The organism is Photobacterium sp. J15, assembly GCF_963870815.1.
In the GTDB taxonomy this organism is placed as follows: Bacteria; Pseudomonadota; Gammaproteobacteria; order Enterobacterales; family Vibrionaceae; genus Photobacterium; species Photobacterium marinum.
Map to the genome: position 1 here is coordinate 576,715 of NZ_CAWMUI010000002.1, position 57,671 is coordinate 634,385.

54 protein-coding genes and 1 tRNA gene (1 of these 55 running past the window's edge) are annotated in these 57,671 nt (G+C 46.9%); 44 read left to right on the forward strand and 11 right to left on the reverse strand.

Translation table 11 applies throughout. The features are described 5' to 3' along the window. Positions 1 to 27, reverse strand: the start of a protein-coding gene (locus tag AACQ93_RS19460; RefSeq protein ID WP_064607943.1) for a YdcF family protein. It extends 999 nt beyond the left edge of the window; only the first 27 of its 1,026 coding nucleotides appear in the window; its start codon is at positions 25 to 27; the stop codon falls past the left edge of the window. A 41-nt stretch (positions 28 to 68) separates the two neighbouring features. On the opposite strand from AACQ93_RS19460, the gene AACQ93_RS19465 reads away from it, so the two are divergent. Next, complete coding sequence (locus tag AACQ93_RS19465; protein ID WP_157097610.1) at positions 69 to 236, forward strand: hypothetical protein; 168 nt, start codon at positions 69 to 71, stop codon at positions 234 to 236. A gap of 81 nt (positions 237 to 317) precedes the next feature. Here the strand turns inward: AACQ93_RS19465 and AACQ93_RS19470 are convergent, their stop codons facing one another. Beyond that, a complete protein-coding gene (locus AACQ93_RS19470; protein ID WP_198160272.1) occupies positions 318 to 1,964 on the reverse strand; it encodes an AMP-binding protein in 1,647 nt (548 codons plus the stop codon). A gap of 624 nt (positions 1,965 to 2,588) precedes the next feature. Between AACQ93_RS19470 and AACQ93_RS19475 the strand changes: the two genes are divergently transcribed. The 24 genes from AACQ93_RS19475 to AACQ93_RS19590 all read left to right on the forward strand — a co-directional run bounded on the left by AACQ93_RS19475 (position 2,589) and on the right by AACQ93_RS19590 (position 27,881). After that, on the forward strand, positions 2,589 to 3,050 hold the full coding sequence (locus AACQ93_RS19475) for a TetR family transcriptional regulator (RefSeq protein ID WP_007469716.1): 462 nt from the start codon (positions 2,589 to 2,591) through the stop codon (positions 3,048 to 3,050). A gap of 229 nt (positions 3,051 to 3,279) precedes the next feature. Then, positions 3,280 to 3,371: transfer RNA gene (locus AACQ93_RS19480), tRNA-Sec, on the forward strand. Between the two features lie 109 nt (positions 3,372 to 3,480). Beyond that, positions 3,481 to 4,902 carry an L-seryl-tRNA(Sec) selenium transferase gene (gene selA, locus AACQ93_RS19485; protein WP_064607948.1) on the forward strand — a complete coding sequence of 474 codons (1,422 nt, stop codon included), beginning with the start codon at positions 3,481 to 3,483 and terminating at the stop codon, positions 4,900 to 4,902. Next, positions 4,886 to 6,715 carry a selenocysteine-specific translation elongation factor gene (gene selB, locus AACQ93_RS19490; RefSeq protein WP_064607950.1) on the forward strand — a complete coding sequence of 610 codons (1,830 nt, stop codon included), beginning with the start codon at positions 4,886 to 4,888 and terminating at the stop codon, positions 6,713 to 6,715. The genes selA and selB overlap by 17 nt, the downstream gene beginning before the upstream one ends. A gap of 248 nt (positions 6,716 to 6,963) precedes the next feature. Further along, positions 6,964 to 7,569, forward strand: coding sequence for a 4Fe-4S dicluster domain-containing protein (locus AACQ93_RS19495; RefSeq protein ID WP_064607952.1), 606 nt, complete (start codon positions 6,964 to 6,966; stop codon positions 7,567 to 7,569). A gap of 4 nt (positions 7,570 to 7,573) precedes the next feature. Next, the gene (gene hyfB / locus AACQ93_RS19500) at positions 7,574 to 9,520 is read left to right on the forward strand and encodes a hydrogenase 4 subunit B (RefSeq protein ID WP_064607954.1); all 1,947 of its coding nucleotides are present in this window, start codon (positions 7,574 to 7,576) and stop codon (positions 9,518 to 9,520) included. Beyond that, positions 9,520 to 10,473, forward strand: coding sequence for a respiratory chain complex I subunit 1 family protein (locus AACQ93_RS19505; RefSeq protein WP_064607956.1), 954 nt, complete (start codon positions 9,520 to 9,522; stop codon positions 10,471 to 10,473). Before hyfB ends, AACQ93_RS19505 begins: the two co-directional genes overlap by 1 nt. Positions 10,474 to 10,482: 9 nt before the next feature. Beyond that, entirely contained in the window at positions 10,483 to 12,228 is a 1,746-nt protein-coding gene (locus AACQ93_RS19510; protein WP_064607958.1) for a hydrogenase large subunit, read from the forward strand. Between the two features lie 10 nt (positions 12,229 to 12,238). Continuing rightward, the gene (locus AACQ93_RS19515) at positions 12,239 to 12,787 is read left to right on the forward strand and encodes a formate hydrogenlyase complex iron-sulfur subunit (RefSeq protein WP_064607960.1); all 549 of its coding nucleotides are present in this window, start codon (positions 12,239 to 12,241) and stop codon (positions 12,785 to 12,787) included. Then, on the forward strand, positions 12,784 to 13,593 hold the full coding sequence (locus AACQ93_RS19520) for an NADH-quinone oxidoreductase subunit B family protein (RefSeq protein WP_064607962.1): 810 nt from the start codon (positions 12,784 to 12,786) through the stop codon (positions 13,591 to 13,593). The genes AACQ93_RS19515 and AACQ93_RS19520 overlap by 4 nt, the downstream gene beginning before the upstream one ends. Further along, positions 13,583 to 14,119, forward strand: a complete 537-nt coding sequence (locus AACQ93_RS19525) for a formate hydrogenlyase maturation HycH family protein (RefSeq protein WP_157097611.1) — start codon at positions 13,583 to 13,585, stop codon at positions 14,117 to 14,119. The genes AACQ93_RS19520 and AACQ93_RS19525 overlap by 11 nt, the downstream gene beginning before the upstream one ends. Continuing rightward, the gene (hycI, locus tag AACQ93_RS19530) at positions 14,116 to 14,574 is read left to right on the forward strand and encodes a hydrogenase maturation peptidase HycI (protein WP_064607963.1); all 459 of its coding nucleotides are present in this window, start codon (positions 14,116 to 14,118) and stop codon (positions 14,572 to 14,574) included. The genes AACQ93_RS19525 and hycI overlap by 4 nt, the downstream gene beginning before the upstream one ends. 225 nt (positions 14,575 to 14,799) lie before the next feature. Then, positions 14,800 to 15,348 (forward strand): 4Fe-4S dicluster domain-containing protein, encoded by a 549-nt coding sequence (locus AACQ93_RS19535; protein ID WP_036801309.1) that lies wholly within the window; start codon positions 14,800 to 14,802, stop codon positions 15,346 to 15,348. A 25-nt stretch (positions 15,349 to 15,373) separates the two neighbouring features. After that, entirely contained in the window at positions 15,374 to 17,518 is a 2,145-nt protein-coding gene (gene fdhF, locus AACQ93_RS19540) for a formate dehydrogenase subunit alpha (RefSeq protein ID WP_084419338.1), read from the forward strand. Positions 17,519 to 17,737: 219 nt separating this feature from the next. Further along, the gene (locus AACQ93_RS19545; RefSeq protein ID WP_064609625.1) at positions 17,738 to 19,795 is read left to right on the forward strand and encodes a sigma 54-interacting transcriptional regulator; all 2,058 of its coding nucleotides are present in this window, start codon (positions 17,738 to 17,740) and stop codon (positions 19,793 to 19,795) included. An 88-nt stretch (positions 19,796 to 19,883) separates the two neighbouring features. Then, complete coding sequence (gene fdhD, locus AACQ93_RS19550) at positions 19,884 to 20,708, forward strand: formate dehydrogenase accessory sulfurtransferase FdhD (protein WP_036801305.1); 825 nt, start codon at positions 19,884 to 19,886, stop codon at positions 20,706 to 20,708. A gap of 34 nt (positions 20,709 to 20,742) precedes the next feature. Continuing rightward, on the forward strand, positions 20,743 to 21,321 hold the full coding sequence (locus tag AACQ93_RS19555; protein WP_007469688.1) for a HupE/UreJ family protein: 579 nt from the start codon (positions 20,743 to 20,745) through the stop codon (positions 21,319 to 21,321). 16 nt (positions 21,322 to 21,337) lie between these two features. After that, positions 21,338 to 23,749: a carbamoyltransferase HypF gene (hypF, locus tag AACQ93_RS19560; RefSeq protein ID WP_084419340.1), complete on the forward strand. Its 2,412-nt coding sequence runs from the start codon at positions 21,338 to 21,340 to the stop codon at positions 23,747 to 23,749. Positions 23,750 to 23,783: 34 nt separating this feature from the next. Further along, a complete protein-coding gene (locus tag AACQ93_RS19565; protein WP_064607969.1) occupies positions 23,784 to 24,041 on the forward strand; it encodes a HypC/HybG/HupF family hydrogenase formation chaperone in 258 nt (85 codons plus the stop codon). After that, positions 24,038 to 25,150, forward strand: a complete 1,113-nt coding sequence (hypD, locus tag AACQ93_RS19570; RefSeq protein ID WP_064607971.1) for a hydrogenase formation protein HypD — start codon at positions 24,038 to 24,040, stop codon at positions 25,148 to 25,150. Before AACQ93_RS19565 ends, hypD begins: the two co-directional genes overlap by 4 nt. A 17-nt stretch (positions 25,151 to 25,167) precedes the next feature. Further along, on the forward strand, positions 25,168 to 26,160 hold the full coding sequence (gene hypE / locus AACQ93_RS19575; RefSeq protein ID WP_064607973.1) for a hydrogenase expression/formation protein HypE: 993 nt from the start codon (positions 25,168 to 25,170) through the stop codon (positions 26,158 to 26,160). Between the two features lie 42 nt (positions 26,161 to 26,202). Beyond that, complete coding sequence (hypA, locus tag AACQ93_RS19580; protein WP_064607975.1) at positions 26,203 to 26,544, forward strand: hydrogenase maturation nickel metallochaperone HypA; 342 nt, start codon at positions 26,203 to 26,205, stop codon at positions 26,542 to 26,544. A 1-nt stretch (position 26,545) separates the two neighbouring features. Further along, positions 26,546 to 27,556 carry a hydrogenase nickel incorporation protein HypB gene (gene hypB, locus AACQ93_RS19585; RefSeq protein WP_064607977.1) on the forward strand — a complete coding sequence of 337 codons (1,011 nt, stop codon included), beginning with the start codon at positions 26,546 to 26,548 and terminating at the stop codon, positions 27,554 to 27,556. Between the two features lie 124 nt (positions 27,557 to 27,680). Continuing rightward, on the forward strand, positions 27,681 to 27,881 hold the full coding sequence (locus AACQ93_RS19590; protein ID WP_007469676.1) for a YtxH domain-containing protein: 201 nt from the start codon (positions 27,681 to 27,683) through the stop codon (positions 27,879 to 27,881). A 92-nt stretch (positions 27,882 to 27,973) separates the two neighbouring features. Here AACQ93_RS19590 and sstT read toward each other — a convergent pair whose 3' ends face one another. The 7 genes from sstT to AACQ93_RS19625 form a co-directional block, all read right to left on the reverse strand. Further along, on the reverse strand, positions 27,974 to 29,221 hold the full coding sequence (gene sstT / locus AACQ93_RS19595; RefSeq protein WP_064607979.1) for a serine/threonine transporter SstT: 1,248 nt from the start codon (positions 29,219 to 29,221) through the stop codon (positions 27,974 to 27,976). A 286-nt stretch (positions 29,222 to 29,507) separates the two neighbouring features. Then, positions 29,508 to 31,235, reverse strand: coding sequence for a BatD family protein (locus AACQ93_RS19600; RefSeq protein WP_084419342.1), 1,728 nt, complete (start codon positions 31,233 to 31,235; stop codon positions 29,508 to 29,510). A gap of 7 nt (positions 31,236 to 31,242) precedes the next feature. Then, a complete protein-coding gene (locus tag AACQ93_RS19605) occupies positions 31,243 to 33,207 on the reverse strand; it encodes a vWA domain-containing protein (protein WP_064607980.1) in 1,965 nt (654 codons plus the stop codon). Next, positions 33,200 to 34,165 (reverse strand): vWA domain-containing protein, encoded by a 966-nt coding sequence (locus AACQ93_RS19610; RefSeq protein ID WP_064607982.1) that lies wholly within the window; start codon positions 34,163 to 34,165, stop codon positions 33,200 to 33,202. Before AACQ93_RS19610 ends, AACQ93_RS19605 begins: the two co-directional genes overlap by 8 nt. Next, positions 34,158 to 34,709: a DUF4381 domain-containing protein gene (locus AACQ93_RS19615; RefSeq protein WP_064607984.1), complete on the reverse strand. Its 552-nt coding sequence runs from the start codon at positions 34,707 to 34,709 to the stop codon at positions 34,158 to 34,160. Before AACQ93_RS19615 ends, AACQ93_RS19610 begins: the two co-directional genes overlap by 8 nt. Further along, a complete protein-coding gene (locus AACQ93_RS19620) occupies positions 34,702 to 35,643 on the reverse strand; it encodes a DUF58 domain-containing protein (RefSeq protein ID WP_007466282.1) in 942 nt (313 codons plus the stop codon). The genes AACQ93_RS19615 and AACQ93_RS19620 overlap by 8 nt, the downstream gene beginning before the upstream one ends. After that, entirely contained in the window at positions 35,640 to 36,596 is a 957-nt protein-coding gene (locus AACQ93_RS19625) for an AAA family ATPase (RefSeq protein ID WP_007466280.1), read from the reverse strand. The genes AACQ93_RS19620 and AACQ93_RS19625 overlap by 4 nt, the downstream gene beginning before the upstream one ends. Before the next feature lie 431 nt (positions 36,597 to 37,027). On the opposite strand from AACQ93_RS19625, the gene urtA reads away from it, so the two are divergent. The 17 genes from urtA to phaC all read left to right on the forward strand — a co-directional run bounded on the left by urtA (position 37,028) and on the right by phaC (position 53,720). Beyond that, the gene (gene urtA / locus AACQ93_RS19630) at positions 37,028 to 38,317 is read left to right on the forward strand and encodes an urea ABC transporter substrate-binding protein (protein ID WP_064607986.1); all 1,290 of its coding nucleotides are present in this window, start codon (positions 37,028 to 37,030) and stop codon (positions 38,315 to 38,317) included. 248 nt (positions 38,318 to 38,565) lie between these two features. Further along, complete coding sequence (urtB, locus tag AACQ93_RS19635) at positions 38,566 to 40,161, forward strand: urea ABC transporter permease subunit UrtB (RefSeq protein ID WP_369808753.1); 1,596 nt, start codon at positions 38,566 to 38,568, stop codon at positions 40,159 to 40,161. A gap of 3 nt (positions 40,162 to 40,164) precedes the next feature. Then, a complete protein-coding gene (urtC, locus tag AACQ93_RS19640) occupies positions 40,165 to 41,274 on the forward strand; it encodes an urea ABC transporter permease subunit UrtC (RefSeq protein ID WP_064607990.1) in 1,110 nt (369 codons plus the stop codon). Then, on the forward strand, positions 41,271 to 42,170 hold the full coding sequence (gene urtD, locus AACQ93_RS19645; RefSeq protein ID WP_007466272.1) for an urea ABC transporter ATP-binding protein UrtD: 900 nt from the start codon (positions 41,271 to 41,273) through the stop codon (positions 42,168 to 42,170). The genes urtC and urtD overlap by 4 nt, the downstream gene beginning before the upstream one ends. A gap of 2 nt (positions 42,171 to 42,172) precedes the next feature. Then, positions 42,173 to 42,868 (forward strand): urea ABC transporter ATP-binding subunit UrtE, encoded by a 696-nt coding sequence (urtE, locus tag AACQ93_RS19650; protein WP_064607992.1) that lies wholly within the window; start codon positions 42,173 to 42,175, stop codon positions 42,866 to 42,868. Further along, the gene (locus AACQ93_RS19655; RefSeq protein WP_084419344.1) at positions 42,865 to 43,818 is read left to right on the forward strand and encodes an urease accessory protein UreD; all 954 of its coding nucleotides are present in this window, start codon (positions 42,865 to 42,867) and stop codon (positions 43,816 to 43,818) included. Before urtE ends, AACQ93_RS19655 begins: the two co-directional genes overlap by 4 nt. Positions 43,819 to 43,882: 64 nt before the next feature. Then, positions 43,883 to 44,185, forward strand: coding sequence for an urease subunit gamma (gene ureA, locus AACQ93_RS19660; protein WP_064607994.1), 303 nt, complete (start codon positions 43,883 to 43,885; stop codon positions 44,183 to 44,185). 8 nt (positions 44,186 to 44,193) lie between these two features. Beyond that, a complete protein-coding gene (locus AACQ93_RS19665; RefSeq protein WP_064607996.1) occupies positions 44,194 to 44,583 on the forward strand; it encodes an urease subunit beta in 390 nt (129 codons plus the stop codon). 19 nt (positions 44,584 to 44,602) lie between these two features. Next, positions 44,603 to 46,306, forward strand: a complete 1,704-nt coding sequence (gene ureC / locus AACQ93_RS19670; protein ID WP_064607998.1) for an urease subunit alpha — start codon at positions 44,603 to 44,605, stop codon at positions 46,304 to 46,306. A gap of 11 nt (positions 46,307 to 46,317) precedes the next feature. Continuing rightward, a complete protein-coding gene (ureE, locus tag AACQ93_RS19675) occupies positions 46,318 to 46,776 on the forward strand; it encodes an urease accessory protein UreE (RefSeq protein WP_064607999.1) in 459 nt (152 codons plus the stop codon). A gap of 78 nt (positions 46,777 to 46,854) precedes the next feature. Beyond that, positions 46,855 to 47,505 (forward strand): HupE/UreJ family protein, encoded by a 651-nt coding sequence (locus AACQ93_RS19680; RefSeq protein ID WP_064608007.1) that lies wholly within the window; start codon positions 46,855 to 46,857, stop codon positions 47,503 to 47,505. A gap of 35 nt (positions 47,506 to 47,540) precedes the next feature. Next, a complete protein-coding gene (locus tag AACQ93_RS19685) occupies positions 47,541 to 48,224 on the forward strand; it encodes an urease accessory protein UreF (RefSeq protein WP_007466258.1) in 684 nt (227 codons plus the stop codon). Positions 48,225 to 48,234: 10 nt separating this feature from the next. Then, entirely contained in the window at positions 48,235 to 48,852 is a 618-nt protein-coding gene (ureG, locus tag AACQ93_RS19690) for an urease accessory protein UreG (RefSeq protein ID WP_064608009.1), read from the forward strand. Positions 48,853 to 49,435: 583 nt separating this feature from the next. Then, the gene (locus AACQ93_RS19695) at positions 49,436 to 50,176 is read left to right on the forward strand and encodes an SDR family oxidoreductase (protein ID WP_064608011.1); all 741 of its coding nucleotides are present in this window, start codon (positions 49,436 to 49,438) and stop codon (positions 50,174 to 50,176) included. 39 nt (positions 50,177 to 50,215) lie between these two features. Next, positions 50,216 to 51,421, forward strand: a complete 1,206-nt coding sequence (locus AACQ93_RS19700; protein ID WP_064608013.1) for an acetyl-CoA C-acetyltransferase — start codon at positions 50,216 to 50,218, stop codon at positions 51,419 to 51,421. Between the two features lie 74 nt (positions 51,422 to 51,495). Next, complete coding sequence (locus tag AACQ93_RS19705) at positions 51,496 to 51,846, forward strand: phasin family protein (protein WP_007466253.1); 351 nt, start codon at positions 51,496 to 51,498, stop codon at positions 51,844 to 51,846. Between the two features lie 62 nt (positions 51,847 to 51,908). Then, positions 51,909 to 53,720 (forward strand): class I poly(R)-hydroxyalkanoic acid synthase, encoded by a 1,812-nt coding sequence (gene phaC / locus AACQ93_RS19710; protein WP_064609629.1) that lies wholly within the window; start codon positions 51,909 to 51,911, stop codon positions 53,718 to 53,720. Between the two features lie 83 nt (positions 53,721 to 53,803). Here the strand turns inward: phaC and AACQ93_RS19715 are convergent, their stop codons facing one another. Continuing rightward, complete coding sequence (locus AACQ93_RS19715) at positions 53,804 to 55,126, reverse strand: 6-phospho-beta-glucosidase (RefSeq protein WP_064608015.1); 1,323 nt, start codon at positions 55,124 to 55,126, stop codon at positions 53,804 to 53,806. Positions 55,127 to 55,238: 112 nt separating this feature from the next. Between AACQ93_RS19715 and AACQ93_RS19720 the strand changes: the two genes are divergently transcribed. Then, on the forward strand, positions 55,239 to 56,180 hold the full coding sequence (locus tag AACQ93_RS19720; protein ID WP_064608017.1) for a LysR substrate-binding domain-containing protein: 942 nt from the start codon (positions 55,239 to 55,241) through the stop codon (positions 56,178 to 56,180). A gap of 119 nt (positions 56,181 to 56,299) precedes the next feature. Next, positions 56,300 to 56,800, forward strand: a complete 501-nt coding sequence (locus tag AACQ93_RS19725; RefSeq protein WP_064608019.1) for an outer membrane beta-barrel protein — start codon at positions 56,300 to 56,302, stop codon at positions 56,798 to 56,800. A 120-nt stretch (positions 56,801 to 56,920) separates the two neighbouring features. Here the strand turns inward: AACQ93_RS19725 and AACQ93_RS19730 are convergent, their stop codons facing one another. Next, entirely contained in the window at positions 56,921 to 57,325 is a 405-nt protein-coding gene (locus AACQ93_RS19730; protein WP_064608021.1) for a hypothetical protein, read from the reverse strand. Between the last annotated feature and the right edge of the window lie 346 nt (positions 57,326 to 57,671).

The following is a 57,671-nucleotide window of genomic DNA, read 5'->3' on the forward strand; positions in this document are numbered from 1 at the left end:
TGCATGTTGCAGGTTATCCGTAACCATCGCAGATGCTCCTAATTAGTACGAAATCTGTAGAGTTCAGGATGATGCTACAGTATGTATATGAAATCAAATATATCCGCTCATGGGGCAAAGGTCAGAAACTAGGTATGGCTGAATGCTTGTGTTGGATGTGTGCCGTTTCTGATTCTGAAGGCGTTATTGTTTCGTTGATTAGTTACGAAGAACTTACTAAGAAAAAGAACAAATAGAATAAAACCGATATAAAAAGAAGCCGCCTGAATTTTCAGGCGGCTTTTTGAGTGGTGCTTGTTTATGATTCTTTTACCGAATCAGCTTTTCTTCGGTAAGTCTTTTTCCCAGAGAATCAGCTTGTCTTTCGGCCAGTTAGCGCCGATATCGTGGTATTTCTTTTCCAAAAGATGACGTTTGATTTTCAGGGTTGGGGTCAGCAAGTTGTTCTCAATGCTCCATGGATCCTCAATCATCAACACACCTTTGATCCTGGCGTGAGACTCTACCTCTACGTTAATGGTATTGATGATATCAGTGATTTTGCGCTCATAACGTTCATAGTCAAAGTCAGGGAACTCATGTGGTACCGCCAGAAGAATAGGCCCCGGCATACCTGAACCGACAACACACATCATTTCGATATTACTCAGCTCGAACAGGCGTTTTTCAATCGGAACCGGTGCGACAAACTTACCTTTGGCCGTTTTGAAGGTATCGTTCTTACGCCCCTGGATAGTGAGGTAGCCTTCATCATCCAGGAAGCCGATATCACCAGTGTGCAACCATCCATCATCGTCCAGACACTCTTTGGATGCCTCTTCGTTTTTGTAATAACCGGAGAACAGACCGGCACAGCGAACCAGAATTTCTTCATCGTCAGCAATCTTAATCTCAATACCAGGTCCGGCATTACCTACCGTACCAATTTTTTCACTGCGGAACGGATGGTTAATGGTGCTGTAGGCGAAAGACTCAGTCATCCCCCAAGCTTCAGTGATATGCAGGCCGATACTTTCATACCAGCGCAGCAGGGCAGCGGATACCGGTGCCGAACCACAACCCAGTACGCGTGCTTTGTTCAATCCCAGTCCGTCGGCAAGTTTGCGCTTGATAACACCTGAGATGAACGGGATTTTCAGAAGAATGTTTAGTTTGCCTTGTGGCAGCTTTTCCAGGATTCGCTGTTGGAACAGGGTCCATAGGCGAGGAACCGAGATAAACAGCGTCGGGCGGTGCATCTTCACATCGTCAATAAAGGTATCGAGAGACTCAGGGAAAGCCACCTGCATACCAGCCATGACAGATGAACCGAAGATATAAACTCGTTCAGTGATGTGAGCCAGTGGCAGGTAGGAGAACAGACGCTCATCATCCTGCATGCCAATATGGTCAATCAGACGCTGAGTTGTCCAGGCAAAAGCACCATAGGTCAGCATGGCTCCTTTAGGTAACCCGGAAGTACCGGATGTGTAAACAATCGACATCAGATCTTCAGGCTTATGCTGTGGGTAATCCTTGAACGGTTCATGCTGTGAAAGCAGGGTATTGAACTCGTATTTACAAGGTGGAGCACTTGAATATGGGAACGAAATCGTCGGTAAGTCCTGATGATTTTCCAGGACTGAATTGACGGCTTTACTGTCATCCAGTTTACCAATCAACAGCACTTTCGACTCACTGTGAGTAACACAGTGCTCGATGGTTTCCGGACCAGCTGTCGGGAAGATTGGCACGCTGATATAGCTGCCCAGCATTAATGCGAGATCGGTAATGAACCATTCTGCACAGTTTTTAGACATAAGTGCGACGCGATCTCCGGGTTCAACACCCATACTGCGTAGTGCACTTACAAGGCGCAGTGCCTTATCGGCTACCTGAGCATAAGTAAAATCAACAAACTGTCGGTTAATGATTTGACGCAGATAAACATCATCTGGGCGTTCTTCTGCCCATTTCAGAATCATTTCATTTGGGAGTGGCTGGCTCATCATTGTGTCTCGTACGCGTTCCGTGGGCAGAGGTAAAGTCATAAATCCGTCCTTGTTTATGTTACTACCTTGTTAATTTAGTGCTGTCGTGGTTTCGCAGTCAAGTATCTGTTTTTCATAAAACTCCTGAAACCAAGTATGAAAAAATAGTGACCAAAGTCAAATTTTTTTGGCTTTGTGTTAAGTTTTTGTTTCTTTGTTCTAAACAAGTGTTTGATTTTACAAAGGTCAGGGAAGTGCTTGTGAAGGGATTAATTTTTGATGAATTAGTTTAAAAGCGTATATGTTTCAGTGTTTTTATTATGAAATTGGATGAGTTTGATTTGTTATTTGTTATGCATCGAGGTTATTAATAATTTGATGTTTGTGCGCTATTTGCCTGAATTTATAGTCATTTTTATAATTTTTCGCATAGGTATTCAGGTTTTTCATGTTATGGTTTGAAAAACAGAAAAAATCAGCAAGAATACTAGTTAACAGGACAGCATTTTGTAATGCTGCTCGTATCACAACGGATAACCATAACTTGAGATATTCCATCGGATAGATTTTCGATGGTTTTTTGTTGATGTAATAAAAAGTATAAAGAGTCAACTCATTATGCCAAAGCGTAGTAAAGAAGATACAGAGATTACTATCCAGAAGATCATGGATGCTGTAGTAGATCAGATCCTGACGCTGGGTTATGACAAGATGTCATACACAACATTAAGCAAGCAGACAGGTATTTCGCGAACTGGCATCAGTCATCACTTCCCTAAGAAGAAAGATTTTGCCAATGCTTTAGACGGACGGATTTTCCGCCTGTTCGTTGATAAGCTGGATTTAGAAAATGGTATGGACGGCTTTGTAAAAAGCTGGCTGGCGGCACTGGATGACGATAAATTCCGTGCAACACTGCGCCTGTTGTTCCACCATATCGCTTCTGCTGAAGAAACCGATGAATTCGCTAAGCGTGGTATTGAGCGTTTGTACGCACTTTGTCAGGAACGTTTTGGCGATGGCAGCGACAAAGAGCTTGAGTGGTTGCTGGGCAAATCGCTGATTAGCATGGTTAGATAAACTGCTTTCAGTTGCTTTTCTGTACAAGGGTTATTCAAAAACAGCTTCATTCGAAGCTGTTTTTTTATGCGTATTTTTCACATAAGTTCATTGTTCGCTATCTGACTTTTGAGGTTGGAAACGCCATATATGTAATCAATTGATCATAAATGGAATTTTAATTTGTATGACAAAATGATTTATATCAATATAATCCGCATATCTTTCGCATAATATGCACCACGTTTTCGGAATGAGATGGGGTCTGGTGGCCCTCCCGGTCTTCAAAACCGATGTGAGCTGAATAGGCTCTGGCAGGTTCGATTCCTGCCTCTTCCGCCATTTCAAACGCGCGTTAATGGCATTTTCAGCACAGAGCTGTGGATTAAAAAAGTACATAGCTGCTGTGAAACCTGGAATCAGTTCTGGAATTAGTTCAAGGAATGCGCTCGTGGCCGTTACATCTGCAATTAACTACCGTCTACCCCAGGTAGAGCAGCTTTTACAGCATCCCTCCTTAGAGAAATACATTAAGTCAGTCAGCCGTCCGGTGGTGACAAATATTATTCGTAATCAATTAGCGGTAATCCGTCAATCCGATGCTTTTAAACAAAAAGGTGTTGAGGGCGTGAATGTCATAAAAGACATTACTCAGCTTTGCGAGCAATACAGGCAGCAACGTCAGACAAGGGTTATTAATGCTACCGGAATTGCGGTGCATACCAATCTTGGTCGCTCTCCACTATCGACGGACTTATGGGATAGTGTCCGGCGGGTCAATACCGGTTACAGCAATTTAGAGCTGGAGCTGAGTACCGGAAAGCGTGGTGGTCGTAATGGCCTGTTGCCTGCTTTGGTTACAAACTGGATAGGGGCAGAAGGCTGTGTTGTGGTTAATAACAATGCCGCTTCTGTTTATCTGGTTCTGCAAGCGTTGGCATCGGGTAAGGAAGTGATTGTGTCCCGTGGTGAGCAGGTACAGATCGGCGGTGGTTTCCGGATCCCGGATATTCTGCTGATGTCCGGTTGCAAGCTGGTGGAAGTTGGAACGACAAATATCACCACCAGTGACGATTATATTAATGCGATTACCGAAAATACGGCTCTGGTACTGATGGTACATCAGTCTAATTTTTCTATTCAGGGATTTACCGAATCACCGGACATTGAGGATGTTGCCAGGCGCCTACCTGAACATGTTCGTTTGGTGGTGGATCAGGGCTCGGGCTTGTCTTCTGAGCAATATGCCGACAGTGAAACTCCGCTTTCCCGTTATCTGCAGTTGGGAGCCGATCTAGTCTGTTTCTCCGGCGACAAAATTCTTGGTGGTCCACAAGCCGGGATTATTGCTGGTAAGCAATCACTGACACAGATTCTGGCTAAAAATCCGATGATGAGGGCTTTTCGTCCCGGACGAATTGTATTGTCATTGTTGGAAGAAATGCTGGTTCGTAAGCTTAATCGTGAAGCATCCGGGGAGGGTGTGGCGCAACATACCCTGAATCGGTGCGGGACAACTGCTGACCGGGCTGTTGATTTAATGACCCAGTGGCAACCCTGGGCTAAAGCTGTTCCTTTGCAGATGCAGGTCGGCGGTGGTTCGATTCCGTCTGAAACTTATGATTGCTATGGACTTGCGTTGTCGCTGCCGGGGAAAGCTCAGCGTCACCTTGATGCTCTCAGGTCGATGCCGACTCCGATTATCGGTTATCTCCATGGTGATAAATTGATGCTGAATCTGGCGACTTTACTAGAAGAAGACCTGCCGTTATTTAAAGCTCAGATGGGCAATTATTTGCAATCTCTGGTTAAAGAAAAAGGACAATCTGAAGCAGATGCTAAGGCCGGAGGCTGTGATGCTGACACAAAGTAAGAATGTGACGTATCAGGCCGTTGTCGGCGTGGCCGGCCATGTAGATCACGGTAAGACGGCGCTTATCGAAGCACTGACAGGTATTGTTACCGCTCGTCCTCATGAACAAGCATTGGGGATGACTCAGGATTTAGGTTTTGCTTACTTTAATGACGATGCAGGCAACACCATAGGTGTTGTTGATGTGCCGGGGCATGAACGTTACCTCCGTAATATGGTTGCCGGGGTTTGGCATTTAAATACTTTGATTTTGGTAGTCGCAGCCGATGAGGGCTGGATGCCGATGACCACGTCCCACCTTGAAGTTGCCCATGCCATGGGGCTCAAAGAGATCATCCTGTGCATAAACAAGTGCGATAAGGTTTCTTCGCAGCAACTGGCGGAAACCGAAGAGTTGGCACTGGAGATGGTGATGGACATGACTGGCTTGATCCCTGAGTTGGTTTCCGTCTCTGCCATGAGCGGAGAGAATATTCCCGTCTTGCGTCAGACAATCATTGAATCAGTGGCTCGAACTGTCATGCCGGCTGTAGCAGATATGGATGAAGAGGCTCCGGCAGAGCATGACCCTCAGCTTTATGTCGACCGTGCTTTTGTGGTTAATGGTATCGGAACTGTAGTCACCGGAACTCTGGCGCAGGGGAAGATTGCGGTTGGTGACAAAGTGCGTTGTTATCCGTCCGGTCAGGTTGGCATGGTTCGCTCGATTCAGGCCTATCACCGTCAATTGGACTCCGTTAACTCCACTTGCCGGGTTGCGCTGAATGTTAAAGGGCTAAACCGCAAGGATATTGGTCGAGGAGGGTTGCTGGTCGGAATGAATCGGGCTGTGACGTTATGTGAACAATGCATCGTTCGGCTAGGATCATTTGATTCTTCAGTAATCGTCAGAAAACAGCGTGAAGTCGAGGTGGCTGTGGGAACCTGGCATGGTGTCGCCAGAATTTGTTATATCCCTGAAACTCAGCTCGCAAGGTTGGTATTTAAACAGGCTGTACCGTTGCAGTTTGGCCAGCGTCTGGCGGTGATTGTAAAAGGGGGGAGCCGGCTTCTTCATGGTGCGGAAGTCGTCTGGCAGGCATTCATTCCTTCCTTTCAGAAGCGGGCGATATATAACGGACTGGCGCAATTGCCTGCGACATTGAAATTTGATGATGAATTCCGGCTTTTGCTGAATGTCAGAGGGTATTTCGATGCTGCGAAAATGGGTATTGCCTCTGGCTTTGATGGTGTTCACTTAGCCCCATTTATGTTTGAACCGGAATGGCTGGAGAAGAATGAAGCGGCGATTCATAACCTGCTGGTAGAGTTTGGGGCAATGGGTGACGGTGAAATCAGTACCCGTTTGCGGATAGAGAATGAAGCGGTTGCCGTCATCATGCAAGCGATGAAACGACAGGATAAGGTACACCTGAGCCATGGTAAATGGTATCCGGGACAGGGGATGAGTGAGGATGAATTACCGTCGGAAGCCCAGGAATTACTTGCGCAGATCCGCCACTATGGAAAGGATGGTTTGGAGCTGAACAAAGTGACGCTTTCGGGCGGAAAGAAATGGTTGCGCCAGTTGGCACACCAGAAGCTAATTACCGCGCTTAATGAAACGATTTATTACGATATGGTGTTGTATACCGAGATGGTGAAAGCCGTGATATCAGAGCATAAGACGCAGGATCGCATCTCAATGGCAGACATTAAAGACAATACCGGTCTAAGTCGGAAATATGCTATCCCACTGGCCAACCGGATGGAGAAAGATGGCTGGGTAAGGCGTGACGGCGATGAAAGGATCATTGTTAAGCCTTGGTCATAAGCGAGAAGTCTTAACTACAGTGTTTTAGCTGAAAACGGCAGTCACATTATGTGTCTGCCGTTTTTTTATGCCCAGAAATTTCCAGAGTTATCTTTCAGGGCGTCGACAATAGTGTCGAAATCTGACAGTTGATGACACGAGAATAATATAAACCTGAGGTGTTTTGGTTTTAAGTTCTTGAATTTAAATGGTTTAAATGCTGGCATGTACCTTGCTATGGCTGGGTTTTGTAATTAACCAGGAATGCCATGAAACGCTTTGTTATTGCCGATCCCCAGAAGTGTATCGGCTGTGGAACCTGCATGGCGGCATGTTCTACAGAGCACAAGAAAGTGGGGGTGCAGAGTCATCCTCGGCTGACTGTGATCAAGCATAAGGATGCGACAGCGCCTGTGATGTGCAGGCATTGTGAAGATGCACCCTGTGCAAGAGTTTGTCCTGTTCAGGCGATCACTAAAGAGGATGATCGGGTTTATATCAATGAAACCCTGTGTGTCGGCTGTACGCTTTGTGCAGTTGCCTGTCCCTTTGGAGCGATTGCATTTGATGGCAGTCGCCCGGTGGCGATGGCCAACAGTTATGACACTTTTATTCCCTCAACGACTCGTTCAAGTAACCCTTCAACCTCTGTGCCCGGTGTTTTTGGCCAGGACATTCTCGCCTGGGAACCGGGCGTAAAAAGTATTGCTGTGAAATGCGACTTATGTGGTTTCCGCGAACAAGGTCCGGCTTGTGTTGAAGTCTGCCCGACTCAGGCGCTGATGGTTGTCGATGAAGACAAGATCATTAAAGCCCGGGAAAGAAAGCGGGAAGAGGCGGCGAATGTTGCCCAGAGTATTACCGTGGAGCTATAGCCTGATGAATCCCTTAGTTTTATTAACTTTTTCCATAGGACTTTACCTGTTTGCCTGCGTAATTTCGTTACTTGGCAGCTCGAATGAAGACAGGGCAATTCGTTTGTCCGGTGTGCTGACTGCCCTTGGCGGGCTGTTTGGCGTTATATCTGCGGTTATGGCAATTTCCGCTGATCCTGTTGCAAAGTCAGTTGCTTCTTTCTCTCTGCCAACGGGGGATTTTATTGTCGCGATGGATGGATTAGCTGCGCTGATGGTGCTGGTGATTTCTGTTGTGGTATTGGCTTCGGCGCTGTTCTCCATTAATTACCTGGAAGAGTACCTTGGCAAGGGGGCCTGGTATATCAGTGCGCTGTTTAATGTATTTGCAATTGCCATGGTCGCGTTGGTGGTATCCGGCAGTGCCCTCTATTTCACGCTGTTTATGGAGCTGATCTCGCTGGCATCGTTCCTTATCGTTATTAGTGACGGCAGCCAGAAAAGTAAGCAAGCAGGGATGCAGTATTTCCTGATGGATCACCTCGGCAGTGTCCTGATCATAGCGGCGTTCTACATTTTGTATCAGCACACTGGCAGTGTTGAGATGACGACCTTCAGTGATGCAGGCTTATCGGCTGGTCAGGCAACGTTGACCTTTTTACTGGCGCTGGTGGGCTTTGGTATCAAAGCAAGCGGTATTTTATTGCATGGATGGCTGCCAAAAGCCTATCCGGTTGCACCGTCCCATTGCTCCACTCTGATTTCTTGCGTCATGGTCAAAATTGGCATCTACGGCATTATCAAAGTTGGGATCGTTTTCCTTGGTGCATCCCAGTTGTGGTGGGGTTATCTGGTGCTGATTTTCGGTGCACTTTCCTCTGTGTTTGGTGTGATGTATGCGCTGGCAGAGCACGATATCAAGCGGCTGCTGGCTTATCACACGGTCGAAAATATCGGCATCATCCTTATTGGGGTCGGTGTGTGTATGGTTGGCCTTGCGTCGCAGCATCAGACGCTGGCGCTGTTGGGCTTGCTGGGTGCACTTTATCACCTGCTGAACCATGCGGTGTTTAAAGGGTTGCTATGTCTGGGCTCAGGTTCAATTGTGTTCAGGATGCACAGCAAAGATATGGATCTGATGGGCGGTCTGGCGAAAAAAATGCCTTATACCGCGTTGGCGTTTCTTATCGGCACCATGGCTATTTCTGCTTTGCCGCCGCTTAACGGTTTTGTCAGTGAGTGGTTTATTTACCAGTCGCTGTTCAGCATGAGCAAAATCGGCTCGACAGGTTTCCTTATCGCCGGACCATTTGCTGTCATTATGCTGGCTTTGACTGGTGCTTTGGCCTGTATGTGTTTCGTTAAGGTTTACGGGATTTGTTTTTCCGGTGCACCTAAATCGGAAAGGGCAGAGCAGGCAACAGAAGTTGGTGTCGGCATGGTTGTCGCGACTTCAATGCTGGCGGTGTTCTGTATCGTATTGGGTGTCGGCTCTCCTTGGATCTCTCCTTATATCTCTTCTGTAGCTTCTTCGGTACTCGGCGCGGCAAGTTTGCACATCAGTAATGGGGCGACACTGTACCCGGCAAATACCTCGCAGGCGATTCTGTCTACTCCGGTGATTGCTGTTGCCTTGCTTCTCTTGCTTGTTATTCCTGCAGTGATTCTGTTTGTGTTCGGAAAACATCGCCGCAGTCGTCGTCATGCTGGCGACCCGTGGGCATGTGGTTACCAGTATGAGCAGCGTATGACTGTCAATGCCGGTGCAATTACTCAGCCGTTGCGTCACTTCTTCAGCCTCGTATACCGCAATCGTCCACAGCTTTCTCTGATCGAACGATTCGTTCTGATACCTCTGGGTAACCGTACCCGTGACGGGGTTCACTACAACACCATGCGAGTGTATTTGCTTTGCGGTGTGATGGTGCTGTTTGTTCTCCTTTTCTTCCCATTCATCTCAGGAGTTAACTAATGCCTGCACTTGAAATGCCAAGTAGTAGTTGGATTGCCTTCGCAGTTGCCCAGGCGCTTGCGATGTTGCTCCTTGCGCCACTGGCAACCGGCTTTTCACGGGTTGTCCGCGCCAAAATCCACTCTCGTAAAGGCCCCGGTATCCTTCAGGACTATCGGGATATCAACAAGCTGCTTCGTCGTCAGTCCGTAGCGCCGGCAAATTCCGGTGCGATTTTCCGGGTCATGCCCTGGGTGCTGGTGATCACTATGTTGTTGGTCGGAATGGCGTTACCGACTGTAACGGCGTTTTCTCCGTTCCCGATTTCAGGTGATGTGATCACTGATATCTATCTGCTGGCGATTTTCCGGTTCTTCTTCTCTCTTGCTGGGATTGACTCAAACAGCATGTTCGCCGGGATGGGCAGCAGTCGAGAACTGACACTCGGTGTGTTAGTAGAACCGATCTTCATGTTGTCGATTTTAGTGATGGCGTTGATTGTTGGTTCGACTGACCTCGGCATCATCAGTCAGGGCATGCAGACCCAGGAATGGCAGCGACCACTGACAATTATGTTGGCTGGTATTGCCTGTGCATTTGCCGTATTTGTCGAAATGGGCAAGTTACCGTTCGACAGTGCTGAAGCTGAGCAGGAATTGCAGGAAGGTCCGGTGACGGAATACTCAGGTTCTGCTCTGGCGATGGTTAAGTTGGGCCTTGGTCTGAAGCAGTTGGTTGTTGCTCAGTTGTTCCTGGCGATTTTCATTCCGTGGGGCAAAGCTGCATCGCTGGACATGATCTCACTGATTCCGGCCGTGATTATTCTGCTGTTGAAACTCTTTGTGGTGTTCCTGCTGGCTGCCTTGCTTGAGAACAGCATGGCGCGGGTTCGTTTCCTTAATATGCATCGCACGGTTTTCCCGGTTACAGCAATCGCTGTGCTGGCTTTGGTCTTTTTTATTCTTGGTTGGTAATTGGTAAAAATGGATATCGGAACGATTGAACAAAAACAACAGAACCGCATCGGCAAGCATTACATCGATGGGGTTAACCATTTCTTTCCTTCAGCCATCCTGGATGAAGAGTGGCAGACTGAAAACCAGGTGACAATTACGGTTAAGATGACTTCTCTGGTCGAAGTGATGAAGTGGCTTTATTACGATCAGGGCGGCTGGCTGACTGTTTCCTTCGGTAATGATGAACGCAGTCTCAATGGTCACTTTGCTGTTTATCACGCTCTTTCAATGGAAGGCGAAGTAAAAAGCTGGGTAACCGTGAAGGTGCTGGTTGATGCGCAAAGCCAGGAGTTTATCTCGATCACGCCTTATATTCCGGCGGCAGTCTGGGGGGAGCGGGAAGTCCGCGATATGTATGGCTTGCATCCGGTCGGTCTACCGGATGAACGTCGTTTGGTGCTGCCGGATGACTGGCCTGAAGATTTGCACCCGTTACGAAAAGATGCGATGGATTACCGTCAGCGCCCGCAGCCAACTTCAGAAACTGAAACTTACCAGTTTGATAACCAGCTGGGCAGCGATAAAAACCGTATTGTTCCTGTTGGCCCGTTGCATATTACTTCGGACGAACCGGGTCACTTCCGGTTATTCGTCGACGGTGAAGATATTGTCGATGCCGACTACCGCATGTTCTATGTTCACCGTGGTATGGAAAAACTGGCTGAAACCCGGATGGGGTATCAGGAAGTGGCTTTTCTGACTGATCGCGTTTGTGGTATTTGCGGTTTTACCCACAGCGTAGGCTATAGCAATACCATTGAAAACGCCTTGTCAGTTCCTGTGCCGCTCAGAGCAAAGATGATCCGAACTGTCTTGCTTGAAGTGGAACGTTTGCACAGTCATTTGCTGAACATTGGCCTTGCCAGTCACTTTGTTGGATTTGATACTGGCTTTATGCAGTTCTTCCGCATTCGTGAGAAAACCATGGAGCTGGCAGAGTTACTGACCGGTGCTCGTAAAACGTATGGTATGAACCTGATTGGCGGTGTACGCCGCGATTTCCTTAAAGAGCAACGTGTTAAAGGGATTGCGCTGGTTCGTGAAGTGCGTAAGTCATTTACCGAGCTGGTGGATATGCTGCTGGCAACACCGAATATCGACAGCCGTATTGACGGTGTCGGTATTCTGGCCAGAGATATTGCACGAGATTACAGCCCGGTTGGTCCGCTTATCCGCGCCAGTGGTTTCAATCGAGATACCCGTATTATTCATGGTCAGTCTCTGGAGTCTTACGGTGAAGTCCCGCTTGATTTGCAGAGCATGCCAAACGGCGATGTGCGCTCTAGGGTGACAGTAAGAATCCGGGAAGTATTCGACTCGCTCAATATTGTCGAATATGGCCTTGATCACCTGCCTGCCGGCAGCATCCTGACTGAAGGTTTCAACTATGTACCTAACAAGTTTGCTCTTGGCTTTACCGAAGCACCGCGCGGGGAGAATGTGCACTGGAGTATGACCGGGGATAATCAGAAGCTGTTCCGCTGGCGTTGTCGTGCTGCCACTTATGCGAATTGGCCGACACTGCGTTACATGCTACGTGGCAATACGGTGGCGGATGCACCGCTGATTATCGGTAGTCTGGATCCGTGCTACTCCTGTACCGACCGTGTCACTATTGTTGATACCCGCAAGAAACGCAGCAAAACCATCCCGTACAAGGCGATTGAGCAATACAGTATCAGCCGCCGTAACTCACCATTGAAGCAGTCATGAGGGGGATGTTGTGTTTAAATTACTGAAAACTGTCATCAAAACTGGGGAAAGTACTGAAAAGTATCCGTTTGCCCCTTTAGCAGTCAGCCCGGATTTCCGTGGTAAGCCAGAGCTCAATGCCAGCCAGTGTATTTCATGCGGTGCCTGTACCCGCGCTTGTCCTGCCAATGCGCTGATCATGGAAAATGATGAAGCCAACGGCACTCGTCGTTGGGAGTTATCTCTGGCTCGCTGTATTTATTGCGGTCGCTGCGAAGAAGTGTGTCCGACTCATGCCATTAAACTGTCGGAAGATTTTGAGTTGGCTGTGACCAAAAAGTCTGATTTGTATGAAGAGGCGGTATTTAGCCTGGCGAACTGCCGTGAATGCGGTCGTCCGTTTGTTGCCCGAAAGCTGCTTGATTATGCCCTTGATATGCTGGCGGAAAGTGGCGATACCGGAGAACTGCTGGAGCAACGTCGCCATCAGTTGGAAACCTGTCCGTCATGCCGTCGTACCAACAATATGCTTGATGCTGAAAACTTGTGTCACCAGCGTTACCTGGAGGAAGAAGCGTGAAAGGAATAAAACAGCTGTCAGGTACGGCTCACACTCAGGCCGAACCGATTGCGCTTGCTCCCGACAGCCAGAAGCTGAAAGAAGCCCTGATCAAACAAATTCGACGTTCAGCCTATGTGTACCGTGTTGACTGCGGTGGCTGTAACGGTTGTGAAATTGAAATTTTCGCCGCGACTACTCCGGTTTACGATACTGAACGTTTCGGTATCAAGGTGGTAGCGTCACCACGTCATGCCGATATTTTGCTATTCACCGGAGCGGTAACTCGTCCGATGCGGGCTCCGGCAATTCGTGCTTATGAAGCGGCTCCGGATCCGAAAGTGGTGGTTTCTTACGGTGCATGCGGTTGCGACGGCGGTATTTTTCATGACCTTTACGGCGTATGGGGCGGAACAGATAAAATCGTTCCGGTTGATGTTTATATTCCGGGCTGTCCTCCGACACCTGCTGCGACCGTTTATGGTTTTGCTGTTGCTCTGGGCTTGCTGGACCAGAAATTAAAGGCAACCACCCATCAGCCTGAAAACGAGAAAGCCAGCTTAAAGCATACCGGTATTCCTTTGGATTTGCGGGTCATGCTGGAAAGGGAAGCACGTCTTCTGGCTGGTTATCGCCAGGGCCAGCGTATTGCTGAAGAATTGATGGATGTGTTGGTGACATGCAACCCGGACGATGTTGATGTCAAAGTCGGCGAATATCTGCGGGAGAAAAACGACCCTCGTCAGACAGAGATCGTTAATTGCCTGCTTAGCCGAACTATGGCGGAGCTGACCGGACAGACAGGAGCTGCGTGTCATGCCCGTTGATCAGAGTATGTCTGTTAATAACAGTAGTGTTAATAAAAGTAGCCGTGTTGATAAAAGCGGATTTACTAAACAATCCCAATCTGCTGAACAATCCGGTTCAGTCGCTCAATCTCGTCACCTTGACAGCCAGGTGTACTTTTACAGCCTGAGCCGCAAGTTTGTTGATGAAAGTGAAGTGCCGGAAGAAGCGCGCCAGATCATGTATTACAGCCTGGCGATTGGGCATCACCTCGGTGTTGTTGATTGTCTGGATGCCGTGTTGCAATGCAGTGGTAAAGATTACCTCGACTGGATTTGTGGTCTGTCTCTGGACAGCGAAGCCTATCGCAAGATGTATGGTTTTCTGGTGTACGGGGAAATCACGATATATGCAGAGCATATCAATATGTTGGCTTGTGCATTTGATGCGATTTCAGCAGAAAGCCAGTCAGAGACTTCACAGCGTCTGACAAAAGGGTTTATTGAAGCTCTGACCGCGATTTATCACGAGCCGTCAATGTACATGATGATCAGGAGTGGGAAATGAGTCGTCAAATCGTACTGACAGTTGGTAATAACATGATGGGAGACGATGCTGCCGGACCGTTACTGGCCGAAAAGTTGAAACAGCAGCCGGTTGCTGGTTGGGAAGTAATGGAGGGCGGTTCAATGCCTGAAGATTGCCTGCATCTGATCCGTGCTGCACAGCCTGCTCGGGTTGTGGTTGTCGATGCGGCTGATATTGGTGAAACTGCTGGTACGATTCGGGTCATTGATCCGGACACCATTGCCGGTATGTTTGTAGTGTCAACTCACAGTCTGCCGCTAAATTTCCTTATTGATGAGCTTAAAACCTTTGTTCCCGAAGTGGTTTTTATCGGTATCCAGCCTGCAATTGTCGCTTTTTCATTTCCTGTAACTGAGATGGTTCAGGCTGCGGTTGAAAAAGTATACGACAAACTAAAGGACTGGCAGGGTGAAGCGAGCTTCGAACATTGCTGACGAAAAGTGTCGAGAGTCATCGACACTTGTGACGAATAGAGTCGACATTGAGTTTCGACATTAAATTAAAGCCCGGTTTTTTCCGGGCTTTTTATTATTTTGTGAATAGTTTCAATGAATTAAGTGTTTATTTTTAGGGCTGTGCACTTTGGCACATTGAATGCATATAAGGGGCGAGGTCGCAAAAATGCACCTCGATGTATCGTTATCTATAAGGGATACACCATGAACCGGTTTGTTTTTGCAGATCCAAATTTGTGTATTGGATGCCGGACTTGTGAAGTGGCTTGTGTCATCTCCCATCAGGAAGAAAACACGATTGCCGCACTGGACCCGTCTGATTTTACACCTCGCCTGACGCTGGTGAAGAATGCAGAAGTGACGACACCAATTATGTGTCGCCAGTGCGATGATGCGCCATGTGCCAAGGTTTGCCCCAATAACGCCATTGTCCTTGAAGATGGCCATGTCAAAGTTATTCAGTCTCGCTGTATCGGCTGTAAAACATGTGCCATTGCCTGTCCGTACGGGGCAATGAATATTGTGACCAAAATGGTCGAGGACGATAAAGGCTCTGCGCTGTTTAAGCGTTATGTTCCTAAATCTCTGGCTTTGAAATGTGACTTGTGTAGCCATCGTGAACAAGGGCCTGCTTGTGTACAGGTTTGCCCGACCAGCGCTATACAAATTATTGAACCCGAGACCCTGAGTGAAACCAGTAAGCAAAAACGTGAAGCTGCTGCTCTCGGAGCTGCTTTGGTTCCCACTCTTTGATAAACAGATTTTTAAATAGGTTGTTATGAAAAAATCCATTGTTGTTTGCCCCTATTGTGGAACAGGGTGCAAATTAAAATTGGTTGTTGAGAACGACAAAGTCGTTGCAGCAGAGCCTGCCAATGGCCGTACCAATGAAGGCGAACTTTGCCTGAAAGGCTATTACGGCTGGGACTTTATCAATGATACAAACTTGCTGACGCCACGCTTGAAGCAGCCGATGATCCGCCGTACCCGTGATGCGGCTCTAGAGGCTGTGTCCTGGGATGAAGCGCTGGAATTCGCCAGCGAAAAGCTATTGGCGATCAAGAAGAAATATGGCCCTGATGCCATTATGACAACCGGCTCTGCCCGTGGTCCGGGTAACGAAGCCAACTTTGTAATGCAGAAATTTGCAAGGGCGGTCCTCGGGACAAACAACGTCGATCACTGCGCCAGGGTGTGACACGCTCCTTCAGTCTCCGGTCTGGAGACAACAGTAGGTAATGGTGCCATGAGTAACGCCATTCCCGAAATTCAAGATGCTAAATGTTTACTCATATTCGGTTACAACGCGGCTGATTCTCACCCGGTTGTAGCAAGGCACATTCTTAAGGCACGTGCTAAAGGTGCCAAAATTATTGTTTGCGACCCGCGCAAAATCGAATCGGCCCGGATCGCCGATCAGTGGATGCAGCAGAAGAACGGCTCCAATATGGCGCTGGTTAATGCGATGGCAAACGTGCTGATCGAAGAAGAGCTGTACGATAAGTCGTATGTTCAGCAATACACCGAAGGTTTCGAAGAGTTCCGCGAGATTGTCGCGAACTATACACCGGAATCGGTTGAAGAAATTACCGGCCTGACAGCAGCGGAAATCCGCCAGGCAACCCGTACTTATGCTGAAGCTTCAGAGTCTATGATTCTGTGGGGCATGGGCGTAACTCAGTACGGACAGGCAGTAGATGTGGTGCGTGGCCTGGCTTCGCTGGCATTGCTTACCGGTAACTTTGGCCGCCGTGGTGTCGGTTGTGGTCCGGTTCGCGGTCAGAACAACGTTCAGGGTACTTGTGACATGGGGATGCTTCCTCATCAGTTCCCGGGTTATCAGTCTGTTGAAGATGACAGTATCCGTGAGAAATTCGAGAAATCCTGGGGTGTCAGCCTGCCTGCCAAACCTGGTTATCGCCTGACGGATCTTGGCCATAAAGTGGATGAAGGTGTCTGTAAGGCATTCTATGTCTTTGGTGAAGACCCGGCTCAGACAGAAGCGGATCTGGCTGCATTGCGTGAAACCATGCGCAAGATGGATCTGGTGATTGTTCAGGATATCTTCATGACCCAGACTGCCGAAATGGCTGATGTGATCTTCCCTGCAACCAGTTGGGGGGAGCATGAAGGCGTTTACAGTAGTGCCGACCGTGGCTTCCAGCGTTTCTATAAGGCAGTGACACCGCCGCCAAATGTGAAACCGGACTGGGAAATTTTCAGTCTGCTGGCAACACGTATGGGCTATCCGATGGCCTACAGCAATACGAAAGAAATCTGGGATGAGCTGCGCGGCTTGTGTCCGCTTTATTACGGGGCGACTTATGAAAAAATGGAAGGGCTCAAATCGGTCCAGTGGCCTTGTCCGACAGAAGACCATCCGGGCACGTCGTACTTGTTTGAGGGTAATAAATTCTCCACGCCTTCAGGTAAGGGACGGTTGGTTGCGGCGGAATGGCGGCCACCACTAGAACAGCCGGACAGTGATTATCCGCTGGTACTCTCAACCGTTCGCGAGGTTGGCCATTACTCTTGTCGTTCCATGACAGGTAACTGTGCTGCCTTGCAGACCCTGGCTGATGAACCGGGTTATGTACAGATGCATCCTGATGATGCCCGTGCACTGGGTATTAAAGATCAGCAACTGGTGTGGGTTTCTTCCCGTCGCGGTAAGGTGATTTCCCGTGCTAACTGTAGTGAGCGGATCAATATGGGCGTGGTGTATATGACGTATCAATGGTGGATCGGTGCTTGTAATGAGCTGACCATTGAACACCTCGACCCGGTATCCAGCACACCGGAGTTTAAATATTGTGCGGTGAAAGTTGAGCCAATTGAGGATCAGGTTTGGGCTGAAAATTACGTACAGACTGAATACAGTAATTTGAAAGCTCGCTTGAGAAATCAGGTGGCCAACGCGTAACTGTGATGTGTTTTCCCCGACATTTCAGATGTCGGGGAAATCACAGTTATATCATTTTTAGTAAATTAAGTTGCTCAAATGGCATATGCCTGTGGTTTGGTATTGTTAATTCAGATGATTCAGATCAATGCTCGGCAGCGTGAATAGAACAGAATTGTATTACAAATGATTTGGTGATCTTGATCACCCATTTGAATGAGCAATATGGATGACCGGACAATGGAACATTTCGAAAGCGATTTGAAGAATCTATCCAGGGCGCTGCTTTCGAGCAATGACATCAACAGCCTGATGAATTTTCTGAACAATAATGATTTGCTGTTTATTCAGGTTGAAAGAGTCAATATTTTTCTGAAAAGTGATCCTGATGTTCTTTATTACTGTGATGATGATAAAAGTGTACAGCGTTACCAATATACCCAGAGTAGTATGCAGGTACATGGTATCGTTAATGATGACTGTACCCATGATATTAAAGGGGATGCGCTTTATTTCAGCTATCCACAATTAGAAGAACACCCGGCTTATCGGAATATCAGTAGCTATTGTAAAATACCGCTTTTTTCTGCCAGTAAGCCATTGGGTGCGATTGAGTTTATTAACATCAATTTGCGTGATGATGAAGGGGCTGAAAAACAATTAAAGCTGTTCACTAATATGATCGCATCTATTGTTGAACATATTATTGAGCATGAACATGTGTCTAGTGTGACACAGCAGATGATTCAGCATGACAGCAACTACCAGTTACTGGTTGATGTTACTAATGCGGTAATAAGCCGAAGTACAAAAAAAGAACTGATGACCGCTCTTTTGAAATTTTTGTATCAGTATTTCGGTATTAGTGATCTATCTATTATCCAGCCACATGAAGGACATTATGGTCAGCATTCGTGTGGTTACAACGAAGGGAAGATTGATTATCGCTGTCATTTTTTTACCAACGATAGTGTGATCAAGGATGCCGTCGAAAAAAAGAAGCCAGTATTTCTTTCTGCTGAAGATATTCGTCAGTTGAGTCTTGAAAACAACGTTCCCTTTTTCCCCGTTCAGGTGAAAAGCGCTTGTATCGTGCCGTTGATATTCCGTAATCATACTAATGGCTACATTTGTTACATGCAGCGGGAAAACGCGCCATTTAAGGCCGCTGATGTTGAGCTGTTTATGCCGATTGCAGCCAGGGTTGCGATGGCAATCCACAGCTTGAAAGTGCATCAGGCGATTATCCGCACAGCACCGAAAACGGACTATATCACGATAGAAGACAGCTACACTGAGCACGCAATTTTCGATGACATTATCAGCCAGAGTGAGGTGATGAATCAGGTACTGGAGAAAGTGGCGATGGTGGCCGACTGTGACAGTACTGTTCTGATTCTGGGAGAGTCGGGTACCGGTAAAGAGTTGATTGCCAGAGCTATTCATAAATTGAGTCGTCGCAGTAAAACCCGGATGGTGAAAATGAACTGTGCAGCAGTACCAGCCGGTTTGTTTGAAAGTGAGCTTTTCGGTCATGAACGCGGGGCCTTTACCGGAGCTATAAGTCAGCGAGTTGGGCGTTTTGAACAAGCTCACAAAGGGACGCTTTTCCTTGATGAAATCGGTGATATGCCATTGGATCTGCAACCTAAACTACTGCGAGCTTTACAGGAAAATGAAATCGAAAGAGTAGGGCGTAACCAACTTATTCCTGTGGATGTCCGCATCGTATGTGCAACAAATGTGGATCTTTTATCTATGGTGGAATCAAAGGAATTCCGCAGCGATCTTTACTATCGACTGAATGTATTTCCAATTCGGGTTCCACCACTCAGGGAGCGACCTGAAGATATCCCGTTACTGGTGAAACACTTTACCCGGACTCTTTCTAAAAAAATGGGTAAAGATATTAATAAGATCCCGGTTAAAACAATGGAATCTTTATCCGGTTTTCCGTGGCCGGGCAATATCAGGGAATTGAGAAATATCATTGAACGCTCAGTCATACTGACTCGAGGTAATGTATTAAATGTACCGGTTGATGAACTTAGATTCGCCAGAAAGCAAATGTCGGAAGATATTAAGTCTAATAATCCTCCGGTAATTAACTTATCTGCGGATGTGACCGGACGTCATGCGATTATAAGTGCTCTTAAAGAAAGTAATGGGATTATTGGTGGTGCCAGAGGGGCTGCTGTTAAATTAGGACTAAAACGTACAACCTTATTATCCCGAATGCAAAAGATGGGAATTAAGAGTGATGATTATCTGAATGATGCGTTAGTCAGCAACGCATAACAATGATTAATAGTTAAATGCAACTCCTTCCTATTGGACTGGGAGGGGGTATCTGTATGCAAATGAGAAAGTATATTTGAGCCTGAATATGAGTGAATTGATTTCAGTTCCAACGTCCAACCATGCTCTTGAATTGCCTATTGTTCGTTTTCGTAAAGGGCGGGAAAGCTGGGAGGACAGGGATTATATTATTGAAGAAAGGCCGGTTGCCATTTCATTTAATGGAATTGCTTATACCGTAATGATGTGTACCCCAAGGGATATCGAATATTTTGTTATCGGCTTTTCGTTGTCTGAAGGCATTATTCAACATCACCGGGAAGTGCATGATATCGAAATTAATCCCGGCCCAAATGGTATTGCTGTTGATGTTACGGTCGCAAACCGTTGTCTGAGAACGCTGAAAGAAAAACGTCGCTCTCTGGCGGGAATGACCGGGTGTGGCATTTGTGGTGAGGAAAAGCTGGAAACCGTATGCCGGATCCTGTCACCGCTGACGACCTCTTCAACGTTTGATATCTGCAAACTGGAAAGCTCGCTTGAGCAATTGTTAGCTAAACAGCAGCTCAATCAGCTTACAGGTTCTGCTCACGCTGCGGTATACCTGGATAAAGACGGTCAGGTAAAAGCCATCTTTGAAGATGTCGGTCGCCATATCGCGCTTGATAAATTGGTGGGATATATCCACCGCCATCGGCTAGAAGGCGGTGCAGTATTAGTGACCAGTCGCGCCAGTTTTGAAATGGTACAAAAGGCTGCCGCCGCCGGCATCGAAATACTCCTCGCTATCTCATCGGCCACAAATATGGCTGTTGAATTGGCAGAAAAACTTAACGTTACTTTGCTTGGATATTGTCGTCCGGGGCGTGCAGATGTGTATGCCCACCCGGAGCGTGTCTACGGCATGATTTGATTTCCTTCCTTTATATTTTCAGAAGACATTTCACATGAAAAAGAAATATTTATTACCAGCACTGTTTGCACTTTTTTCTCCGCTGGCGCTGGCTCATCCCGGTCATATTGGTTCACATGGTTTTGAAAGCGGCTTTATCCACCCACTGACAGGGTTGGATCACCTTAGCGTAATGCTGGGCGTGGGAATGCTGGCAGCCCTGGTTGGCGGTAAGGCGAAATTTCGTATGCCATTGGCTTTTGTTGCTGTGATGATAATTGGTGGTGCGCTTGGCGTATCCGGTTTGGTTGTTCCGGGCGTTGAAACAGGTATCGCAATCTCTGTCGTTGCTATGGGCGTGATGCTTTGCTCTGGTGCTCATTTGTCTGAAAAAGCGATTTTGGCTTTAGTAATGGGCTTTGCATTGTTTCATGGTATGGCACACGGTATGGAAATGCCGATGGACTCTCAGGCATTCTGGTACTTCAGCGGCTTTGTGCTGGCAACCGCAATGTTGCATGTTACCGGTATTTTTCTTGCTCAGCTTATTGCTGCCTGTTCGTCTAATCGTCGTGTTATGCGAGTTACTGGCGCGGTGATGGCCGTATTTGGTGGCTCCCTGATGCTGTCTTAATCCACGAAGTAGCAAGATGAAGACGGTAAACGGGAATATTGGTAAAGACATGCATTGCGGAAGCGAAATTAATGATGGTAATGGCATTCCTGAACGCAAGTTTATACATATCACAGGTATAGTGCAGGGTGTCGGTTTCCGGCCGTTTGTCTACCAACAAGCAACCCGGCTAAAACTTGCAGGAACAGTGATTAATGACTCCGAAGGCGTCAAAGTTGATGTTCAGGGGGTAGCGGAAATAGTTCGTGAGTTCATTAATAGACTTTCCGAACTGGCGCCGCCGCTGAGCCGGATTGATCAGATATCTGTTGAGGATAAGCCGCTTCATTCAGTGGATGATTTCACCATTGAGCAAAGTCGTGAGCGAAACAGCACCAGTGTTTGCCTCTCTCCTGATCAGGGACTGTGTGATGCTTGCCTTGCAGAAGTGCGCGATCCTAGTTCCCGTTTTTATCATTACCCGTTTACCAACTGTACGCATTGTGGCCCGCGTTACACCATCATCAAATCGTTACCTTATGATCGTGTGGCGACAACAATGCGTGATTTCGCACTTTGCCAGCCATGTAAACACGCTTATCAGAACCCGCTGGATCGCCGTTATCACGCTCAGCCGATAAGCTGTACTCATTGCGGCCCGCAGATTCGCTATGTGTCTTTTAATGGCATTCAGAACGCTGCTAAGGATGAAGCAATAGAAAGGGTGGCTAATGTTATCCGACAGGGAGGCGTAATTGCCATCAAAGGGCTGGGTGGTTTTCATCTGGCTTGTGATGCTCGCAATTTAAAGGCTGTAGCCCGTTTACGAGAGCTTAAAAAGCGTCGGCGAAAGCCTTTGGCTGTGATGGTAGGTGATTGTGAAATGGCTCGATCTCTGGTTCATGGTGATGAACAGGAGTGGCAAACATTGCAGTCTCAGGCCAAGCCAGTAGTGCTGATGTGTAAGCATTCCGGTTTCAGCTCGCTTGCTAATAATGTTGCAGCGTCCGGCCCTTATCTCGGGGTTATGTTGCCGTACACCCCTTTGCATGCGCTTTTGTTCGATCTTCTGGATTTCCCTGTTGTACTGACCAGTGCCAATCGCTCCGGGATGCCGATAGCCACTGAATTCGATGAAGTAAAAGCGCAGCTTGGTGGCCTAATCGACGGTATTCTCGATCATAATCGTCCCATCCTTCACGCTTGTGATGACAGTGTGGTTCATATTGCCGGAAGTAAAGCCCGCGTGCTGAGAATGGCTCGTGGATACGCGCCATATAGCCAACATTTATCTATAGCAACAGAGCAGCAATCCACAGAGCCACAGGCGGTTCTGGCGCTGGGGGCACAGCAGAAGGCATCGATAGGTTTAGCTTTGCCGCAGCAATGGATTATGTCGCCGTATGTCGGTGATATTGATGATATCGACACCCAGCAACGCTATCTCGAAACCATTGATAATTTCGAATCACTGTATCGCGTAAAGCCATCAACAGTGGTTTGCGATAAGCATCCGGGTTATGTCTCAACTCGTGTTGCCAGAGAGCGAATTTCAAACGAAGGTTCAGATAGTGAATCAGAATCTAATCTGATTCAGGTTCAGCATCACCATGCCCATATTCTGTCAGTGATGGCAGAGCATCAGTTGACTCAGACTGTTCTGGGTTTTGCCTTTGACGGTACGGGGTGGGGTGATGATGAAACGGTGTGGGGCGGAGAAGTATTGCTGGCCAATACGCAACAGTCTGAGCGTGTCTGCCACTTGCGTCCTTTTCGTCTCATCGGTGGAGAGAAAGCGATAAGACAACCAGCACGTCTTGTCCTTGCCATGCTGTTGGAATGTTATGAGTTAGATGAAATCAAGCTAATGCGGCTTGGTGTGTTTAACCTGTGGTCCGAAAGCGAAATGGACAACCTCTACCAGTTATGGCGTTCGGGGAATCGTTCTCCATTTACTTCATCAATGGGCCGCTTAATTGATGCCTGGACTGCGCTATTGGAGTTGGTTGATGAGGTGGACTATGAGGGTGAGTGTGGTTTGTTGCTTGAGCAGGCTGCTTATTTAGGTGACAGTGTCACATTGTGCGGCGAGGCTGGCTTTTCGGTTACTGATGACGGTGTAATTGATTGGCAACCTTTGTTGGATAAAACGCTTCAAGCATCGAAATCAAACCACTCTGAATTTACTTCCGCTCAAATTCAAAATTTCAGCATGGCTTTGCTTGATGCCATTGCTGTCAGCATAAAAAAAATCGCTTCATCTTATTCTGATTATCCCGTCGTGTTATCCGGCGGGGTATTCCAGAACCGAATCCTTCTTAACCGGGTACATCAGCTGTTTTCAGCATCATCCCAACCTTTATATTGCGGCGAGACGATTCCTGTTAACGACGGAGGTTTAGCCGCAGGTCAGTTGTGGTACGCCATACATCATGACGCAAAGGCGTGATGTAAAAAGGCCATGTTCATATATCGAGGAAATAATGTGTTTGTGTATTCCTTCTAGCATCGTAGAAGTCTGCCCGGAGCAGTCGTCTGCACTGGTAGAAACCCTGGGCGTTCAACGCCAGGTCAGTACCCATCTGATTTCGGAGCCTTTAGCCTGCGGTGATCATGTTTTAATTCATGTCGGTTTTGCCATTAGCAAAATGGATTTGGATGAAGCGCAGGAAAGTCTGGCAGCTTACCGACAGTTAATCGCAGAAATGGATGAAGATGACGTGAAAGGACTGTTGTCATGAGTATGAATGTCGATCTTTACCGAGGTTTTCGCCAGCCGGATGTGATTAAAGCGCTGGCTGAGAAAATCGCTGATAAAGCCAAGTTGCTGGAACACCCGCTGTATATCATGGAAGTGTGTGGTGGTCATACTCACACCATCATGAAATATGGTCTGAAGCAGTTACTGCCGGAGAACATTCGATTTGTTCACGGGCCGGGCTGTCCGGTTTGCATTATGCCGAAAGAACGGATTGATCAGGCTATTGCGCTGGCTGGTTTGTCGGATGTGATTCTGGTTACGCTGGGAGACATGGTTCGAGTTCCCGGCTCAAAAAGCACACTGGCGCAATGCCGGGCAAAAGGCGGTCATGTTGAAGCAGTTTACGACCCAATGGATGTGCTAAAAATCGCCCGCGAAAACCCGGATAAGCAGGTGGTGTATTTTGCCATCGGTTTTGAAACCACCACGCCAATGACCGCAGTGCTGGTGGAGTGTGCTGAGCAGCAACAGCTCGCAAATCTCTATTTCCATATTAATCATGTGCTGGTGATCCCGGCAATGAATGCAGTGCTGGCCGATGGTCAATCTCGCATTAACGCCTTTATCGGTCCGTCTCATGTCAGTGTGATCACCGGTGCTAAGTTATATCAGCCTATTGTTGAAGGCTATCAGGTCCCACTGGTAGTCGGCGGTTTTGAGCCTGTTGATGTACTTGAATCTGTGTTGATGCTTACTGAACAAGCGGTATCCGGTTCGGCTGAATTACAACTTCAGTATCGCCGCGCTGCGAGTTATCAGGGCAATGTTACAGCCCAGCAGCAGGTGGATAAGGTTTTCACTTTGCGGAATGAATTTAACTGGCGTGGCCTGGGGAATATCCCGCATTCTGCGCTGAAGCTGAAACCTGAATATCAGCACCGTGATGCCGAACTCAAGTTCGCGGAACATTTCACTCACATCGATACCCCCGATCACAAGCACTGCCGTTGTGGTGACATTCTGAAAGGTCTGGCAACACCGCCGGACTGCAAAGTTTTTGGCAAAGCTTGTACACCTAATCGCCCAATGGGTAGTTGCATGGTGAGCTCAGAAGGCGCCTGCAATGCCTATTACCGTTACCTTGGTTGATTTTGAAGGAGAAAGAAATGAAACGAATCCAACTTAGCCACGGTGGCGGCGGTCAGGAAATGAATCAATTAATCAACCGGCTTTTTTTCCGTCATTTAGGCAATGACATTCTCCTTCGTACAGAGGATGCAGCGGTACTGGAATGTAATGGCAGCGTTGCGATGACAACGGACAGTTTTACTGTTTCACCGTTGTTTTTTGCTGGCGGTAATATCGGCAAACTTGCCGTTGCCGGAACGGTGAATGATTTGGCGATGATGGGGGCAGAACCACAGTATCTCAGCTGTAGTTTCATCATTGAAGAAGGTCTGTTGTTTGATGAACTGGAGCCGATTGTTAAATCCATGGCGGAGGAACTGACTGTATCAGGAGCTCGTATTGTCTGCGGTGATACCAAGGTGGTACCGAAAGGTTGCGCTGACGGCTTGTTTATTAATACCACAGGTATCGGCCATATCCGCCAGCCGGGGATTTCTGCACGTAATGTTTGTCCCGGTGATGCCATTCTTATTTCCCGTGATATCGGTTGTCACGGTGCTTGTCTGTTATCTGCCCGCGAATCATTGAAATTGTCGAGCCCGTTACAAAGCGACTGCGCAACATTATGGCCGGTTATTCATGCTTGTATTGAGCAGAATATTCCTATTCACAGCTTACGAGATGCGACTCGTGGCGGTATTTCTGCGGTGCTGAATGAATGGTGTGAGGCTTCAAAGGTTCAGTTGTCATTGGATGAAGAGGCTATACCTGTCAGTGATCATGTCCGCGGGGTATGTGAGCTGTTTGGTTTCGATCCTTATGATTTAGCAAATGAAGGAACGTTTGTTATGGCCGTTCCGACGGATGCTGCTGACGCTGCACTGGCTGTGCTTAAAGCGTTTTCAGGTCAAGCCGCTATTGTCGGCAGGGCTGAAGCTGCTACACCGAATAAAGTCATTCTGAATAGCCCTTGGGGAAGTCGTCGGTATTTAGATTTACCGGGCGGTGAGTTGTTGCCTCGTATTTGCTGAAACACTCAGAAATAGTGAAAGACATCAGATAAAGGAAAAGTCATGCACGAATTGTCTCTGAGCCTGAATACCGTGGATGCGGTTGTTGACCACGCAAGGCAACAAGGTTTTCGTCGGGTTACCAAAGTCAGGCTGGCAATTGGTTCCCTGTCCTGTATTGAGTCACAGGCGTTACAGACCGGGTTTGAGTTTGCCTGTCGGGGAACGATGGCTGAAGGGGCCGGGTTGGAAATTGAAATGATCCCGGCAAAGGCCTGGTGCGAGGACTGTTGTCAGTCCGTTTTGCTTCAGGCCCGTGGAATGTATTGCCCGAATTGCCAGGGATACCGGCTGGCAATCGAAACCGGCGAAGAGTTGAAAATTAAAGATATAGAGGTTGAATAATATGTGTAATGTCTGCGGTTGCGGTGACAGTCATATCGAGGGGCACCACCACAGTCACGGTGACGATCATCATCATGATACAGCTCACCATCATCAACACCCGCATGTTGCGCCTGAAACACAGCAACCAGTGGTGATTCATCACCATTATTACCATCAGGGCGATGTTCACCATCATGTTCATTATGATGCTAGCAGTGCAGCATCTTTACCTTCTTCAACGCATAACCATGAACACGAAGTACACCATGTTCATGGTGATCATCATCAGCCGGAAAAAATGCAGCATGGCGATTTGCATTATGGAAAAGGCGAAGCTCAGGTTCATGTCGCCGGTGTGTCGCAGCGCCAGTTGCTGACACTTGAACAGGACATTCTGGGTAATAACAACCATCAGGCTGCACATAACAGGGATTATTTCAGTGCTGGCGGTCAGTTGGTGTTGAATCTGGTTTCTAGTCCGGGGTCAGGTAAAACTACTTTACTGACAGAAACCATTCAGTTGCTGAAAAATGATCATTTGTGTGCAGTTATCGAAGGGGATCAGCAAACCAGTAATGATGCTGATCGGATTCGTGCAACCGGAGTTCCGGCTGTTCAGGTTAATACCGGAAAAGGCTGTCACCTTGATGCTCAGATGGTCCATGATGCTTGTCATCAGTTGGATCTTCAGGAGTCGGGAATTGTCTTCATTGAGAATGTCGGCAATTTGGTTTGTCCTGCCAGCTTTGATTTAGGTGAAGATAGTAAGGTGGTTATTCTGTCTGTAACCGAAGGGGAAGATAAGCCGCTGAAGTATCCGAATATGTTTGCAGCATCTTCACTGATGATCATTAATAAAACGGATCTTTTGCCTTACGTCGATTTTGATATTGAACGCTGTATCGAGAATGCCCGTAAGGTTAATCCGAATATTCAGGTCATTAAGTTATCGGTGAAGAACGGCGAGGGAATGGAGGCCTGGACCAGTTGGTTAAAAGGTCTGCTGGCTGAGAAAGTGTCACGCCTTTAATCACACAATACGTTAATTTAAAGCACGTTTGCCGACGTTTGGTATTTTTCTGTGGAATTTTTATGAGCCTGCCCCGGCAAGCTGATATAATCAAAATGTTGGTTATATACAGGTAGTAAAACTCATGATGAAGTACATTATGTTGGCTTTGGTGGGCGTTGGTATTTATATTGGCGTTACATATAAAGACCAAATTGAAGATTTGACAGATTCTCGCTCAATGGAAGAGGTTCATGATGCATTTGAGGATGCTACTGACCAAGCTTCAGATGTGGCAAGTGATTTGAGTGAAAAGTTCGAAGAGCTGAAATCAAAGGCTCAGTAACAGCTAATTAGCGGGAACAAAAGAGATAATAAAAGAGGCAGCCAGTTGGCTGCCTCTTTGTTATTTGCGATGTGTGTGCTTGCTTATATTCTTTATGATTGCTGCGCCACTTCAGACGCTTCCATCTTTGCTTCCGCTGCCTTACATGCGGCTGCTGTGAAGATAACGTCTGTTGAACTGTTCAGTGCTGTTTCCGCAGAATCCTGAATCACACCGATAATGAAGCCAACAGCAACAACCTGCATTGCAACGTCATTCGAGATACCGAACAGGCTACATGCCAGAGGGATAAGCAGTAGTGAACCGCCGGCAACACCTGATGCGCCACATGCAGATACAGCCGCTACAACACTCAGCAGTACAGCTGTTGCCATATCAACCTGAATACCCAGTGTGTGTACCGCAGCAAGAGTCAGCACTGTGATAGTGATTGCCGCACCACCCATGTTGATGGTTGCACCCAGAGGGATAGATACAGAGTAAGTATCTTCGTGCAGATCCAGGTTTTTACATAGCTGCATGTTAACCGGAATATTTGCAGCAGAGCTACGAGTGAAGAAAGCAGTGATACCACTTTCACGCAGGCAGCGCAGTACCAGCGGGTATGGGTTTTCTTTGGTTTTGTAGAAAACAATCAGCGGGTTAACAACCAGTGCGATAATAAGCATTGAGCCCAGCAGAACGGCCAGCAGGTGGGCATAACCAGCAATAGCGGCAAAACCGGTTGCCGCGAAAGTGTTAGCAACAAGACCAAAGATACCGATAGGAGCCAGACGGATAACGAAGCGAACGATCATAGTGATGCCGTTAGAAACGTCATGGAAAACCTGCTTAGTAGCATCACTTGCCTGGTGCAGTGCGAAGCCCAGGGCGATAGCCCATGCCAGGATACCGATGAAGTTACCAGTCATCAGAGCGTTAACCGGGTTATCAACGATCTTGAACAGTAGGGTATTGATTACTTCAGTAATGCCTTCCGGTGGAGTGGCACTCGTTGCGCTTGCTACCAGAGTCAGAGTGGTTGGGAAAAGGAAACTCATGATAACAGCTGTCAGGGCAGCCATCAGTGTACCGAACAGGTACAGAACGATGATTGGCTTCATATTGGTATGAGCGCCTTTCTTCTGATTTGCAATAGAAGAGGCTACCAGGATAAATACCAGGATCGGCGCTACGGCTTTAAGGGCGCTAACGAAAAGGCCACCAAGAAAACCGACTTTGATTGCTGATTCCGGTGCGACAGACGCAAAGAGGATACCGGCGATGATACCAACGAGAATCTGGACAACCAGACTTCCGTTAGCAACTCGGGCTAAAAAGGGTTGTTGTGCTTGGTTCATACTAATTCCTGTATAAATTTATTATATGGTTGAAGCATTATATTTTACTCACAGAATTGTTTTTAACAGGAACGTTGTAATTTTTCCACTATTCTTTTAATAAACTTTAAATTTACAAGTCTTTAACGTGATTTTTCTCTGTTTGAGGGCGGCGCTTTAAATATGGGGCTTTTGCAGAGTGGCACGTTAACAATGAATAACAAGCAGGAAAGGAAAAATGTTAAGAAAAAGCTCGCGTTAGGTGCGAGCTTTAATTTTTAAGGATAGGCAGGGCGAATAACTGTAATTATCTTTCAGGAACCAGCGGAGCCAGTGCCTGATTTTCTGAAATTACTTTATTCTTTGCTGGTTTGTTCTTTTTCAGTGAACGAAGCAGGTTTATCAGCTCTTTACTGTCCCATTGCTCAGGCTCTTTTCCAAAGTGCGCATTCATCATTGCGGTGACTTGTTGGTGAAGTGCTTCCTGCTGAGGATGTTCCGGATTACTCTCAGCCCATTGCTTGTAATAGGTATGAACTTTAATCGGCTCCTTAGCTTCTGCGGCTTGCTTCATCCCGGTAAGAGGAGTAGGAGGAACTATTTTTTGTCCGCTGCCAGGCACAATCACATGCTGTTTTGAGAATCGGGCTTTCAGCCACAGAACCGTAGTGAACAGCCATAACGCGGCAAACAAAGCTGTCAGCCACGGCCAGAAGCCTGCATCTGTGACTACCTGTGTGATCACCTGAGGTTCAACCGGAGCCGTTGGTTGATCCTGTGGTACGGGAACAGAGTTGCTGACAGACGGCAGGACAATATTATTGGTGTTATCACCAGGCAGAACGTTGAGTTCCCTCCCTGCAATCTTACTGGTTTCCTGTTTATCAGTTTGAGTATTCCACCAGTTCACAGCCAAAGGAGGAAGTGATAGTTTGCCTTCAGAGCGTGGGATGATCACTTGTTTAAGGGTCATCACCGTATAATCCCCTTCATTGCCGTAAACCGGTTTTTCATCATAGACCTTCACCGAATTCGGGTAGGGCAGTGTCAGGTTCGGCATGTTGCTCTGTTCAGCATTTTTGATACGCAGGCTGATTATACGGGTCAGAGGTTCACCGACTTTCAGCTCAGCGCCAGCCGGTTGCCAGTTTTGCTCAAGTTGAAGATCTTCGGTCGGGATCCACAGACCCTGATAACCAGCAGGTTTGCCTTTGACGGAAAGGGTAATGTCCTCTGGTTGCTGAGTGACAGGAACCTGCAAACGGGAGCCAAAACCACGGCCACCTTTGATCACACTGCCGTTGAATTCAGCTCCCTTAAGGGTAATTGAGCCTGCTTTGGTCGGCGTGATTTGGTAGTCACGCATAATGATCACATAGCGGCGACCGTTCAGAACGGTCTCTGTCTGGCGATCATCACCTATTTGCCTCACTTCAAGCCCGTCACCGGAAGGTGGAGCCAGAGAAGCCTGGCTCATTTGTTCACCAATGCGCAGCCGAACTTTGTAGCGGAAACTCTCTCCGACGTAGAGTTGCTTTTTGTCCAGGTCGGCATCAAGTCGGATAGCTGGCTGGTTAAGTGGTTTCGAGCTGGTTGTACTGCTTTTCATTGAGGTGATGACAATCGGCTCGGTTGTTGTTGCACCGATACGGAAACTCGGGATAGTGAAGTCACCAATCTCTTTCGCTGCGATGGCAACCCGCCATTGTGTGTTGCGGGTAACCACGCCATTGATCATAGATGTGTTACTGCTGACGTTTGGCGTACCATAGATAAAGTCTTTATCCAGTGGTGAAAGGTCTAATGCGTTGCTGCTGACGCTGTCATCAATAGCAACAGTCAGCTGGAACACTTCGTTAACGGCAACGATATTTTTTGACACTGTGGCCACTGCTTGTGCTGCCTGAGCCCACGAGGGCATCATTATGGCTGATACCATAACCAGTATGCTGTAGATAATCCCTTTATTGATGCCTGAGCAGGCCCGGCGAAAGTTGCCGATAAGTGGGATGCTGTTGTTCTTCATCATATCCATTTATGTCTTACCATGAATTCTCAGTCGCTTGCGGAGCGTCTTTCTGACGTGCCTGAAGGATCAATTGGGCACGAATCAACTCACTGGTGTCATCAGGCACCTGTTCTAGCTTTTTCAGTACAGGGTCGCTGGCTGACAGTGAGTTGTGTTGCTCCTTACTGTTAACAGCCACAGGTTCAGCTTCCTCCGGCTGTTTGCCGTTATCTTTGTTGTCAGTTTGCTGGCGGCTTAAGGATTGCTCCTTATCCGCTTCACTCTGTTTACTGTCTTTATTCTGTGCCTGTTGATTATTATCCTGCTGTTGCTCGCCAGACTCTTGCTGTTCACTATTTTTGCTGTCAGCATTCTGCTGATTCTGCTGATTCTGCTGATTCTGCTGATTCTGCTGATTCTGCTGATTCTGCTGATTCTGCTGATTCTGCTGATTCTGCTGATTCTGCTGATTCTGCTGATTCTGCTGATTCTGCTGATTCTGCTGATTCTGCTGATTCTGCTGATTCTGAGACTTCTTGCTGTTTTGCTGAGAATCTGAAGATTGATTTTGGTCAGAATTTTTATTCAGATCAGACTGCTGTTGCTGTTGCTGTTGCTGTTGCTGTTGCTGTTGCTGTTGCTGTTGCTGTTGCTGTTGCTGTTGCTGTTGCTGTTGCTCTAGTGCTTTTTTTACAATCTCCAGATTCTTTTGGGCATCCTTGTGGCCAGCATCTTCATCCAGCACTGACTGATAGCTGTCAATGGCATCCTGGAGTTTGCCTGCGAAGGCATAGGCATTACCTAAGTTATAGCGCGATGTGATGTCCTTCTGCTGGCTGAAATACTCAATCGCCTGCTCGTATTGTCCGGCTTTATACAGAGCTGCACCTTTCCATCGCGGAGACATAAACTGCTCTGCTGCAGCTTCATAGTCCTTCTGCTGAAAAGCCTTATAAGCCAGTTGATTGTCGTTCAGCCATGGTGATGCAAAGGCATCATCAACAGGCATAACAATCAGCAGGGCTGCGATGATTACCCCTCGACGAAAACCGAACAGTGACAAAATCACTAAAGGGATCAGCAACCAGAAGCCATTATTAATCCGTTCTTCCAGTTCTTTGTTTTTGTGCTTATTGGCACCTTCTTGAGGTTTGGAAGTTGCAGCTATCAGTTTTTCAACATCACGGTTGGTCGGTTGTAGCAGCTGCAGCTGTCCACCGGTCTGGTTTACTAGGCTTAGTAGGTTATCCAGATCAACTTTAGCAACCACAGTTTTACCAGAGCTGTCCGTTAATAGTCGGCCATCCGGCATTTGTACCGGCGCACCCTGGCGTGTTCCGACTGCCAGAACAGAAACCCGGTAGCTTGTGCTGTCGAGCAGATACTGGGCTTCACGGGTCTCTTTCTTAGTCAGGCCATCTGTGACCAGGATGATATCGCCACGCTGATGACCAGCCTGTTTGAGCAGGTTAATCGCTTCCTTAACCCCGGCGGCGGCATTGCTGCCCTGAATCGGCATGATATCCGGAGAAAGATAAGGGATCAGGTTCGCCAGGGTACTGCTGTCTTCTGTTAGTGGGCTAACCACATAACCGTCAGCTGCGTATGTTACGAGTCCTGTACTGCCTTCCTGCCAACCGGGAAGCAGGTCCATCGCTTTATAGCGCGCCTGGGTCAGGCGGTTAGGTGCGATGTCTGTGGCATACATTGAGCGGGACATATCCATCACCAGCACTCTTGCTCCGCTGATGCTGTAAGCGGGCAGGGTGGTTTTCTGCCAGCTTGGCCCGGCCAGAGCGATGACGGTAAGCAGCCAGGCTGCACCCAGAAACGGAATAAAGGTATTGCTTGTTTGCTGGTGGCTAAGGCCGAGCTTTTCTGCCAGATGAGGCGCGATAAGGCCGCTTTTGCGTTGAGTCATCCTTAGCCATGGCAACAATAATCCCAGCGGGAGCGTAGCCAGCAGCCAGAGAGGGTGAAGAAAAGTAAAATCAGCCATGTCGTCTCCTTAGCAGTACGATAGCTACTGAAAGCAGCAATGTGAGAGCCAAAGGAAAACGGAACAGCTCCTGACGTGGACGCCAGGTTTGCTGAGCGGTGTTAATTGGTTCCATTTGATCGATTAATTGATAAATATTTTCAAGTTCCTGCGGATTTCTGGCGCGGAAATACTGACCGCCAGTCATTTCAGCAATTTTGGTTAGTGTTCTTTCATCCAGATCCTGCGACGGATTCACTGTTCGGGTGGAGAAGAATGTTCTTTGCTCCATTTCTTCTGCCCCAATACCGACGGTATAGATGGTGACATCACTTCGGGTGGCAAGTTCTGCCGCTTCAATCGGGTCGATGACACCGGCAGTATTGGCCCCGTCACTAAGCAGGATAATTACTCGCTGTTTAGCATCACTGTCGATAAAGGTTTTGGTTGCTACACCTAAGCCTTCGCCGATGGCGGTACTTTGTCCGATAAGCCCCAGTACAGTGCGGCCCAGTTGCTCCTGAACTGTATTGCGGTCAAAAGTCAGCGGTGTTTGCAGGTAACCGTGGTTGGCAAACAACACCAGGCCAAGGCGATCACCTTGTCGGCGGGCGATAAAGTCATTCAATACCTGTTTTACTGCCGTGAGGCGATCAACAGATTGTCCGCCGGATGTGATCATATCCTCAATCGACATGGAACCGGATAAGTCTACTGCCAGCATCATGTCGCGGTGATCCGGGTTAATCTCTACCGGATCGCCATACCATACCGGGCGGGCGAGGGCGGCAATTAACGACAGCCATGCAATAGCCATGAGTCCTTTTCGCCAGCGAGTATCCGGCTGTTGTGTGCCGATACCGTCAGGCAATTTAGGTAGACGGATAGCTACAGGCTGAACAACGGGTTTTGTGAAGCGGTAAATAAGCAAAGGCAGTGGTAACAGCAACCATGCCCAGAGCCAGAAAAACTCAAACATCAGAGGCCTCCTTGCTATGCTGGTTGGTGTGATGACTGTTTTGCAGACGGATTTCCTGGCTGGCAGGAAGCTTGGCTTTTTTCAGCCAGATTGAAGCTTGCTTATAGCACTGACTGAAAGTTGAACGCTCAAGTCCCTGAGGTGAGAAAATGCCGCGCTGCCACTCTTCAGAAATTGACACAAATCCGCGATGTTTTTCGGCCAGATGACTATCCAGGAATGAAAGCCATTGGTCACCGGTTAAACCGGCCACATTCTTTCTCGGGTAATAGGACATTGCTGTTTGACGAAGAAGCAGGTTGATGTTGCCGAACTGAGCCGGATCGTCGAGATGTCTAAGTTGACGCAATGCTTCTTTTCTCGCGCGTTGCTTAATCCTGTGTTGGCTAACCAGGTAAACCAATACAGCAACGGTAAGCAGAACAGCAAGTATGCAAGCCCACCATCCCCATGCTAGAGGCCAGTAACCGGGTTCCGCAGGCAGGTGGATATCAGCAAGAGGAAGAGAGGCGGCAAAATCTTGAGCTGATGCACTATTAGCCATAATGCTTCTCCTTACCGCCAAGTTGCCAGATCAATGGTTGTGCTGCAGATACCTGATGAAGCGGAATCGCCAGGCTCATCGCCATATCATGGATAAAATCCTGATGGTCAATATATTGCTGGCTGAGCTTTTCGCGGGTCTTTCGGGCCGAGAAATCCAGCCATACAGATTGGTTGCTGTCGGCGACATGCTCTGTGCCTTTGAAGGCTGTTTGACCTTGTTCGAGCGGATCATGGATCTGAACAAACTGGATTCGGTTATGTTGTCGCAACTGGCTCAGTCTTCTTTTATCTGTGTCTTTTAGCTGGTAGAAATCGCTGATAATTACGATTTCACTGCCTTTAGAGCATAAATGGTGAAGATGCTTAATTGCTGCAGAAAAGCTCAGGCTCTGATTAGTTTCGTTGCTGTTCTGATGGGCATCAATCAATGCATTGATCAGACGCAATGCTCCTCGCTGACGGCCAGTCGGCTTGCATTCAATCAGTTTCTCACCGGTGTAAATAACAGCACCAACACGATCCTGTTCGCTGATAGCCAGCCAGCTTAACAGGCTGGCAAAGTGAGCGGCCTGAACCGACTTCAGCAGTAGTTGTGAGCCAAACTTCATGCTGCTGCTGAGATCGACTAGCAACATAACCGGCATTTCCCGTTCTTCAGTGAACAGCTTGGTGTGGGTTTTTCCTGTCCTTGCTGTGACACGCCAGTCAATTGCACGAATATCGTCACCCGGCTGATAAGGACGAACTTCAGAAAAGTTCATCCCGCGCCCTTTTTTCCGGCTCAAATGCTGGCCGTTGAGCTGCGACCACACACTTTGAGCCGGTGGCAGCCAACGAACAGTTTGATTTTTGTATTGCAGCAATTCAGCCAGACACAGGTTTACCCCGTCACTGTGTGACGGCAGGGTAGGTGTCATGGATGTCTCTGTCATGCGCAGGCTACCTGTGCAATCAGCTGGCTTATAATAGTGTCAGCAGAAACACCTTCGGCCTGGGCTTCATAGCTCAGCAGCAAACGGTGGCGCAGCACCGGGTAAGCCATTTGCTGGACATCTTCCGGGGTGACAAAGTCACGGCCGTTCAGCCATGCATGGGCTCGGGCGCAGCGGTCAAGTGCAAGAGTGGCACGCGGGCTGACACCCATTTGTAGCCAGTTAGCAAGCTGATCACTGTAACGCTGAGGCTGACGGGTCGCCATTGTCAGTCGAATAATGTAATGCTCGACTTCTTCTGCCATGTGAATATTCAGTACTTGCTGGCGAGCATTGAAGATCTCTTCTTGGCTGATTTGAACCGGCTCTGCTTTTTCCTCTCCCATTGCTTCGCCACGATTCAGGCGCAGGATTTGTAGCTCGCTATCCGCATCTGGGTAATCAACATTCAATTGCAGCAAGAAACGGTCAAGTTGGGCTTCCGGCAATGGATAAGTACCTTCCTGCTCAATCGGGTTCTGAGTCGCCATTACCAGGAACAGTTTCGGTAGGGAGTAGGTTTTACGGCCTGCGGTAATTTGCTTTTCGGCCATGGCTTCAAGCATCGCTGCCTGAACTTTGGCCGGGGCACGGTTGATTTCGTCAGCAAGAACCAAGGCATTGAAGATAGGGCCCGGCTGGAAAGTAAATTCCCCGGTTTCCGGGCGATAGATATCCGTACCGGTTAAATCCGCCGGAAGCAGATCCGGGGTGAACTGGATACGGTGGAAGCTGCCCTCGATACAATCGGACAGTACTTTGACTGCTCGCGTTTTTGCCAGGCCCGGAGGTCCTTCAACAAGGATGTGGCCATCGGCAAGAAGCGCAATAAGCAACTGTTTAACAAGATCAGGCTGGCCAATAACCTGGCTGTCTAGGTAAGTCTTAAGGTTTTGAAAAGTAGACGTTAGCATAGATTGGCAATGTCCTATAAAAACAAACAGTCAAACGAAAATGATGAAAATTTTGACCTGAAAAAAGTGATAAAGTTCATGTAGTGCGTTTATATGCGCAATGTTTAGCCACACATTCATCATGAAAGATCTTAGCGACGAATTATAGCTTACTCATAGGGTTAGCTTTCAATTGTAATTGCTCGCACCACAATGGATTAAATAAAGACCTCCGCTGACGGGTAGCCTTGTTGTGATGTACCAACATGGTGCACAGCAAGTCAGGCAATGCACCAAAGCTTACTGATAAGTTGCACTGTAATTAACCGTGTTTTTGTTCCATGCATTTATCTTATTGAAATTTAGGGTTTTATTTTGGTTTTAAAAGGTGGCTAAATTTTGGCCTGTTGTTTGCTCTGATGAGAATGATTATTCACAAGGAGCTATACAATATGTCAACCAAGATGTTCAGAAGTACATTAGTCGGTGTTGCTGCATCACTGCTCTTGTCATTTAACGCTGTTGCAGCGAAAGATACGATCAAAGTTGGGGTGTTGCATTCCCTTTCAGGGACAATGGCAATCAGTGAAACAACACTAAAAGACACCATCCTTATGATGGTTGAGGAACAAAATAAAAGAGGAGGGCTGCTGGGTAAAAAGCTTGAAGCTGTTGTTGTTGATCCTGCTTCAAACTGGCCCTTGTTTGCTGAAAAAGCTCGTGAACTGATCGAAAAAGAAAAAGTGGATGTGGTTTTCGGCGGCTGGACATCAGTATCCCGTAAATCAATGCTTCCTGTTTTCGAGGAGCTAAATAGTCTGCTGTTTTATCCTGTTCAGTATGAGGGGGAAGAGTCCTCCAAAAATGTCTTTTATACCGGAGCGGCTCCAAACCAGCAGGCTATCCCTGCCGTTGATTACCTAATGAATGAACTGGAAGTGAAGCGTTGGGTACTTGCTGGAACAGATTATGTTTATCCCCGCACAACCAATAAAATCCTTGAAGCCTACCTTCAGTCAAAAGGTGTCGCCAAGAGCGATATCATGATCAGTTATACGCCTTTCGGTCACTCTGACTGGCAATCCATTGTTTCTGATATCAAAAAGTTTGGTGCTCAAGGCAAGAAAACTGCTGTAGTTTCAACTATTAATGGCGATGCCAATGTACCGTTTTACAAAGAGCTAGGTGCACAGGGGGTATCTGCTGAAGACATCCCGGTTGTTGCGTTTTCCGTTGGAGAGGAAGAGTTGTCAGGGATGGACACTTCTCCCTTGGTGGGTCACCTGGCTGCATGGAACTACTTCATGAGTGTCGATACACAAGCAAACGGCGAGTTTGTAGAAAAATGGCACAAGTTCATAAAAGATGAAAAACGGGTTTCTAACGATCCGATGGAGGCCAGTTATATCGGCTTTAACATGTGGGTAGAAGCCGTTAAAAAGGCAGGCTCTACAGAGTCTGATGCGGTACAGGAAGCGATTATCGGTATTACTGTGCCTAACCTTTCGGGCGGCTACGCAACTATGATGCCGAATCACCATATTACTAAGCCGGTATTGTTGGGTGAGATTCAGGATGACGGTCAGTTCGAAGTGGTGTGGGAAACTGAAGGTGTCGTTGCTGGTGATGCATGGTCTAACTATTTACCGGGCTCAAAGGATCTTTACGCCAGCTGGCTGAAACCTCTTGAATGCGGAAGCTTCAATGTTGTTACCGGTAAGTGTGCCGGAACCAAGAAATAACTGAACCCAATCTCGGCAGGCGTGGGTGCGTCAACGGATGACATCTCCCGCGCCTTGCCAGATTTTATTAGGTGTTCTCGTCTGGACGGGTTTTTCAGCCTGGACAATGGTGAGCACAAGTTTGAGTTTGGGGTAGGTATTTTATGAATATACACAGTTGGCTGACAGTTCGATTGCCAGATAAGTCTTCAACAATATCTCAATTACTGTCTGTAGGTTTGCTGTCGGTTGTTTTGTTCCTGGGTTTAGTGGCTGATTCAATTGCGGCTCCGGTTGTTGGCGATGTGGCCTCTTTTCAGAATGTTGAAAAACAGCTGTCACAACGTAATTTTGCTAAGAAGCAGCAGGCCATTGAATGGTTGGTTTTATCTCGTCACACTTCTGCCGCCAGGATCCTTAATGGATTGCTGGAAGGTCAAATTTATTACCATCGTCAAAGCAAAAGATTATTTCATATTGCTGTTCTTAATATTAATGAGTCGGCATTTCTAATCGAAGACAGTAAAGCAGACAGTGAAAAAGTCCTGATAACCAATCGACGGGATTATAAAAAAGTAAAACTCAATAATCGCCTTCGTTCAGCGGTTCGCCTGGGGTTGGCTCAGCTTGATTTAGCATCGGAAATAGAAAATGTTCGTCTGCGGGCCGCAAAAGATTTACTCGGAAACACATCTGATAGCGTTCAGGCATTGGTGCGGGAAACTTATCAGCTGGAAACATCAGCATCGGTGAAAGAAGTGCTGGCATTGGTCTTGGGTATTTCCGATATCAGCTCTGATGACACGACAGTGCGTATGAAAGCATTACAGGTGCTGAATGGCTCTTTAGAGCCTGCGGCGCAGCTGGCGATGAAAAAAGCATTGGATGCTGAGCTTGCCAGAGAAAACGGTGATGCTGAATTTATCGCCGGGCTCAAGCTTGGCATTGACAGTTATGAGCAAAGCCAGCGGTTGTATAGCTCTGTAGAGACCCTCTATTTTGGGCTTAGCCTTGGTTCTGTGCTGGTGTTAGCCGGAATCGGTCTGGCGATTACCTTCGGCGTTATGGGGGTTATCAACATGGCGCATGGTGAACTCATAATGCTGGGGGCATATACCACTTATGTGATGCAGCAGCTGATGCCTGGCCATACAGGCATGTCGCTGATTCTTTCTATTCCGGCAGCCTTTCTGGTTGCAGGGGCAGTGGGGGTAGCAATTGAGCGGGGAGTGATTCGTTTTCTCTATGGTCGTCCGTTGGAAACGTTACTAGCAACATTCGGTATCAGTCTTATTTTGCAGCAAGCGGTGCGCAGTATTTTTTCTCCTCTTAATCGTTCAGTCTCAACCCCTGATTGGATGAGTGGGATGCTGGAAGTCAATCCCATGCTTTCGCTGACTTATAACCGCCTCTATATCATTTTCTTCTGTCTGCTGGTTTTTGCTGCGCTGGTTTTCATTCTCAAAAAAACATCTTTGGGTCTTCAGGTTCGGGCTGTATCGCAGAACAGAGCTATGGCCCGTGCTATGGGCGTTCGCTCTGAGTGGGTTGATGCGATGACGTTTGGTTTGGGTTCCGGTGTTGCTGGTGTTGCTGGCGTTGCGCTTTCTCAGTTGACTAATGTAGGCCCCAACATGGGGCAGAGTTACATCATCGACTCTTTCATGGTGGTGGTGTTTGGTGGTGTCGGCAATCTGTGGGGAACTCTGGTCGCAGGGCTGAGTCTTGGGATCTTCAATAAAGCTCTCGAACCCTGGGCCGGAGCAGTGTTGGCGAAAATTCTGGTGCTGGTCTTCATTATTCTGTTTATCCAGAAGCGACCTCGCGGATTGTTTCCACAACGTGGTCGGGCAGTGGAGGGTTAGCGTATGTTGAAATCAATATTAAAGGATGATCGTGGTGGTCAGTTGTTGCTGGCTCTTCTGCTCATATTGGCTTTTGTCATTCCGGCCCTGAATATTCTTGTGGCGGAGGGGCACCCGTTACATGTTGAAACCTACACCATTACTTTACTTGGTAAGTACCTGACTTATGCGTTGCTGGCGCTGGCCGTTGATCTGATTTGGGGGTATCTGGGGATCCTCAGTCTCGGGCATGGCGCTTTTTTTGCTCTGGGCGGTTATGCCATGGGTATGTATTTGATGCGCCAGATTGGTGACAGAGGTGTGTATGGCGACCCGATCCTACCGGATTTCATGGTGTTCCTGAATTGGAAAGAATTGCCATGGTTCTGGAATGGGTTTGATATGTTCTGGTTTGCCTGTTTGATGGTTGTTCTGGTGCCGGGAGTTCTGGCCTGGGTGTTTGGTTATCTGGCCTTTCGTTCACGAGTCTCCGGTGTCTACCTTTCGATTATGACCCAGGCGCTGACCTTTGCGCTGATGCTGGCATTTTTCCGTAATGAAATGGGGTTTGGCGGCAATAACGGGCTGACTGACTTTAAAGATATGCTCGGATTCAGCCTGCAATCAGACACGACCCGAATTGTGTTGTTTGTTGCTTCAGCTATTGCATTGATGACTGGCTATCTGGTTTGCAGGGCGGTAATCGCCAGCAGGCTGGGTAAAGTAGCGCTTGCGACCCGGGATGAAGAATCAAGAGTTCGCTTTATTGGCTATAACGTTGATCAGATCAAACTGTGGATCTTTGTTTTGTCTGCCGTTCTCGCGGGTATTGCCGGTGCCTTGTATGTCCCACAGGTCGGTATTATTAACCCCGGAGAGTTTGCACCGCTCAATTCCATTGAAATTGTTGTCTGGGTTGCGCTTGGTGGCCGTGCAACCTTGTTTGGTGCCGTGGTCGGCGCGGTGCTGATTAACTACGCCAAAAGCTGGTTTACGATAGAACTGCCTGAAGTCTGGTTGTTCGCACTTGGCGGATTATTTGTAATGGCGACGCTGTTTCTGCCCGAAGGTATTACTGGTTTTGTCAGTAAGTATTTCTCCCGAAAAACTCCTGCTAAGGAGGCGTCATTATGACAACCATTCCTCAGCAACTATCACCGCAAAAGCTGCTCAAGACGGGCGACGCTAACCCGTCTGAATCCCAGTTTCGCCGGAAATTAAGGAATCTGGTGCGCCGGGATCAGGTTTTCGACTTCCTTAAGCCGCAATACCACCCCTTATTGGATACCCGACACAACATTTTGCTTTATATCGAAGGGGTGACTAAGTCATTTGATGGTTTTAAAGCGATCGATGATCTGAATTTGTATATCAGGGAAGGGGAATTGCGCTGCATCATTGGTCCGAATGGGGCGGGCAAAACGACCATGATGGATATCATCACAGGCAAAACCCGGCCTGATGAAGGTCAGGTCTGGCTGGGTTCCAACCTCAACTTACTAAATATGGACGAAGCTGAAATCGCTAATGCCGGTATTGGCCGTAAATTTCAGAAGCCGACCGTATTTGAATGTCTGACGGTGTGGCACAACCTTGAATTGGCAATGGCTGGTGAGCGCGGTGTGTTTGATGTTTTTCGTGCCCGTTTAAACGGGGCGCAAAGAGATGAAATTAATCGAGTCCTGGAACAGGTTGGTTTGTGTAATCAGGCCTCACTGTTGGCGGGGAATTTGTCTCACGGTCAGAAGCAGTGGCTTGAGATTGGTATGTTACTGATGCAAAAGCCGAAGCTATTGCTGGTGGATGAACCTGTTGCCGGGATGACTCATCAGGAAATGGACAGAACGGCGGCGTTGCTGACATCACTGGCCGGCGAACACTCTGTTGTAGTTGTCGAGCACGATATGGACTTTGTGCGTTCGATAGCCAGTACGGTTTCTGTTCTTCATCAGGGACATGTGTTGGCAGAAGGAAGCATGAGCGAGATTCAGTCGAATCCTCAGGTTAAACAAGTCTATTTGGGAGAGTAGTGATGCTGGAAGTCAGAGGATTGAACCAATTCTATGGTGAAAGCCACACCTTGTGGGATCTTGATATTTCCGTTCCTGAAGGCGAGTGCACAGTGCTGATGGGACGAAATGGAGTCGGTAAAACTACTTTGTTGGAATGCGTGATGGGATTGCTGCCTGTCGATAGCGGAGAAATCATCTGGGAAGGCAAAGATATCAGTGCGATGTCTGCCGAAAGCCGTCCCCGTCATGGTGTGGGTTATGTTCCGCAAGGAAGGCAGATTTTCTCTCTGCTGACTGTTGAAGAAAACCTTCAGATTGGTTTGCCGATCCGTGCCAAAGGAGATCGAGTTATCCCTGAATTTATCTATGAACTGTTTCCTGTGCTGAAAGAGATGCTTCATCGTCGAGGTGGTGATCTTTCCGGTGGCCAGCAGCAGCAACTGGCGATTGCCAGGGCACTGGTGATTAATCCGAGGCTGCTCATTCTGGATGAGCCAACAGAAGGCATTCAGCCCAATATCGTTCAGGAAATTGCAGACATTATCCTCAAGCTAAATCAAACACTGGGGCTGACTGTGTTGCTGGTTGAGCAGAAGCTGCCCTTTGCCAGAAAAGTCGGTGACCATTTTTGTCTGCTTGACCGGGGGCGGGCTGTAGCCAAAGGGAATATGACACAGCTCAATGACCAACTTATCAGGGAGTATCTGACCGTATGACCATCATGCCGGAAAGGAAGCCGTTAGATGCCTGTTTGAGTGATGAGAAATTGCGGATTGTTTCTGTCAGACCTAAGCCGACACCAGCAGAGCTGGATCAACAGCAGGGATGGCGGGCTCAGTTGGAACTGGGTTTTTCTGCCCGGTTCGGCAAAACCGTGCTCAAACACCGCAGACAGTATGGTCCCTTGGCCGTGCAGCGGCCTCTTTATCCTGAAGGTGGAATTTGCCACACGTATTTACTTCACCCTCCCGGAGGTGTTGTCGGAGGCGATAAATTATCGATTGAGGTTTCATGTGGCCCGGGTGCAAGTGCACTGGTTACCACGCCAGGAGCCACTAAGTTTTATCGTTCTGCGGGTGCATTTGCTTGCCAGAAGCAGAGTCTTACCGTGAAAAATGGTGCGATGCTGGAATGGTTGCCTCAGGAAAATATCTATTTTCCTGAGGCGCGAGTCAGGATGGATACTGAAATTCATGTAGAGGCAGGTGGTCGGTTTATTGGTTGGGAATTGCACTGTTTTGGGCGGCCTGCACTAAAAGAGGGATTTTCGACGGGTTCTGTTGTTGGCAGCACTTGTCTACGTATCGAAGATAATCTGATTCTTGCTGAGCAACTAAATGTCCATGGGGATGATCCGCATCAGTATTCGGCCGGGATGCGGGGTAACGCTATGCTGGCAACCATGATGATTACTGACTCTGATGTTTTTTTGCTCAATATGGTACAGGGTTTGCTAAACCACTATCAGAACTACCTGACGGAAAACAGGATTGTGTCAGGCGTTACTGAAGTTGCGGATATCAATGATAAACACAGGGTGTTGGTCATTAGGGTAATGGGTAACGGTACGGAGCCAATCATGACTCTGTTTCGGGAGGTTTGGAAGTCGGCCAGGGAATATTGGCATGGAACGCCGCCTAACCTGCCGAGGATATGGGTAACCTGAGAGGTGGGGGCAATCGGATATATGGGGAAATTGAAAGTCATTTGAGCTATTGCAGGAGGGACTGATGGAGTTAACCCCCAGAGAAAAGGACAAGTTGTTAATTTTTACCGCCGCTTTATTAGCAGAACAACGTCGTGACAAAGGCCTGAAGCTGAATTACCCGGAGTCGGTTGCTTTGATCAGCGCGGCAGTCATGGAGGGTGCAAGAGAGGGAAAAACGGTTGCTGAACTGATGAATTTCGGTCGGACCATTTTATCTGCTGATGAGGTTATGGAAGGCGTTGCCGCCATGATCCATGACGTGCAGGTGGAGGCAACTTTTCCTGACGGCACTAAATTGGTGACAGTACACGATCCTATTGTGTGAGGTGCGGAATGTCTGGTGTTAAAGCTTCAAATGAAAAAAGTGAGCTTATTCCCGGTGAGATTCAGAGTGCGGATGCTGATATTGAACTGAATCCGGGCAGGCCGTTGATATCTGTTGCTGTTGCTAATTTGGGCGACAGGCCGATACAGGTTGGTTCGCATTACCACTTTTATGAAGTGAATGAATCTTTGGATTTCAAACGGGAAGCAACCTTGGGGTATCGGCTGAATATTGCTGCCGGTACAGCAATACGTTTTGAGCCAGGCCAAATCCGGACAGTAGAGCTGGTGAGTTTCGGCGGAACCATGTCTATATACGGCTTTCAGGGAAAAGTCATGGGGCCTCTGGACGCGGAGTTGCCATTGACAGGAACTAATGGCATTGAGGCTGAAAAATAGAAGGGAGGCTTAGAATCAGATGGCAACGATATCCCGACAGGCTTATGGGGAGATGTTCGGTCCGACGGTCGGTGACAGGGTCAGGCTGGCCGATACAGAACTGTGGCTTGAAGTTGAGAAAGATTACACACGTTATGGCGATGAAGTTAAGTTTGGTGGCGGAAAAGTTATTCGTGACGGAATGGGGCAAAGTCAGTGTCCGTCAGCTGAAACTCCGGATCTGGTGATCACCAATGCAGTTGTGCTGGACTACTGGGGCATAGTCAAAGCAGATGTCGCCATAAAAGAGGGGCGGATTAGCGGTATCGGCAAAGCGGGTAATCCGGATGTTCAGTCCGGTGTCGATATTGTGATTGGCCCTGGAACAGAAATCCTTGCCGGAGAAGGTTCGATCCTGACTGCCGGAGGAATTGATTCTCATATTCACTTTATCTGCCCTCAGCAAATTGAAGAGGCATTGTGCTCAGGGATCACCACAATGCTTGGCGGTGGAACCGGTCCGGCAACAGGAACAAATGCTACAACCTGCACACCGGGGCCTTGGAATATTCACCGTATGCTGGAATCGCTGGACCATTTTCCGATGAACTTTGGTTTGCTGGGAAAAGGGAATGCCAGTTTACCTGATGCTTTGTATGAACAGGTGGAAGCAGGAGCGGTAGGTCTTAAATTACATGAGGACTGGGGGACTACGCCTGCGTCGATTGATAACTGTCTGAGTGTGGCTGATGACACTGATGTGCAAGTCGCCATTCATACAGATACGTTGAACGAGTCAGGCTTTGTCGAGTCAACTTTAGCTGCAATCGGTGATCGGGTTATCCACACTTACCATACCGAAGGTGCGGGGGGAGGGCATGCTCCGGATATTATCCGCGCATGCGGTGAGTCAAATGTGTTGCCATCTTCGACCAATCCAACTAGGCCCTATACCGTCAATACGGTTGATGAGCATCTCGATATGCTGATGGTCTGCCATCATCTTTCTCCGTCAATTGCTGAAGATGTTGCATTTGCCGAATCACGTATCCGTCGTGAAACCATCGCAGCGGAAGATATTCTTCATGATCTGGGCGCGTTTTCTATGATCGCTTCTGATTCCCAGGCGATGGGGCGAGTGGGGGAAGTGATTACTCGCACCTGGCAGACTGCGCACAAAATGAAAGTACAGCGAGGAAGCCTGCCACAAGATTCCGGGTACAGCGATAATTTCAGGCTCAAACGTTATATCGCCAAGTACACCATTAATCCGGCTATTACACACGGCATTAGCCATGAAGTGGGATCAATCGAAGTGGGTAAGCTAGCAGATCTGGTGCTTTGGAAACCGGCTTTTTTCGGGGTTAAACCGAGCTCAATAATTAAGGGGGGGATGATAGCCGCCGCACCTATGGGTGATCCTAATGCCTCAATTCCCACCCCTCAGCCTGTTCATTATCGATCTATGTTCGGCAGTTTTGGTAAAGCCAGGCAGAAAACTTCAATGTTATTTATTTCAGCAGCAGCGAAGGCCGCGGGGATTGATGGCCAGCTTGGATTACAGAGTCAGATTGGTGTTGCAAAAAGATGTCGTGATATCAGCAAAGCTGACATGGTGCTAAATGATTGGCAGCCCAATATCGAAGTGGACTCTCAAACCTATCAGGTTCGAGCCAATGGCGAACTTCTGATTTGTGAACCGGCAGAAGTCTTGCCGATGGCGCAGCGGTATTTTTTATTTTAAGGGGGAAACAAATGATTGTGCTTACCCATGTTTTGCAGGCAGAAAAGTCTGATTCAGCTTTTGATGTCACTCTCAGTTTGCCAATTGATTTACGGATCAAAAGTCGTCTTAAAGTGACGCTCGATGATGGCCGGGAAGCTGGTTTGTTCCTACCGCGAGGAAAGATCTTACGAGGCGGAGATGTCATACAAGGAGACGAGGGGATAAAAGTCCAGATTCGTGCGGCGAATGAGAGTGTATCAACCGTATATTGCCGGGATTTGCACTTGATGGCTCGAGTTTGTTATCACTTGGGAAATCGCCACGTTCCCTTGGAAATTAAGCCAGATTGGGTTCGTTATCAGCACGATCGTGTCTTAGATGAAATGGTTACTGCGTTAGGTGCGGATGTGGTGTCCGAGCTTGCTCCTTTTGAGCCTGAGGATGGTGCTTATGGCGGCATAAATGGTGGACACGGACACAATCATTAAGATGGTATAGCGACAATATTCATACCAATAGAAATCAGAACAGCATGAAGCGCTTATTAATCAGGCAAGGAGTAAGCAATGACCAGGTTAGAGTTCAATTGTTCGGGAAAACAGGGCATCAGCCGTATGGTAGCCGCATTAGGTGCATTATTAGCATCCGGTTCAGTGTGGGCGCATGACAGCGGAGCATCATTAGCTGGAGGTGATGTATCCGACACGCTCATATCGGCATTTTATTCAGGGATAATCCACCCACTGACGGGTTTTGACCATTGGGTAATGCTCATAGGCATCGGATTAATAGCAGCCCAATATAAGAAACTCAGGACAAACAATAGCGGACTCGGTCCGATTTTGATGGCGTTGATTTGTATGTTAGTTGGTCTTGGTATGGGGGCTTTTGCAGGGGAGGTAAATGGAGTTGAGCCAATGATTATTGGTTCGGTATTTGTTGCCGCTATTACCGCTCTAAGTCTCAATAGATTTTCTGTATCAAGACATCGAATTTTGTCTTTATTGCCAGCAATCGCAGCGATGATGTTGATTTTTCATGGCTGGGCTCATGGGGTGGAAGCTTCAGGACAGAGCCTGCTGGCTTTCGCTCCAGGGATGCTTGTTGGCGCCGGATTCTTGAGTTCAGTCGGTTTTATGCTGGGACGAGTTATGGTCCCCGGATGGCAAGGGGTGTTTTTAGGCGCTAGTGGACTTGTTCTGGCAGTAACCGGTTAATTACTCAACTTAATGTAATACCAGCGGGGGCAGAAATGATTGAAACTAAGCGTTTTCTGGCGGATTTTCGCTTATATCAGTTGATGAGTCCATCTCTTCCGATTGGTGCTTTCACTTATTCGCAAGGGCTTGAATGGGCGGTTGAGCATGGTTGGGTAACAGATCAGAAAAGTCTGCAAAAATGGCTTGAAGATATGCTCCATCATAGCCTGGTAACAATGGAGTTACCCCTATTACAGCGGTTATATCAAGCAATGAATGCACAGGATATTCGGACTGTAAATAGGTGGAGCCAGTGGCTTTATGCTTGCCGGGAAACGAAAGAAATGCGCCTTGAAGAGAAGCAGCGAGGGCTGGCTGCCGTCAGGTTACTTAGGCAATTGGATGAAAGGTTCAATAACTTGTTGGATGAGGTTGAGCACTACAACCAGTTAGTCGCTTTTGCTCTTGCTGCCAATTTGTGGCAAATCGATAGTGATGATTTATGTGCAGGCTATCTGTGGAGTTGGCTGGAAAATGCAACGATGGCTGGAGTGAAGTTAATTCCGCTTGGACAAACTCAGGGACAACAGATCTTGTTGGAGGTTTCAACACGATTGCCTGAGGCGATAGCGGCATCCAGACAGGTTGAAGATCATGAAATAGGTAGTTTTACACCGGCTCAGGCCATAGCAAGCAGTCGGCACGAAACACAATACACACGGCTATATCGCTCTTAAGGATAAGAATATGACAGCATACAAGTCACCGTTAAGGGTTGGCGTCGGCGGCCCTGTCGGTTCGGGTAAGACAGCATTGCTTGAAGTGTTATGCAAAACAATTCGCGACAAATACAACATTGCTGTTGTCACCAATGATATCTACACACAAGAAGATGCCAGGATCCTGACAAAGGCTGAGGCTCTGGCTGAGGATCGAATCATAGGTGTTGAAACCGGAGGATGCCCTCATACGGCAATACGTGAGGATGCATCAATGAATTTGGCCGCAGTTGAAGAGCTTGCAAGACGACATCAAACGCTGGACGTAGTTTTTATCGAAAGTGGAGGTGATAACCTAAGTGCAACCTTCAGCCCGGAACTGGCTGACTTAACAATATATGTCATTGATGTAGCAGAAGGAGAAAAGATCCCAAGGAAAGGTGGACCGGGCATAACACGCTCAGACTTATTGGTGATCAATAAGATTGATCTGGCTCCTTATGTTGGTGCTTCACTGGACATTATGGATCAGGATACCAAGCGAATGCGTCCGGATAAGCCATACGTCTTTACAAATCTCAAAGAAGGTAAGGGGGTATCAGACATCATCGATTTTGTTGTAACACAGGGAATGCTTGATGGTTAATTATTAAATTAACCTGCTCATGAGGAAGCCTGAAAAATCAGGCTTCCCATATTTTAAGAATACGAACGAAATTAAAAGAATTCACACTGTACGTTTATTTTTACGATTTTTTATTTTTTGGTTGAGTCTTTACTTAATTATTTTATTTAAAATAAAGTCTAAATTATTTCACTTTCTTTAGAGTGAAGTTTTGCATAAAACACCTTCCTTGTTTTTATATTTTATTCATATCTCATTACTGAGCCTTATGTTTGTTAATACCATGCCGGAATACCCATTCTTGCAAAGTTATAATAACAACTGTCAATTGCGCTGTTGCACCTAATAAATGTGATTCTATTCAGGAATATTGGTACGACCATTGATGCTGTGTGTTGATATTAATATGTGCGTGTGTTCTTATAATATTTATGCAATCTGATGGTCACATAAGTGTCTTTTTAAACAGATAAATTTATAAAAATTCGGTCATGAACCGAGTGGTTGTTTGGGTTTGGATAAACCCTTTTACTGATATCTGAGTCATTAGTCTTTTGATATCAATGTTTTAATCATCATCACCGATGGAATGGAGTCTTCCGTAATGAGCAAGAAAGCATTAGTAACTGGTGCGAAAGGTGGAATCGGATCTGCAATCACGAACTCTTTGATTGAGGCAGGATACCGAGTAATAGCAGCTTACTTCCCGAGCAATGAAGCATGTGCTCGGAAATGGTTTAAAGAGAATAACTATTCAGAGGAGCAGGTCAGGCTCTATCCATTGGATGTTACGGATACAGATTACTGTGAAGAGGCGATTGCAACATTGCTGCAAGAAGAGGGTAACATTGATGTGCTGGTTAATAATGCTGGGATCACCCGTGATACAACGTTTAAACGTATGACGGCGAAGCAATGGAATGAGGTGATAACAACAAACTTAAATAGTCTATATAACGTCACTTATCCATTATTTTCTTCTATGTGTGACAGCGGCAATGCACGAGTTATTAATATTTCGTCGGTCAACGGGCTTAAAGGTCAGTTTGGCCAAGCCAACTACTCTGCTGCGAAAGCTGGAATGCTTGGTTTTACCAAAGCTCTGGCTGCAGAAGGTGCTCGGTACGGAGTTACTGTTAACGCAATTGCACCAGGTTACACAAGTACGCCTATGGTTGATGATATCAAGCCGGAAGTGCTTGAGGGAATCAAAGCTGAAATACCAATGAGGCGTCTTGCAAAACCAAATGAAGTTGCTGCTGCGGTAACTTTCCTTGCCAGTGATGCTGCAGCGTACATTACGGGAGAAACCTTGTCTGTAAACGGCGGTTTGTACATGCACTGATAGTTGGCTAAGTAATTTTTAGGAAAGGACGCTAAAGAAATGACTAAAGTTTTTATTGTGGCTGCAAAACGTACACCAATGGGCAGTTTTAATGGTTCGCTTAAATCTGTCCCTGCATCAATCTTGGCTGCGACTGCTATCAAGGCTGCCTTACAGGAGGCAAAGGTTGAGCCAGCGAATGTTGATGAAGTGATATTGGGTAACGTTGTTGGCGCTGGTCAGGGCATGGGCCCTGGTCGTCAAGCCGCCATTTATGCAGATATTCCACAAGAAGTACCGGCTTATAGCCTTAACATGGTTTGCGGTAGTGGTATGAAAGCGGTAATGGATGCTGCGGCTCACATCAAAGCTGGTGATGCTGAGTTGGTCGTTGCCGCTGGTGCAGAAAACATGTCACGAATTCCGTTTAGTGTGTCATCAAAAATTCGTGATGGACAAAAGATGGGTGCCATGGAACTGGCCGATCTGCTTATCTCTGATGGTCTGACTGACGTGTTTAATAATTATCACATGGGTATGACTGCAGAAAATATCGTTGAACAGATTGGTCTGACCCGTGAACAGCAAGATAACTTTGCTTTGGCAAGTCAACAAAAAGCGGTTGCTGCGATTGAGCAGGGCAAATTTGTTGATGAAATCGTGCCAGTAGAAGTCACTGAACGTCGTAAGACAAGGATTGTTGATACTGACGAATATCCAAAATCAGATGCATCTATTGAAGGCTTGGCAAAACTGCGTCCGGCATTCAGGAAGGAAGGTTCTGTTACTGCAGGTAATGCTTCAGGTATTAATGATGGCGGTAGCGCAATTATTCTTGCCTCTGAAGCTGCTGTCGAGAAATACGGCCTGACGCCGCTGGCAGAGCTGTATAGCTATGCTCAGGGTGGTGTTGATCCAAAAGTAATGGGACTGGGTCCTGTGCCTGCAACAATAAAAGCGTTGGAAAAAGCAGAGCTCAATGTTGACCAGATTGGTTTGTTCGAATTTAACGAAGCGTTTGCAGCTCAGGCACTTGGTGTTCTGCATCAACTATCAGATAAGTTGGACACTAAAGTCGAAGATCTTGCTGAGCGTTCAAACGTAAACGGTGGTGCTATAGCACTGGGTCACCCTTTGGGCGCATCTGGTAACCGCATCATTGTTAGTCTTCTTCATGAAATGCGTCGTCGCGACACTGAGTACGGTCTGGCTACTTTGTGTATCGGTGGCGGTATGGGTACTGCAGTTGTACTCAAAAATGTTTAATCAGAAGTTTTGATTGTATCCGGATCAATAGATTCGGATACCTCACTGTAAATTACTAATTGAAGGAAAAAATTATGTATACGGAAATGTTTAAATCTTTCTCTGAACAGACTGAGAAAACTCTTGCACCATACGTTAAGTTCAACAAGCTTTTCACTAAAAACGTTGAAGAGTTGACTGAGCTTCAGCTTACTGCTGTTCGTTCATATAGTGAGCTAGGTCTGAATCAGTTGAAAGCGTTAAGCGATGTGAAAGACATGCAGTCTTATGTTGCCTTCAATAGTCAGCAGCTTGAAGCGCTAACCAAGCTGTCTCAACAACTAATCGAAGACAGTAACAAGTTCAATGCTATTGCTCAGACTTTCAAAACAGAAGTTGAAGAGCTAGTTGCCGAGAACGTAAAGCAGGTTACCCCAGCTCAATAATGACCACTCAGCCGCCTCGCTTAAGAGGCGGCTTCAATAGTCCAAGTTCAGAGGTCATTGGAATGAACTATAACTTCTTTTCGGACTACTTTGCTAAGCTCCAGGATATGAACAATATGTGGTGGAAGGAGCTGGAGACTGGCAAGGCAGCCATGAATACTCCCGTAAATAAAGCGCTCAATGAAATCAACCTAGAAGATACCGCTGAGTTGATTGGAAAAGCAGCAGCGCAGCCAGCAAAGCTTGCTCAGTTGCAACTGGACTGGTGGGAAAATCAAATGAAGATCTTGCAAAACGTCACCACACAAAATGGTGACAGCTCAGATCTTATTAAGCCTGAAAAAGATGACAAACGTTTCGTTGATCCTGCCTGGGATAACGAGATGTTTTATAACTATCTGAAACAGTCTTATTTGCTGTTCAGTAATACGATGAAAGAAACTATCGAGTCGATTGATGGGCTTGATGAAAAAGCCAAAGAAAGAATCGGCTTCTTTTCTCGTCAGGCAATTAACGCACTTTCACCGACTAACTTCATTACCACAAACCCGGAACTGGCTCGGTTGACGTTCGAAACGAACGGCCAAAACCTAGTTAAAGGTATGGAGTTGCTACAGGAAGACATGCAGGCAAGTGCGGATGTACTCAAAATCCGTATGACAAATGATGATGCCTTCCAGTTGGGAGAAAATGTAGCGAATACGGCAGGTGATGTCGTATTCAAAAACGAACTGTTTGAACTGATTCAGTACAAGCCTTTGACTGAAAAGGTTAAGGCGACACCATTGCTGATTGTTCCTCCGTTTATCAATAAGTATTACATCTTGGATCTTCGCGAGAAGAACTCCATGGTGCGTTGGCTGGTTGAGCAAGGCCATACCGTTTTTATGATGTCATGGCGAAATCCAGATGCCAGCATGGCTGATGTTGACTTCGAGAACTATGTTCTTGATGGCGTCGTCAAGGCTGTGGACGCAGTTGTTGATATTACAGGTGAGAAGCAGATTAATGCAGCAGGGTATTGTATAGGTGGCACGTTGTTGGGTGCGGCACTTGGCTACTACTCAGCTAAACGTATGCGCAGTCGAGTTAAGTCGGCATCCTTCTTTACCACTTTGCTAGATTTTTCTCAGCCTGGCGAAATCGGTGCTTATATTAATGATCCAATCGTTTCAGCGATTGAAGCTCAAAATATTACGCAGGGGTATATGGATGGTCGCTCATTGAGCGTCACATTTAGCATGTTGCGTGAAAATAGCTTGTACTGGAACTATTACATCAATAATTACCTGAAGGGTAATAGCCCGATTGATTTCGACTTGCTCTACTGGAATGGTGACAGTACAAACGTTGCAGCTGCTTGTCACAATACGCTGTTACGTCAGTTGTACCTTGAGAATAAGCTGAAAGATCCGAAAGGAATTAAGGTTGGTGGTGTTTATATTGATCTGAATAAGATCAAAGTGCCATCTTACTTTATTTCAACTGAAGATGATCATATTGCGCTTTGGCAGGGTACGTACCGTGGTGCACAGAACTTAGGCAGCAAAGTAACTTTCGTGTTGGGTGAGTCGGGTCATATCGCGGGTATTGTTAACCATCCGGCTAAAAACAAGTACGGGTTCTGGGTTAATGGTAAGCCGGAAGCTGATCCTGAATCATGGAAAAATGGTGCAGAGCGTCATGACGGTTCATGGTGGGGACACTGGAACGACTGGATGGCGGGATTTGATTCTGCTGAGCAGGTTGATGCCAGAAATGCGGGTAATGCAAATTATCCTGTTATTTGCCAAGCTCCGGGTCGTTATGTATTGCAGACACTACCAATTGAAGTGCCAAATGCACTGGAAGCGGAAGTGATACAAGAAGCCTGATACCTCAAAGTTATATAGGTAAACCTTAGATTAAACCAGCGGTTAACCCGCTGGTTTTGTTATTAATAATAAACAATTCCTCACTATTGAATTAAGTGACGAAACTGAGGCATATAGTCCAGATTTTCACGTACAGTTTCTTCGAGTGCTTGATCAAGAATTGAGCCTGTATTAACAATTGGGTTCAGAATCAAAGCGCGTTTAGCCATATTGAGGTTTCCTGTTACGGCAGCTTCAACCGTCAGGCTCTCAAATTCTTTCATTAACTGGATAAGACACAATGTATCATTTGGGAATGGTGCAACATTTAAAGGCAATGGTCCGCTCTTGGTAATAACCGAGCTTACTTCTACTGCGCAATCATCAGGGAGCCCGGCAATAGCGCCATTATTACGAGTGTTGACATGCATGATAGTGCGTTTGTCGTTATAGATAGAACTCATCAATTCACAAGCAGCTTCCGAGTAGTATTGGCCGCCACGCTTCTCCAGTTCCTTCGGCTTTTCATTCAGTTCAGGATTTTTGTAGATATCAAATAGGCGTTTTTCCATCGCTTTGACAACTTCACCTCGTGTACCTTCGCCATCTGCTTCCTCTAGCTCTTGCTTCATGATGTCTTCACTCATGTAGTAATAGCGAAGGTATGCGCATGGGATCATCCCCATGTTTTCCAGCAAGTCAGAAGGCCATGCAAATGGTGGTATGTTCTTAGGTACCAGGTAATCTTTACCTGAAAGAATCTCACTGACGATATGTTTTAATTTGTCCTGACCTTCATGCAGAATCTGACGAGCCCAGATAAAGTGGTTAAGACCAGCTACCTGCATGATTACATCCTGTTCTTCAGTATCAAGCAGTTTGGCTACACCTTTTTGCATGATAACCGGAACATTACATAGGCCGACGGCTTTTACCTTTGTATGGCGAAGTATTGCTTCAGTTACCATACCTGATGGGTTAGTGAAGTTAAGTAGCCATGCTTCTGGGCAAAGCTCTTCCATTTCTCGGCAAATTTCGAGAGTGATCGGAATAGTACGACATGCGTTAGCAAAGCCACCAAGACCATTGGTCTCCTGACCTATCATGCCGTATTTTAGTGAGATGCGCTCATCGCGGATACGACCTTCAAGACAACCGGCGCGGAATTGTGAGCAAACAAAATCCGCATCTTTAAGGGCTGGTTTACGATCAAGTGTGACTTCAACTTTAATATCCAGACCTTCTCGGGCAATCATGCGGCGGGTTAGTCCGGCGATGATTTCAACTTTCTCTTTACCTTCTTCAATATCAACCAGCCAGAGTTCGCCAATTGGAAGTTCGTGTTTGCGTTTAAGCAGGCCCTCAATCAACTCGGGTGTATAGCTGGAACCTGCGCCGATCACTGCAATTTTAAGATAATCCTTCATGGTGTTTGCCTCGCCTATAAATAACCTGAGTTGATTAAACGCCAAACAAATCAAGCGGACAAACCAAATAAAAGCTATCATGCATTAGCTGGTTTAATTCATAGTGGTCAAAATGGATCGTAAACAGGCTTTGATAGCCAATATGCATACCTTCAGCGTGGCAGCGAAATTCTTAAGTTTTACTAAAGCTGCAGAGGAGCTGTGCCTTACCCAAGGCGCAGTAAGCCAGAGGATTAAAAAGCTTGAGGAGCAATTAGGCTTTAAGTTGTTTGTACGCTTAACTCGTCGACTGGAACTGACTCCGGAAGGGGAGCGAATGCTGGCCACATTAAACGCTTCTTTTGATCGCATTTTTGCCGAAATGGAAGATATTCGTTTTAACGAATTGCGCGGTGAGCTTTATATCGGTGTCGCCCCAACTTTCGGTCAGGCCTGGTTATTGCCTCGATTGTCAAAATTTCAGGCCTTATATCCAAGCCTGAATGTCAAAATTCGGGTTAAAGCAAGTAGACTGGATTTTCAGAATGAACCGGTCGATTTAGCTATATATTACGGTGATGCTCACCATAGTGATTTTTACTGCAAAAGGCTGTTTGATGAAAAGCTGACGCCGGTTTGTAGTCCTGATTACGCAGAAAAATTAGGTTTGTTGCATAACTCAAATGGTGATGAAGATTCAGTTTTACCTGAACTATTGCAATCGAAGCTTTCTCAAGCTTGTTTTATCCATTGTACAGAATCATTAGACGCTATTTCTCCTAATCATGAGTGGCAACAATGGCTGGAGGGCGTTGATGTTGAGATTGATACATCTCAGCAGCAATACGTTTTTAACCATGCAGAAATGGCAATTTCAGCGGCAAGGCAGTCGATGGGAATTGCGATGGGCCGTTATGAACTGGTTCGGCATTATATTGAGCAAGGTGAGCTGGTAGCACCTTTCAAAGCAATTAATACCGGCCTTGGCTACGATCTGATCTGTCCAAAAGGCTTGGAAAAAAGACCAAGATTTGAAGCGTTTGCTAACTGGATTCAGTCGTTGTTGGTGGGTTAGGTCGACAGTAAGTATTAATTGGTCATACAAATGTGCAATCTTAATTTGTCACAGATCACACTTTTAATGTACGGTGTTTTTAATATGATAAAACGGTCAGCCAATAGGAGATAAATAATATGAAAAACCTAAAAATGCTTATCGTTGCAATGATCGCCGTATTACCTGCTGTATCACAGGCTCAGGATGTGCAGACTTACATGGGAGCGACCTATGAGCACGGTGATGTTAAAGTCGGAAGTCGTCACACCACAGTAGATGGAATTAAATTTCAGGCCGCCAGCGAATTAGGTTGGGGGAACTTCAAAGGTACAGCGGCCACGCTAACAGGGAATGGCGCTGATTATGATAACTATACTTTTGCAATTGAAAAGCCATACAGTATTCAGCAGTCTGATTTCTTTGTTTCACCTGAAGCTGGTGTTACTTATGCCCGCTATGAAGATAAACAGCTAAGAGAGTCGGATTTGGGAGCAATGGTGGGGGCATCGTTAGGGTACAACATCAATAAGCAGTTCCAGATTGTCAGCAACTATAACCACTCATTTGGAATGAAATCCAATCAGGATAATATTGACGAAGACAGCCTGAGCGTCGGCTTGAATTACCGTTTTAATTAAGAGATACGTTTATACATTTAAGAGCCTGCAGTGATTGCGGGCTCTTTTGGTTTTATCTCATGAACAATGAAGACAACATGAGCATATACTTACTTTGTACTTGTGATAAGTTGTTGATTGTTAATCAGGTTTAACGCTTTTTCCTGTCCGTAATTCAAAGACTCTAACGATGACATACGCAATTAGCGCAAAGATGAAGAAGATCAGCAGCATCCATGCGATAGATTGCAGAGACTCTATTACTGTTCTGTAGATTTCGAGTACCCAGCGATCTGTGTTTAGAACGGGTGGGGCGAAGTCTTCAGTGGGAGCTCGCAGGAAATTTTCCAGATAATAGATCCTTACACCACCTGAAATACCAACAACATAGATGGCAAATTTCAGATATTTGGTCCATGCATAAGCAATATCATCGGCAACAATGCGTTCAAGAATTCCGTCGAGAGGCTTTTCGAACAGTCGTGAGACAATGAAGCAAACGAAGAGTGATACGCAAAACGTGACGCCCAGTAGTGATAAGAACATCTGACTCCCTCCTAGTGTTGGTGTGTTCGGCCTGGGTACGAATTACTGCTCACCTGAGGTTACTCTTATCGAGTCCCAAATAAAAGAACGATGTTCATTTTCGGTGAGGTTCTATGTTCTGGATTATAACTTTCGGGCAATATCTTGTTGTCCTTGAGAAATTCTATCTGTTGCAATGCTATCTGCTTTTTATCTTTCCTTTCGCAATAATGCTTTTTTCTTCCTTTTTCTTTCGCTGTGCATCTATTAGTAAGTTTTTTGTTAATGTAGATCACAATTCAAAGGTGTTTGCTTTCGTTTGTTTTTGTTTGTCGTTATTATCGCTTTCAAGATTTTTCATTGAGCA

Bases quoted from the DNA above. Each gene is read 5' to 3' on its own strand.
- hypB (WP_064607977.1), top strand. From the start codon at position 26,546: ATGTGTAATGTCTGCGGTTGCGGTGACAGTCATATCGAGGGGCACCAC.
- AACQ93_RS19730 (WP_064608021.1), bottom strand. From the start codon at position 57,325: ATGTTCTTATCACTACTGGGCGTCACGTTTTGCGTATCACTCTTCGTT.
- ureC (WP_064607998.1), top strand. From the start codon at position 44,603: ATGGCAACGATATCCCGACAGGCTTATGGGGAGATGTTCGGTCCGACG.
- AACQ93_RS19705 (WP_007466253.1), top strand. From the start codon at position 51,496: ATGTATACGGAAATGTTTAAATCTTTCTCTGAACAGACTGAGAAAACT.
- urtE (WP_064607992.1), top strand. From the start codon at position 42,173: ATGCTGGAAGTCAGAGGATTGAACCAATTCTATGGTGAAAGCCACACC.
- hypA (WP_064607975.1), top strand. From the start codon at position 26,203: ATGCACGAATTGTCTCTGAGCCTGAATACCGTGGATGCGGTTGTTGAC.
- hypD (WP_064607971.1), top strand. From the start codon at position 24,038: ATGAGTATGAATGTCGATCTTTACCGAGGTTTTCGCCAGCCGGATGTG.
- AACQ93_RS19565 (WP_064607969.1), top strand. From the start codon at position 23,784: ATGTGTTTGTGTATTCCTTCTAGCATCGTAGAAGTCTGCCCGGAGCAG.
- AACQ93_RS19685 (WP_007466258.1), top strand. From the start codon at position 47,541: ATGATTGAAACTAAGCGTTTTCTGGCGGATTTTCGCTTATATCAGTTG.
- hyfB (WP_064607954.1), top strand. From the start codon at position 7,574: ATGAATCCCTTAGTTTTATTAACTTTTTCCATAGGACTTTACCTGTTT.
- AACQ93_RS19725 (WP_064608019.1), top strand. From the start codon at position 56,300: ATGAAAAACCTAAAAATGCTTATCGTTGCAATGATCGCCGTATTACCT.
- AACQ93_RS19475 (WP_007469716.1), top strand. From the start codon at position 2,589: ATGCCAAAGCGTAGTAAAGAAGATACAGAGATTACTATCCAGAAGATC.
- AACQ93_RS19605 (WP_064607980.1), bottom strand. From the start codon at position 33,207: ATGGCTGATTTTACTTTTCTTCACCCTCTCTGGCTGCTGGCTACGCTC.
- AACQ93_RS19695 (WP_064608011.1), top strand. From the start codon at position 49,436: ATGAGCAAGAAAGCATTAGTAACTGGTGCGAAAGGTGGAATCGGATCT.
- urtC (WP_064607990.1), top strand. From the start codon at position 40,165: ATGTTGAAATCAATATTAAAGGATGATCGTGGTGGTCAGTTGTTGCTG.
- AACQ93_RS19505 (WP_064607956.1), top strand. From the start codon at position 9,520: ATGCCTGCACTTGAAATGCCAAGTAGTAGTTGGATTGCCTTCGCAGTT.
- AACQ93_RS19655 (WP_084419344.1), top strand. From the start codon at position 42,865: ATGACCATCATGCCGGAAAGGAAGCCGTTAGATGCCTGTTTGAGTGAT.
- AACQ93_RS19525 (WP_157097611.1), top strand. From the start codon at position 13,583: ATGCCCGTTGATCAGAGTATGTCTGTTAATAACAGTAGTGTTAATAAA.
- AACQ93_RS19495 (WP_064607952.1), top strand. From the start codon at position 6,964: ATGAAACGCTTTGTTATTGCCGATCCCCAGAAGTGTATCGGCTGTGGA.
- AACQ93_RS19535 (WP_036801309.1), top strand. From the start codon at position 14,800: ATGAACCGGTTTGTTTTTGCAGATCCAAATTTGTGTATTGGATGCCGG.
- phaC (WP_064609629.1), top strand. From the start codon at position 51,909: ATGAACTATAACTTCTTTTCGGACTACTTTGCTAAGCTCCAGGATATG.
- ureG (WP_064608009.1), top strand. From the start codon at position 48,235: ATGACAGCATACAAGTCACCGTTAAGGGTTGGCGTCGGCGGCCCTGTC.
- sstT (WP_064607979.1), bottom strand. From the start codon at position 29,221: ATGAACCAAGCACAACAACCCTTTTTAGCCCGAGTTGCTAACGGAAGT.
- AACQ93_RS19700 (WP_064608013.1), top strand. From the start codon at position 50,216: ATGACTAAAGTTTTTATTGTGGCTGCAAAACGTACACCAATGGGCAGT.
- AACQ93_RS19715 (WP_064608015.1), bottom strand. From the start codon at position 55,126: ATGAAGGATTATCTTAAAATTGCAGTGATCGGCGCAGGTTCCAGCTAT.
- hycI (WP_064607963.1), top strand. From the start codon at position 14,116: ATGAGTCGTCAAATCGTACTGACAGTTGGTAATAACATGATGGGAGAC.
- ureE (WP_064607999.1), top strand. From the start codon at position 46,318: ATGATTGTGCTTACCCATGTTTTGCAGGCAGAAAAGTCTGATTCAGCT.
- AACQ93_RS19615 (WP_064607984.1), bottom strand. From the start codon at position 34,709: ATGGCTAATAGTGCATCAGCTCAAGATTTTGCCGCCTCTCTTCCTCTT.
- AACQ93_RS19465 (WP_157097610.1), top strand. From the start codon at position 69: ATGATGCTACAGTATGTATATGAAATCAAATATATCCGCTCATGGGGC.
- AACQ93_RS19665 (WP_064607996.1), top strand. From the start codon at position 44,194: ATGTCTGGTGTTAAAGCTTCAAATGAAAAAAGTGAGCTTATTCCCGGT.
- AACQ93_RS19620 (WP_007466282.1), bottom strand. From the start codon at position 35,643: ATGACAGAGACATCCATGACACCTACCCTGCCGTCACACAGTGACGGG.
- hypF (WP_084419340.1), top strand. From the start codon at position 21,338: ATGAAGACGGTAAACGGGAATATTGGTAAAGACATGCATTGCGGAAGC.
- AACQ93_RS19610 (WP_064607982.1), bottom strand. From the start codon at position 34,165: ATGTTTGAGTTTTTCTGGCTCTGGGCATGGTTGCTGTTACCACTGCCT.
- ureA (WP_064607994.1), top strand. From the start codon at position 43,883: ATGGAGTTAACCCCCAGAGAAAAGGACAAGTTGTTAATTTTTACCGCC.
- AACQ93_RS19510 (WP_064607958.1), top strand. From the start codon at position 10,483: ATGGATATCGGAACGATTGAACAAAAACAACAGAACCGCATCGGCAAG.
- AACQ93_RS19470 (WP_198160272.1), bottom strand. From the start codon at position 1,964: ATGATTCTGAAATGGGCAGAAGAACGCCCAGATGATGTTTATCTGCGT.
- selB (WP_064607950.1), top strand. From the start codon at position 4,886: ATGCTGACACAAAGTAAGAATGTGACGTATCAGGCCGTTGTCGGCGTG.
- AACQ93_RS19545 (WP_064609625.1), top strand. From the start codon at position 17,738: ATGGAACATTTCGAAAGCGATTTGAAGAATCTATCCAGGGCGCTGCTT.
- urtD (WP_007466272.1), top strand. From the start codon at position 41,271: ATGACAACCATTCCTCAGCAACTATCACCGCAAAAGCTGCTCAAGACG.
- urtA (WP_064607986.1), top strand. From the start codon at position 37,028: ATGTCAACCAAGATGTTCAGAAGTACATTAGTCGGTGTTGCTGCATCA.
- AACQ93_RS19600 (WP_084419342.1), bottom strand. From the start codon at position 31,235: ATGGATATGATGAAGAACAACAGCATCCCACTTATCGGCAACTTTCGC.
- AACQ93_RS19680 (WP_064608007.1), top strand. From the start codon at position 46,855: ATGACCAGGTTAGAGTTCAATTGTTCGGGAAAACAGGGCATCAGCCGT.
- AACQ93_RS19625 (WP_007466280.1), bottom strand. From the start codon at position 36,596: ATGCTAACGTCTACTTTTCAAAACCTTAAGACTTACCTAGACAGCCAG.
- AACQ93_RS19555 (WP_007469688.1), top strand. From the start codon at position 20,743: ATGAAAAAGAAATATTTATTACCAGCACTGTTTGCACTTTTTTCTCCG.
- AACQ93_RS19720 (WP_064608017.1), top strand. From the start codon at position 55,239: ATGGATCGTAAACAGGCTTTGATAGCCAATATGCATACCTTCAGCGTG.
- AACQ93_RS19590 (WP_007469676.1), top strand. From the start codon at position 27,681: ATGATGAAGTACATTATGTTGGCTTTGGTGGGCGTTGGTATTTATATT.
- hypE (WP_064607973.1), top strand. From the start codon at position 25,168: ATGAAACGAATCCAACTTAGCCACGGTGGCGGCGGTCAGGAAATGAAT.
- fdhD (WP_036801305.1), top strand. From the start codon at position 19,884: ATGAGTGAATTGATTTCAGTTCCAACGTCCAACCATGCTCTTGAATTG.